At 64.8% G+C, this 41,457-nt stretch carries 35 protein-coding genes, 1 tRNA gene and 1 pseudogene (1 of these 37 only partly in view); 21 read left to right on the top strand and 16 right to left on the bottom strand.

Going from position 1 to position 41,457, the window contains the following annotated elements; genetic code table 11:
• The 5 genes and pseudogenes from F4827_RS07955 to F4827_RS07935 all read left to right on the top strand — a co-directional run.
• A pseudogene (locus F4827_RS07955) lies at positions 1-155 on the top strand (acetyl-CoA C-acetyltransferase); the annotation flags it as partial.
• 169 nt (positions 156-324) lie between these two features.
• Positions 325-1,065 carry a 3-ketoacyl-ACP reductase gene (locus tag F4827_RS07950; protein WP_183723397.1) on the top strand — a complete coding sequence of 247 codons (741 nt, stop codon included), beginning with the start codon at positions 325-327 and terminating at the stop codon, positions 1,063-1,065.
• A 151-nt stretch (positions 1,066-1,216) separates the two neighbouring features.
• Entirely contained in the window at positions 1,217-1,849 is a 633-nt protein-coding gene (gene phaR / locus F4827_RS07945) for a polyhydroxyalkanoate synthesis repressor PhaR (RefSeq protein ID WP_183723396.1), read from the top strand.
• Between the two features lie 324 nt (positions 1,850-2,173).
• Complete coding sequence (gene rimO, locus F4827_RS07940; RefSeq protein WP_221303629.1) at positions 2,174-3,511, top strand: 30S ribosomal protein S12 methylthiotransferase RimO; 1,338 nt, start codon at positions 2,174-2,176, stop codon at positions 3,509-3,511.
• 75 nt (positions 3,512-3,586) lie between these two features.
• A complete protein-coding gene (locus tag F4827_RS07935) occupies positions 3,587-4,144 on the top strand; it encodes a hypothetical protein (RefSeq protein ID WP_183723394.1) in 558 nt (185 codons plus the stop codon).
• Positions 4,145-4,181: 37 nt separating this feature from the next.
• Here F4827_RS07935 and F4827_RS07930 read toward each other — a convergent pair whose 3' ends face one another.
• The gene (locus F4827_RS07930) at positions 4,182-5,147 is read right to left on the bottom strand and encodes a DNA-binding protein (RefSeq protein WP_183723393.1); all 966 of its coding nucleotides are present in this window, start codon (positions 5,145-5,147) and stop codon (positions 4,182-4,184) included.
• A gap of 163 nt (positions 5,148-5,310) precedes the next feature.
• Between F4827_RS07930 and F4827_RS07925 the strand changes: the two genes are divergently transcribed.
• Positions 5,311-6,444: a tyrosine-type recombinase/integrase gene (locus tag F4827_RS07925; RefSeq protein WP_183723392.1), complete on the top strand. Its 1,134-nt coding sequence runs from the start codon at positions 5,311-5,313 to the stop codon at positions 6,442-6,444.
• Positions 6,445-6,624: 180 nt separating this feature from the next.
• A complete protein-coding gene (locus F4827_RS07920) occupies positions 6,625-7,809 on the top strand; it encodes a cystathionine beta-lyase (RefSeq protein WP_183723391.1) in 1,185 nt (394 codons plus the stop codon).
• A gap of 75 nt (positions 7,810-7,884) precedes the next feature.
• Here the strand turns inward: F4827_RS07920 and serB are convergent, their stop codons facing one another.
• A complete protein-coding gene (serB, locus tag F4827_RS07915) occupies positions 7,885-8,724 on the bottom strand; it encodes a phosphoserine phosphatase SerB (protein WP_183723390.1) in 840 nt (279 codons plus the stop codon).
• Positions 8,725-9,292: 568 nt separating this feature from the next.
• On the opposite strand from serB, the gene ligD reads away from it, so the two are divergent.
• Complete coding sequence (ligD, locus tag F4827_RS07910) at positions 9,293-10,189, top strand: non-homologous end-joining DNA ligase (RefSeq protein WP_183723389.1); 897 nt, start codon at positions 9,293-9,295, stop codon at positions 10,187-10,189.
• A 219-nt stretch (positions 10,190-10,408) separates the two neighbouring features.
• Positions 10,409-10,972, top strand: coding sequence for a DUF6013 family protein (locus F4827_RS07905; protein ID WP_183723388.1), 564 nt, complete (start codon positions 10,409-10,411; stop codon positions 10,970-10,972).
• A 90-nt stretch (positions 10,973-11,062) separates the two neighbouring features.
• On the opposite strand, the gene F4827_RS07900 is transcribed toward F4827_RS07905, so the two are convergent.
• Positions 11,063-11,878, bottom strand: a complete 816-nt coding sequence (locus F4827_RS07900) for an ABC transporter permease (protein ID WP_183723387.1) — start codon at positions 11,876-11,878, stop codon at positions 11,063-11,065.
• Positions 11,875-12,630 carry an ATP-binding cassette domain-containing protein gene (locus F4827_RS07895; protein WP_183723386.1) on the bottom strand — a complete coding sequence of 252 codons (756 nt, stop codon included), beginning with the start codon at positions 12,628-12,630 and terminating at the stop codon, positions 11,875-11,877. Before F4827_RS07895 ends, F4827_RS07900 begins: the two co-directional genes overlap by 4 nt.
• Positions 12,631-12,749: 119 nt before the next feature.
• Between F4827_RS07895 and F4827_RS07890 the strand changes: the two genes are divergently transcribed.
• Complete coding sequence (locus tag F4827_RS07890; protein WP_183723385.1) at positions 12,750-15,239, top strand: AsmA family protein; 2,490 nt, start codon at positions 12,750-12,752, stop codon at positions 15,237-15,239.
• A 110-nt stretch (positions 15,240-15,349) separates the two neighbouring features.
• Here F4827_RS07890 and F4827_RS07885 read toward each other — a convergent pair whose 3' ends face one another.
• Together F4827_RS07885 and F4827_RS07880 are read right to left on the bottom strand one after the other, a co-directional pair.
• A complete protein-coding gene (locus tag F4827_RS07885; protein ID WP_183723384.1) occupies positions 15,350-15,853 on the bottom strand; it encodes a hypothetical protein in 504 nt (167 codons plus the stop codon).
• 106 nt (positions 15,854-15,959) lie between these two features.
• Entirely contained in the window at positions 15,960-16,289 is a 330-nt protein-coding gene (locus F4827_RS07880) for a hypothetical protein (RefSeq protein ID WP_221303612.1), read from the bottom strand.
• Here F4827_RS07880 and F4827_RS07875 point away from each other — a divergent pair.
• The 3 genes from F4827_RS07875 to F4827_RS07865 all read left to right on the top strand — a co-directional run bounded on the left by F4827_RS07875 (position 16,273) and on the right by F4827_RS07865 (position 20,798).
• Positions 16,273-17,979 carry an ATP-binding protein gene (locus F4827_RS07875; RefSeq protein WP_183723382.1) on the top strand — a complete coding sequence of 569 codons (1,707 nt, stop codon included), beginning with the start codon at positions 16,273-16,275 and terminating at the stop codon, positions 17,977-17,979. The genes F4827_RS07880 and F4827_RS07875 overlap by 17 nt on opposite strands.
• A gap of 183 nt (positions 17,980-18,162) precedes the next feature.
• A complete protein-coding gene (locus F4827_RS07870) occupies positions 18,163-18,636 on the top strand; it encodes a response regulator (protein ID WP_260175044.1) in 474 nt (157 codons plus the stop codon).
• A 137-nt stretch (positions 18,637-18,773) separates the two neighbouring features.
• Entirely contained in the window at positions 18,774-20,798 is a 2,025-nt protein-coding gene (locus F4827_RS07865; protein WP_183723380.1) for a response regulator, read from the top strand.
• 99 nt (positions 20,799-20,897) lie between these two features.
• On the opposite strand, the gene mscL is transcribed toward F4827_RS07865, so the two are convergent.
• The 4 genes from mscL to mfd all read right to left on the bottom strand — a co-directional run bounded on the left by mscL (position 20,898) and on the right by mfd (position 27,479).
• On the bottom strand, positions 20,898-21,347 hold the full coding sequence (gene mscL, locus F4827_RS07860) for a large conductance mechanosensitive channel protein MscL (protein WP_183723379.1): 450 nt from the start codon (positions 21,345-21,347) through the stop codon (positions 20,898-20,900).
• A gap of 169 nt (positions 21,348-21,516) precedes the next feature.
• Positions 21,517-22,539, bottom strand: coding sequence for a threonine/serine dehydratase (locus F4827_RS07855; RefSeq protein ID WP_183723378.1), 1,023 nt, complete (start codon positions 22,537-22,539; stop codon positions 21,517-21,519).
• 10 nt (positions 22,540-22,549) lie between these two features.
• Positions 22,550-23,818 carry an acetylornithine deacetylase gene (gene argE / locus F4827_RS07850; protein WP_183723377.1) on the bottom strand — a complete coding sequence of 423 codons (1,269 nt, stop codon included), beginning with the start codon at positions 23,816-23,818 and terminating at the stop codon, positions 22,550-22,552.
• Between the two features lie 163 nt (positions 23,819-23,981).
• On the bottom strand, positions 23,982-27,479 hold the full coding sequence (gene mfd / locus F4827_RS07845) for a transcription-repair coupling factor (RefSeq protein ID WP_183723376.1): 3,498 nt from the start codon (positions 27,477-27,479) through the stop codon (positions 23,982-23,984).
• Between the two features lie 169 nt (positions 27,480-27,648).
• Here mfd and ispD point away from each other — a divergent pair, with 169 nt between their 5' ends.
• The 3 genes from ispD to F4827_RS07830 all read left to right on the top strand — a co-directional run bounded on the left by ispD (position 27,649) and on the right by F4827_RS07830 (position 30,249).
• Positions 27,649-28,362, top strand: a complete 714-nt coding sequence (ispD, locus tag F4827_RS07840; RefSeq protein ID WP_183723375.1) for a 2-C-methyl-D-erythritol 4-phosphate cytidylyltransferase — start codon at positions 27,649-27,651, stop codon at positions 28,360-28,362.
• Between the two features lie 36 nt (positions 28,363-28,398).
• Positions 28,399-28,878 carry a 2-C-methyl-D-erythritol 2,4-cyclodiphosphate synthase gene (gene ispF / locus F4827_RS07835; RefSeq protein WP_183723374.1) on the top strand — a complete coding sequence of 160 codons (480 nt, stop codon included), beginning with the start codon at positions 28,399-28,401 and terminating at the stop codon, positions 28,876-28,878.
• Positions 28,879-29,109: 231 nt separating this feature from the next.
• A complete protein-coding gene (locus F4827_RS07830; RefSeq protein ID WP_183723373.1) occupies positions 29,110-30,249 on the top strand; it encodes an acyltransferase in 1,140 nt (379 codons plus the stop codon).
• An 18-nt stretch (positions 30,250-30,267) separates the two neighbouring features.
• Here F4827_RS07830 and F4827_RS07825 read toward each other — a convergent pair whose 3' ends face one another.
• The 3 genes from F4827_RS07825 to ompR all read right to left on the bottom strand — a co-directional run bounded on the left by F4827_RS07825 (position 30,268) and on the right by ompR (position 33,111).
• Positions 30,268-30,816, bottom strand: a complete 549-nt coding sequence (locus F4827_RS07825) for a peroxiredoxin (RefSeq protein WP_183723372.1) — start codon at positions 30,814-30,816, stop codon at positions 30,268-30,270.
• Positions 30,817-30,954: 138 nt separating this feature from the next.
• A complete protein-coding gene (locus tag F4827_RS07820; RefSeq protein ID WP_183723371.1) occupies positions 30,955-32,304 on the bottom strand; it encodes an ATP-binding protein in 1,350 nt (449 codons plus the stop codon).
• A 72-nt stretch (positions 32,305-32,376) separates the two neighbouring features.
• Positions 32,377-33,111, bottom strand: coding sequence for a two-component system response regulator OmpR (ompR, locus tag F4827_RS07815; protein ID WP_027814652.1), 735 nt, complete (start codon positions 33,109-33,111; stop codon positions 32,377-32,379).
• Positions 33,112-33,340: 229 nt separating this feature from the next.
• On the opposite strand from ompR, the gene F4827_RS07810 reads away from it, so the two are divergent.
• The 3 genes from F4827_RS07810 (at position 33,341) to F4827_RS07800 (ending at position 37,009) form a co-directional block, all read left to right on the top strand.
• Positions 33,341-33,664, top strand: a complete 324-nt coding sequence (locus tag F4827_RS07810) for a hypothetical protein (protein ID WP_260175026.1) — start codon at positions 33,341-33,343, stop codon at positions 33,662-33,664.
• A gap of 374 nt (positions 33,665-34,038) precedes the next feature.
• The gene (locus tag F4827_RS07805; protein ID WP_260175025.1) at positions 34,039-35,658 is read left to right on the top strand and encodes a DUF1800 family protein; all 1,620 of its coding nucleotides are present in this window, start codon (positions 34,039-34,041) and stop codon (positions 35,656-35,658) included.
• A gap of 127 nt (positions 35,659-35,785) precedes the next feature.
• Positions 35,786-37,009, top strand: coding sequence for a DUF1501 domain-containing protein (locus tag F4827_RS07800; protein ID WP_183723370.1), 1,224 nt, complete (start codon positions 35,786-35,788; stop codon positions 37,007-37,009).
• 3 nt (positions 37,010-37,012) lie between these two features.
• On the opposite strand, the gene F4827_RS07795 is transcribed toward F4827_RS07800, so the two are convergent.
• A complete protein-coding gene (locus tag F4827_RS07795) occupies positions 37,013-37,855 on the bottom strand; it encodes a squalene/phytoene synthase family protein (RefSeq protein ID WP_183723416.1) in 843 nt (280 codons plus the stop codon).
• A gap of 263 nt (positions 37,856-38,118) precedes the next feature.
• On the opposite strand from F4827_RS07795, the gene F4827_RS07790 reads away from it, so the two are divergent.
• Positions 38,119-38,205, top strand: a tRNA-Leu gene (locus F4827_RS07790).
• A gap of 116 nt (positions 38,206-38,321) precedes the next feature.
• On the opposite strand, the gene F4827_RS07785 is transcribed toward F4827_RS07790, so the two are convergent.
• Entirely contained in the window at positions 38,322-38,768 is a 447-nt protein-coding gene (locus F4827_RS07785) for a MarR family winged helix-turn-helix transcriptional regulator (RefSeq protein WP_183723415.1), read from the bottom strand.
• A gap of 219 nt (positions 38,769-38,987) precedes the next feature.
• Entirely contained in the window at positions 38,988-40,145 is a 1,158-nt protein-coding gene (locus F4827_RS07780; RefSeq protein WP_183723369.1) for a glycerate kinase, read from the bottom strand.
• A 649-nt stretch (positions 40,146-40,794) separates the two neighbouring features.
• On the opposite strand from F4827_RS07780, the gene tig reads away from it, so the two are divergent.
• On the top strand, positions 40,795-41,457 hold the 5' end (the start) of the coding sequence (gene tig / locus F4827_RS07775) for a trigger factor (RefSeq protein ID WP_183723368.1). The gene runs 684 nt beyond the window's last position; the window shows 663 of its 1,347 coding nt (coding positions 1-663); it begins with the start codon at positions 40,795-40,797; its stop codon lies off the right edge, out of view.

Genomic DNA, 41,457 nt, shown 5'->3' with positions numbered 1-41,457 from the left:
GTGCGATTGCGATCGGCCATCCGATCGGCGCCTCGGGCTGCCGCATTCTGGTGACGCTGCTGCACGAAATGCAGCGGCGCGACGCGAAGCGCGGCCTGGCGTCGCTGTGTATCGGCGGCGGCATGGGCGTGGCGCTGGCGCTGGAACGCGTATAAGCGCGGAACTAAGCCGTTCGGCATGGTTGTGATCTGGCATTAATTTGATAGCATGCGCACAGGCTGCGCATGCACCAGATGAGCGCCAGGCGAGATCAGGAGCAGCAGGCGAAAGGCGAGGCCGGAGCCGTCGATCGGCGCTCCGGAAAACGATAATGGAGTGTGGTTTATGTCACAGCGTATTGCGTATGTAACGGGCGGTATGGGCGGCATCGGAACGGCTATCTGCCAGCGCCTCGAAAAGCAGGGCTTCAAGGTCGTCGCGGGCTGCGGCCCGAACTCGCCGCGTCGCGTAAAGTGGCTGGAAGAACAGAAAGCGCTGGGCTTCGATTTCATCGCCTCGGAAGGCAACGTGGGCGACTGGGAGTCGACGCGCCAGGCGTTCGACAAGGTCAAGGCCGAAGTCGGTGAAGTCGACGTGCTCGTCAATAACGCCGGCATCACGCGTGACGGCGTGTTCCGCAAAATGACGCACGAAGACTGGACGGCGGTGATCGACACGAACCTGACCAGCCTGTTCAACGTCACCAAGCAGGTGATCGACGGCATGGTCGAGCGTGGCTTTGGTCGCGTCATCAATATTTCGTCGGTGAACGGCCAGAAGGGCCAGTTCGGCCAGACCAACTACTCGACCGCCAAGGCCGGCATTCACGGCTTCACGATGGCGCTCGCGCAGGAAGTGGCTACCAAGGGCGTGACGGTCAACACGGTGTCGCCGGGCTATATCGGCACGGACATGGTGAAGTCGATCCGCCCCGACGTACTCGAAAAGATCGTCGCGACGATTCCCGTGCGCCGCCTGGGCGCGCCAGAGGAAATCGCCTCGATCGTCGCGTGGCTCGCCTCGGAAGAGTCGGGTTTCGCAACCGGTGCTGACTTCTCGCTCAACGGCGGGTTGCACATGGGCTGATCCCACCCGTCGCGCGTGTTGGCGCGCGGCAAGAGCGGGATCGACGACGGCGGTAGCGGGCCTGTTTGCACGCCGGGGCAGGCCGCTTCCGGGCTAGACGACGCGCGATGGCATTGGCCTTCGCGCGTTGGCGCATATACAAGGGCGACATATGACGACTACAAAGAAAACCGCCGAACGACTGATCAAGAAATATCCGAACCGTCGGCTGTACGACACGGAGACGAGCACCTACATCACGCTGACCGATGTGAAGCAACTCGTGCTCGATCAGGAGGAGTTCAAGGTCATCGACGCGAAGACCAACGAGGATCTGACGCGCAGCATCCTGCTGCAGATCATCCTCGAGGAAGAGGGCGGCGGTCTGCCGATGTTCTCGTCGTCGATGCTGTCGCAGATCATCCGTTTCTATGGCCATGCGATGCAAGGCATGATGGGCACTTACCTGGAAAAGAACATCCAGGCGTTCATCGACATCCAGAACAAACTCGCGGACCAGTCGAAGGGCCTCTACGAAGGTAATGCGATGAACCCCGAAGTCTGGTCGCAGTTCATGAACATGCAGGCGCCGATGATGCAGGGCATGATGACCAGCTACATCGAGCAGTCGAAGAACATGTTCGTGCAGATGCAGGAGCAGATGCAGAATCAGGCGAAGAACATGTTCAGCAGTTTCCCGTTCAAGCCGGTTTCGCCGGTGTCGCCGGCGGCACCCGCGGCTTCGGCGCAGGGTACGAACGAAAACGCGAACGAAAACGCGAGCGACGAGGAAGAGAAGAAGTAATTCACAGCGGTTCAGGCAGGGAAAAGAAGCGGCAAGGCGCGGCAGCCCACGCGCCGGTGGCCGCTTTTTGTTTTTTGGGGCGCATACAAAGTGCGTCGGCGCAGAACAAATACTCAAGTCGCGCAGACTGGACATCGCGTCCGACCCTCAGGCTCACCGTCGCTTCCCACCCACGTCGCCCCTCTCCCTACGCCAAATGGGTAAAATGGCGGATTGGCTTGAATCTGCGCGGCGCAACGAACGCCTTGCGCCCCACATCCGGACGTACACGTGAAAAACCCAGTTGAATCAACCACCTCCCGCAATCCCGCGCCGCGCGTCGGGATGGTTTCCCTCGGCTGCCCGAAGGCGCTAGTCGATTCCGAGCAGATCATTACCCAGCTGCGCGCGGAAGGTTACGAAATCTCGGGTTCGTACGACGGCGCCGATCTGGTCGTGGTCAATACCTGCGGTTTTATCGATGAAGCCGTGCAGGAAAGCCTCGACGCCATCGGCGAGGCACTCTCCGAAAACGGCAAGGTGATCGTCACCGGCTGTCTGGGCAAGAAGGCGAGCGCGAGCGGCTCGAATCTGATCGAGGAAGTGCATCCCAAGGTGCTGGCCGTGACCGGCCCGCATGCCTTGGGGGAAGTGATGCAGGCGGTGCACAGCCATCTGCCCAAGCCGCACGATCCGTTCGTCGATCTCGTGCCGCCGGCGGGCATCAAGCTCACGCCGCGTCACTATGCGTATCTGAAGATTTCCGAAGGCTGTAACCACCGCTGCACGTTCTGCATCATCCCGTCGATGCGCGGCGATCTGGTTTCGCGCCCGGTCGCGGAAGTGATGCTCGAAGCGGAAAACCTCTTCAAATCGGGCGTGAAGGAACTGCTGGTGATTTCGCAGGACACCAGCGCGTACGGCGTGGACGTCAAGTACCGCACGGGTTTCTGGAACGGCAAGCCGATCAAGACGCGCATGACGGATCTGGTCGAGGCGCTGGGCGAACTGGCCGCGCAGTACGGCGCCTGGGTGCGTCTGCACTACGTCTACCCGTACCCGAGCGTCGACGAAGTCATTCCTCTGATGGCCGAAGGTCCGTACAAGGGCCACATCCTGCCCTATCTGGATGTGCCGTTCCAGCACGCGCACCCCGAAGTGCTCAAGCGCATGAAGCGTCCCGCGAACGCGGAAAAAGTCATGGAGCGTGTGAAGGCGTGGCGCGAGATGTGCCCGGATCTGACGATCCGCAGCACCTTCATTGCGGGTTTCCCGGGCGAAACGGAAGAGCAGTTCGAAACGCTGCTCGACTTCATCCGCGAAGCCGATCTGGATCGCGTGGGCTGCTTTGCCTACTCGCCGGTCGAAGGCGCGAGCGCCAACGAACTGGACGGCGCGCTGCCGGACGACGTGCGTGAGGAGCGCCGCGCGCGCTTCATGGAAGTGGCCGAGGAAGTATCGGCGAAGCGCATGCAGCGCAAGGTCGGCAAGACGCTCAAAGTGCTGATCGACGAGATCAATCCCGATGGCGGCGTCGGCCGTACGGCGGCGGACGCGCCGGAAATCGACGGCGTGGTCTATGTCGCGCCGGCGACCAAGGCGTCGAAGCGTTACAAGGTGGGCGATTTCGTTTCGGTGAAGATCACCGGCGCAGACGGTCACGATCTGTGGGGCGAGGTCTGAGCGACGTGACGGCAACGTTGTCCGCCACGCCTGAAATCCTCGCTTACGGCGAGGCCATGCGATCAGAGGAACCCGATGGAAGTTTCAAGCCCGAAAGCCGCGCGTCGCTTCAGCTGGTTTGCGGCGGTGGCGGTTGCGTTGCCGCTCGCGGCCTGCGCTGTCGGCGGCAATCAAGGTAATCAAGCGACGAACGCCGTGGCCAGCGCGCCCGAGGTGCATTCGTCGCTCAAACCGAATCCCGATTTCGCGAAGCTCCCGCAATACGCGGGTACGCTCGGCAAACGCAAGATCGTGATGCGACTGGGCGCGAAGACCGATCCTGACGATGCGGGCGGCGTGCACGGCGAGTACCAGTTCAGCGATACGGGGGAAGTGATCCTGATCGCGGGCGACCGCTCGGGCGCGACGCTGGAAGCCGAGGAGTCCAACGACGGCACGCGCATCACCGGAAACTGGGTGGGCACGTTCGCCGCCGATGGCTCGATCTCTGGCGATCGTATGGAAGTGGATGATTCGAATCCGGTGCCGTTTGAACTCAAGCCGATGGCGGCTGGTGCGCTTGCGGCGCCTGCGCCCACGCCAAAGAGCGGCAACGCCGTGGGCGGCGTCGGTAACGTTGTGACCGGCGATTAAGCAGCCGGACTTCAGGCGCGCGATGCGCCCGAAGCCATTATTCTTTCTGCGCTGGCAGCCCGCGCGCGCGGCCAGGCGCGGCCACTGCAACACGCTTCAACTTCGCACGCGAGCGATTGCGGATCGCGATCAGTCTGCTTTCCAGCGATTCGCGCTCGCGCTGCCATTCGGCGCGTTCCCTTGCCAAAGCCGCGTTCTCCCGCTGCGCCGCACGCAAGGCGTCTTCCTGACTCGCTTGCGTGACGCGCGCCGCGCCAAGTTCGCCTAGCAACGTCTCATTGCGCTGCTGAAGCGACGTGGCGAGCACATCCGCGCGCCGACGCTCTTCGCGAGCCTCGCTGATCTGCTGCATCATGTGCTTCTGCACGCCTTCCATGCGCTGCGTCGCCTTGTCCAGTTCGGACTGAAAGGCCGCATCGCGCGTTTCCAGCGACGCGCGCAGCGCGGCGATGGCTTTCTCGTGCTCCGTTCCTAGCTCGCGCAGCCGGGTATCGGCGATTTCGCGTTCCGTGTTGCGCTGTGCTTCGAGCGTTTCGGCGCGTATGCGCGTTTCTTCGGCGCGCGCGTTGGCGGCATCCAGTTGCTGTTTCAGCACCGCGATCTGCTCGCCCAGTGCGCCCAGTTCTACTTCACGCAAGCGCAAGGTTTCTTCCGCGGCGGCACGCGCTTCCAGGGCTTCGGCCGCGCGTGATTCAGCGTGCGCCGTGGCCTGTTCCAGTTCCGCTACGCGCGCGTCATAGACTTTTTCCCCGTGCTCCACGGCGACGGCCCAGATGCCGAGCATTGCGTCCGCAACGGCGGGCGGCAATTGCGAGGCAAGGGCGTCGCTGCGCGTTTTCTCGTCTTTCCATTGCTTGAGTTCGTCGTTGATCGTCGTGCGGCTGCCCTGGCGGATTTCCGCGTAAATCAGATCGACGGTCAGCTCGTGCGGCCGTTTTCCGGCCGCGACCAGCCGAGATGCGGTTTCGCGCGTACGCAAACGGGTATCGCTGATACGTGACATGGTTTTTCGAGGTGCGGAAAAGGCAGAAGTCTCAAATCATACTGTATATCATCGTATAACGTTATAAAAGTACATAAAAAATCCGGAAATTTACGATAACACCTATAATCGAAAGTAAAGCTGCGATACGATTCCCGCACAGCCCGAAACCGCTCCCAGATTGATGCCCGAAGACGCCATTGCCTTGCTTCCCGCTTTGCCGCCCGCGCTCGACGGCCGAAATGGCACGAACCGCGCACGCAGCGGGGTAGCGCAGACCGCCGCGCGCGACGACATAGACGCCGTGCGGCTCTGGCTCGCCGAATACGTCAATTCTCCGCATACGCTGCGCAGTTATCGGAAGGAGGCGGTGCGGCTGATGCTGTGGGCCACGCGCACGCTAAACAAGCCACTGTCGAGCCTCACGCGCGAAGACTTCGCGCTCTACGAGCAGTTCCTGGCCGCGCCGAATGGCGATTGGGTCGATCCGGCAAGGCCGCGCAAGGGCCGCGAGCGCCGGCTATTCGAGGGACCGCTCGCGCCGCGCAGCCGTCGGCAGGCGATGGGCATTCTCGGTGGGCTGTTCGGCTATCTGGTGGCGGCGGGCTATCTCGCAGGCAACCCGCTCGCGCTACGCCGGGCTCGCGCGCCGCAAGCGCCGCGCAGCCGCCGCGTCGAACGCTATCTCGACCAGACGCTCTGGCAACAGGTGCTCGACGGCGTCGATGCGTTCCCGCAGGACACGCCGCGCGAGCGCCAGCACTACGAGCGCTGCCGCTGGCTCATGCGCTTCCTGTACCTCACGGCATTACGCGCCAGCGAAGCCGCACAGGCTCGCGCAGGCGACTTCGAGCGCCGCCGCGGCCGTTGGTGGCTGCGCGTGGTCGGCAAGGGCGGCGTGGAAGGCGATGTGCCCGTGAGCGATGAGTTGATGGCCGATTTCGCCCGTTATCGCGCGTTTCACGGCTTGCCGCAAACGCCCGCACCCGGCGAGGCGCGCCCAGTCGTGCTGGGCGTGGCGGGCGGCGATGCGGGGCCGCTCACGTCCACTGCGGTCTATCTGATCGTGAAGACGGTATTCCGCCGCATCGCCGATACGCTTGACGCACATGATCCCGCGGGCGCTGCCACGCTGCGCCGCGCCTCGACGCACTGGCTGCGCCACACCGCAGCGACCCATCAGGCCGACGCCGGCACGGACCTGCGCTATATCCAGAAGAATCTGCGTCACGCGTCGATCGAAACGACCGGCCTCTATCTGCACGCCGACGACGATGCGCGCCACGCCCAGACCGTGCGCAAAGCGCCTTCGTCGTGATCTGCCCGAGTGGTCCGGCTGAGTGGTCCGCCTGAGTGATCTGCCTGAGTGATACACAGCAGCGCCGGTGTTAATCTTCGGCATGCGGCGCGCACGGTCAGGCCCGAGCAAGAAAATATCGAAGCCAGCCCGAACCCGCGCCATGCCACCCATCCGCGCTTTAACCGCCTGCTCTCCGACATGAACCAATCCGACTCCAGCCGCGCCTTGCAAACGCGCATCGTCAATCCGCAGGACGACATCACGCCCGGCTTCGAATCGTTCGCCGCGCCCGTCACGCGCGCCTCCACCGTCGTGTTCCCCGACCTCGCAACCGTGCGCGGCCTCGACTGGAAAAACGATGCGCAATGGCGCTACGGCCTGCACGCCACGCCCACCTCCACGATGCTGATGCAGCGTCTGGCCGATATCGAAGGCGGCGAGCACGCGCTGCTGCAACCCTCGGGTCTCTCATCGATCTCGAACGTCTACTTCGGTCTCCTGAAGGCTGGCGACGACGTGCTGATTCCGGATAACGTCTATTCGCCCAATCGCGATCACGGCGACTGGCTCGCGCGCGACTTCGGCATCACCGCGCGCTATTACGATCCGATGATCGGCGCGGGTATCGAAGCGCTGATTCGTCCGCAAACGAAGCTGATCTGGCTCGAAGCTCCTGGCTCGGTAACGATGGAAGTGCCCGACGTTCCCGCGATCACGGCTGTCGCGCGCAAGCACAACGTCCTCACGGCCATCGACAACACGTGGTCGGCGGGGCTCGCATTCAAGCCCTTCGATCATGGCGTCGATATCTCGGTGCAGGCGCTCACGAAGTATCAATCGGGCGGCAGCGACGTGCTGATGGGGGCGACCATCACGCGCGACCGCGATCTCTATCTGAAGATCAAGCTCGCGCGCATGCGCCTGGGCATCGGCGTCTCGTCGGACGACTGCTCGCTCGTGTTGCGTGGCCTGCCGAGCATGAAAGTACGCTTCGATGCACACGATCGCGCGGCGCTCTCGCTAGCTCAATGGCTCAAAACGCGCAGCGAAATCGCGGCGATGCTGCATCCGGCCTTTGAGGATTGCCCGGGCCACGAGTTTTACAAGCGCGACTTCACGGGCGCGGGCGGGCTCTTTTCCGTGGTGTTCGACGAACGCTACAGCCCCGCGCAGATCGACGCGTTCTGCGAATCGCTCGAACTCTTTGCGCTCGGCTGGAGCTGGGGTGGGGCGCGCAGCCTCGTGATGCCGTATGACATCGCGTCGATGCGTACGGCGGCTAGCTGGCCGTATCGCGGTACGCTGGTGCGTTTTTATATCGGCCTGGAAGACGAAGCCGATCTGCGCGCCGATATCGAACGCGCGCTCGCCACGCTCGCGTAAATTCCGGCGCTTAATGCAAAACGGCCGCGCCCGTCCTGATTGACGGGCGCGGCCGTTGTCGTTTGCGCAAGCGGTTTAGAACAGCCGCAGCAGACCGTCTAGGCCGACGAAGTTGAACGCGACGCTCGCCGCTTCGCGCACCACCGGCTTGGCGCGAAACGCGACCGACAGACCGGCTGCGGCCATCATCTTCAGATCGTTCGAACCGTCGCCCATCGCGATGGCGCGGCGCGGATCGATGCCGATCTGCGCGCAGACTTCCTGCACGGTGCGCGCCTTGACTTCGGCGTTGACGATTTCGCCGGTGACGCGGCCCGTAAGCTTGCCATCGACGATTTCAAGCGAATTCGCCCGCGTGAAGTCGAGGCCCAGACGCGCCTTGAGGCGCTCCGTGAAGAACGTGAAACCGCCCGAAACCAGCAGCGTTTTCAGCCCTGCGGCCTTTGCGCCCGCAAGCATTTTTTCCGCGCCCGGCGAAAGCTGCAGACGCTCTTCGAAAACGCGTTCCAGCGCGCTTGCGTCGAGTCCCTTGAGCAGCGCGACGCGGCGCGTGAGGCTTTCGTTGAAGTCCTTGATCTCGCCGCGCATCGACGCTTCCGTGATGGCTGCGACTTCGGCCTTAAGCCCGCAGAAGTCGGCGATCTCGTCGATACATTCGATAGTGATGAGCGTCGAGTCCATGTCCATCGCGACCAGACCGAAGCTGCCCAGCGAGCGGCCCGCTTCGACGAACGCGTAATCGAGTTGATGCGTGCCGCAATACACGTCGAGGTCCGGGCGCTGCGCAGGCGCGGCATCTTCGATACGGATCGCATACTCGTCGATCGGCACGAGGCGGCTGCCGCGCGCGAGCGCGAGGAGCGGCTTGTGATGGACGGCTTGCAGCGGAGCGGGACTCTGGATGACGAGATTCATGAGGTGGGCGACGCGGGGCGAATCGAAACGGGGTGCGAACAGGACAGGGATTGGCCGTCAAAAAAGCATCGGATGACGATTCTCTGTCAGTACGCACGGCGAAGACGCGAATTGTACCGTTTCGACGCCCGTGCGAGGTCCGCCGAACAGTGTCCGGACAGCTTACGGAGACGAAAGCTCGTTTTCGAGGCACAATGAATGCTCGTGCGGCGTCCGACGGGGGGCGGCCGCCGCGTGCCGATAACCATACGTGTCGCGACTCGCGTCGCGCGACGCGTCGCATGCGCCGCTCGGCGCCAGGGGAACCGGTATGCAGGACGCTCATTCCACCCAGACAACTCCCGGTCGAACGCGGACCGGCGCGCGCAAGCCCACTTCGGAAACCACGGTAAAGCCAGCCTCTGATGTCCGTCAGGCGTTCACGCTCGATGCCGCGGTCCAGCCGGGGCCGAAACCGCCGCGCGCCGCCAGCAATGTTCAGCCAGTTTCAGCTGAGCCACCTGCACCACCCGCGCCGCCTGCCCCTTCACGCACCGGCCGTGCCGGCACCACCAGCGAAGTCGCGGGCGTGCGCATCACCAGTGCGCGCCGCATCGTCGACGTCGAGAGCGGCACCCGCAAGCTCGACATCGTGCGCTACTACGCGCGCGCCGCGCCCTGGCTGCTGCCGCATCTGCGCGATCGCCCCGTTTCGCTGTTGCGCGCGCCGCAAGGCCTCGGCGCCGAAGCGCTGTTCCAGCGCCACCTCACTCGCATGCCGATTCCCGGCGTGACCCTGCATGATGAACTCGAAAGCGGCCATCCGCTCATCGGCATCGATACGCTCGAAGCGCTGATCAACGTGGCGCAGGTGGACGCCATCGAACTGCACACCTGGAACGCACGTGCCGCCGATGTCGAGGCGCCCGACCGCGTAGTGCTCGACCTCGATCCCGATCCGGCGCTCGGCTGGGATCGCGTGATCGCGGCAGCGGAACTCACGCGCGCGCTGCTCGGCGATCTGGGGCTGGAGGCGTTCTGCCAGACCAGCGGCGGCAAGGGCTTGCACATCGTCGTGCCGCTCGTGCCGACGGCAAGCTGGGACGACGTCAAAGCCTTCGCACGCGCCGTTGCACAGCGCCTTGCTTCCGGCTGGCCGACGCAGTTCACCGCGACCCAGAGCGCGGAGCATCACAAAAAGAAGGTTTACGTCGACTACCACCGCAATGTGCGCGGAGCGGGCACGCCGGCCGCCTACAGCTTGCGCGCGCGGCCAGGCATGGGGGTGAGCGTGCCGATTGCGTGGGATGAACTGGGGCAGACGACGGGTGGCGCGCACTGGACGCTTGCCAATATCGATGTCCGGCTCAAGCAGCTCAGCCGGCCAAAGCGGTCAAAGCGGCCGGCCCCGTGGGCAGGTTATGCGCGGGTGCGCCAGACCGTGAGCAGCGAATTGACGTTGCGGATGGAGGAGGGCGGCGCTTAGGAAGCGTCGTGTGTCACGAAGCGCGTGGTCGGTCCGCTTCGCGCTACAAAACGCCGGGCCTGGCAAGCGGTATAAAACCTGGGCCGGACGATGCCATCGCCCGGCGCAAGCCTGCGCGCGGCGCGCTAGACTGACAGAAGAACAATTCGCCACGTGTTGTCACGAGCTGCCCTGGCTGCGCTTTTCGCGGCCGCGGCGGCGCCCGCCAGGAGATGACGCATGTCTTGCAGCCGCACCCGCTCCCGCCGCACTCGCGCGGCGCTCGCTCATGTCGCCGTTGCCGTTGTTGCTCTGAATTGCGCACTTGCGCTGCCGGCATTCGCCACGCCACCCATCACGGTCACTACCCAGGCCGCCACCGACGGCCCGATCCGCTATACGGTGAAGGTTACGTCGAAACTCTATGGCACGGCCCAGGAAACGCGCACGCTGCGCTCTGGCGACACCGACGACTTCAACTGGCGCTCCACGCCGCCGGGCGGTGCAGTGCCAGCCGCGCAAAGTTGCCCTGATTACAGTTCGCTGCCGCTAGACGCCAACGGCGCGATGGTGCGCCAGATCCAGCTGCGCCTTGCGCCCATCGTCGCGCACAACGGCACGGCCAACGTCCAGGTGAGCTTTCGCGCCCAGGCGCCGCGCGGCGGCAAGGCGGCGGGCGGCGCGCAATGTCCGGAGGTCGTGGCGCATAGCGAAGTGCTGCACTTCTCGATGCCGACCAACGGCACGGCGAAGACGCTTACGCTCAGCGACGGCACGCAGCTGAGCGTATCGGCGCAACGCTAGGCGATCTGGCCGCATAGATCGGGCCGAAAGGACTACGCCGCAAGGATCACGCAGAAGCGGAACGCAGCAATAAAGGAAGGCGCGCGCCGCTCAGGCCCGCGCCTTTGCGCGCTCCCTGAGCCGCGCCGAGATAAAGCAGTGATCGGCGGAAAAAAGCCGCCGATACGCCAGCACGACCGCGCCCACGGTGCCCAGCGCCGACGATGCCGCGATCAGAAACATGATCACGATCTGATAGCGCACCGCCTGCAAGGGCGACTGCCCCGCGAGCACCTGGCCCGTCATCATGCCGGGCAGACTCACCACGCCCACCACCGCCATCTGGTTGAGCGTCGGAATCATGCCCGCGCGCACGGCCTCGCGCGCGCTCGGCTGCGCCGCTTCCCAGCGCGTCGCGCCGAGCGCCAGGGCGCTTTCCACGCGGTCGCGCCGGGCGGTGAGTTCCTGCATCATGCGCTCGACGCCAAGCGACACGCCGGTCAGCGTATTGCCGAGAATCATGCCAAGAATCGGTATTGCGTATTGCGGCTCGTACCAGGGCCGGATGCGGATCACGGCGAACAGGCCGACCGCCGCCACGAGCCACGCGCTCACCCAGATCGACACGATGCTGTCGATGCGCTGGCCCGTATACGTGCGCGCGCCGCGCTGTGCGCCCGCGAAGCCGGCGATCAGCGTCATCAGCGCCATCAGCGGCAGGACCACGTACCAGCGATCGAAGGCGAACACCCACCCCAGCACATAGCCGATGGCGAGCAGTTGCACGACGGTGCGCACGGCGGCCCACGCGAGCTTGCGTTCGAGATCGAGCTTGAGCAGCACGGAAACCGCGCCGTTTACGAACACCAGCAGGGCCGCGATGGCGACGTCGCCGATGCTGAGGTTTTGCAGCACGCCTGGACTCATTGCGGCGCTCCGGTCGCGGTGATGGAGGGGCTGGGGGTGTTGGAGGCTTCGCTCAGCACGCCGGCCTGCATCGTCAGATGGCGCGTGCCCACGCGCTGCGCCTGGGCGGGGTCGTGCGAGACCCACACCGTTGCGCGCGCCGCGCCTTCGCACTCGAACCAGTGGGCGATCAGCATTTCGACCGTGCGCGCCGATTCGGGGTCGAGCGAGGCGGTGGGTTCGTCGAGCAGCAGCGCTTCGGGATCGAGTTGCAGCACGCGTACGAGCGCGACGATCTGCGCTTCGCCGCCCGAAAGCTCGGCGCTATCGCGCGCCAGAAAATCGCTGCCGCGTCCTGCCGCTTCGAGCAGGCTCTTGACGCGCGCGGCGTCAAAGGCCGAGCCGCGGTAGATCGCAAGCGACCACGGAAAACGCAGATTGTCTTCGACCGTGCCATCGATCAACGCGGGCCGCTGGCGCAGGTACGCAATATGCCGCCGATAAGACGGAATGTGCATGCGCGTGATCGGCTGACCGTGCCAGAGCAGCGTACCGCCGTCGGGCGGATCGAGCAGCGCGAGAGCGCGCAGAAACACGCTCTTGCCCGAGCCGGACGCACCCGTGAGCACCACGCGTTGTCCCGCTTCCAGCGCGAAATCGGTCGGATGTAGCAAAATCTGGCCGCGCTGGGCGTCGCGCCGCATGAGGCCATGGGTTTCGACAAGCGGCGCAGCGCCGCCCGAGCGAAGGGATAGGTTCTGGGGGTTTTTCATTAAATGACCGTGAACAACGCGCGTGCTTCAGGCACGGCGATCGCCTGCGCCCGCTCCAGCGGGCACGCCGACTGCTGCAATTTCGTTGGCGAAACAACAATGCACAGCCCGGAGCGCGCATGACGTCACCGCAACCCAAGCCCCGCGGCCCCGGCCGCACACTCGCCAGGATCATCGCATGGCTCGTGGCCGTTGTCGCCGTGATCGTCGCCGCGCTGATCGTTTTCATCCTCACCTTCGACTGGAACCGCGCCAAACCTTACGTGAACGAAAAGGTTTCGGAGGCGATCGGCCGGCCGTTTGCGATCGTCGGCGATCTGAAGGTGGGCTGGCGCAGGCCGCCGGGAGAGACGGGCTGGCGCGCGTGGGTGCCCTGGCCGCGCTTTTCGGCAACGCAGATCGAAGTGGCGAACCCCGACTGGACCAAAACGCCGAAATTCGCGACGCTCGACGAGATCGATTTCGAGGTGGCGGTGCTGCCGCTGCTCGCGCACGACATCGTCATCCCGGCCATCAATCTCGTGAATCCGTCCGTCGATGTCGAACGGCTCGCCGATGGGCGCAACAACTGGACCTTCAAGCTGCCCGCGTCGAGCGGACCGTCCACGTGGAAGCTCGATCTGCACGACATCACGTTCTCGAACGGCAATATCGCCGTGAGCGACCAGCAGACACGAACCGAAGTGCAAGTGACCGTGAGCCTGCTGGGCCAAGGTATTCCGATCGGCAAGGTGATGGAGCAGCAGGAAGCGGCATCGCGCCAGGGCTCGGCGCAGGTGATCGGGCGCTCGGGCGCGACCCGGCTCGCCCAGCAGGCCGACAGGCAGCAGGCATCGGAAGCGGCCGCGGCCAGTGCCGCAAGTGCGGCGAGTGCGGCGAGTGCGGCGAGTGCCGGGGGCGAGGCTAGCGCCGTGAGTGCGGCAGGCGCAGCCAGCGCGCCCGCCGCCTCCGAAGGCATAGGCGCAAAGCTCGCCGCCATCGGCGCGAGTTCGGCCAGCAATGCGAATGCCGTTTCGGGCGGCAAGACCACTGAACCGTTCTACGCGATCGGCTGGACTGTGAAGGGCACGTACAACAAAACCGCGCTCTCCGGCGCAGGCAAACTAGGCGGCGTACTCGCGCTACAGGACGCCGGGCGCCCGTTCCCGGTTCAGGCCGATGTGCGCGCGGGCGACATGCATGTCGCGCTGGTCGGCACGGTGACGGATCCTGCGCATCTCGCCGCCGTCGATCTGCGCCTGTGGCTGCAAGGCCAGAGCATGGCGCACCTCTACAACCTCACGGGCGTGACGCTGCCCGAGACGCCGCCCTACGCCACCGAAGGGCGCTTCGTCGGCCAGTTCAAGAAGGGCGCGAGCGTGTTCCGCTACGAAAACTTCACGGGGCGCGTGGGCGGCAGCGACATCAACGGAACCTTCGTTTACACACAGCGTCCGACGCGTCCGCTGCTCTCGGGCACGCTGGTGTCGAACCTGTTGCAGTTCTCCGATCTGGCGCCGATCATCGGCGCGGACAGCAAGGCGAGCAAGGCCAGGCGGGGCGATACGGTCAAGCAGCCGTCCGACCGTGTAATTCCGGTCGAGCCGTTCAATACCGACCGCTGGAACGCCATCGACGCCGACGTGAAGTTCACCGGCAAGCGCATCATCAAGCAGGGCAGCCTGCCGATCCAGGACCTCTACACGCACGTCATCATGACCGAGGGTGTGCTTCAGCTCGATCCCTTGCAGTTCGGGGTGGCGGGCGGCACGCTGGCCACGCGCGTGAATCTCAACGGCAGCGCCACGCCGCTCAAGGCGAGCAGCACGCTGGAAGCGCGTCACCTGAAGCTCAAGCAGCTGTTCCCGAATGTGAAGTCGATGCAATCGGCGCTGGGTGAAATCAACGGCGACGCTTCGCTGTCCGCGACCGGCAATTCGCCGGCGGCGCTTGCATCGACGTCGAACGGCGAGGTCAAGCTGCTCGTCACGCAAGGCACGATCAGCCGCCTGCTGATGGAGGCGGCGGGCCTGAACGTGGCGAACGTGGTCTACGAAAAGCTGTTCGGGCAGCGCGACGTGAACATCAACTGCGCTGCCGCTGATTTCGTGGCCACCAATGGCGTGCTCGATCCGCGCGTGTTCGCCCTCGATACCGACGACGCCGTGATCGACATCACCGGCCCGATCAATCTGCACGACGAGTCGATGGATATGAAGGTGCATCCGCACACCAAGGGTTTCCGCGTCTTCTCGCTGCGCTCGCCGCTTTATGTGAAGGGCACGTTCAAGAATCCCCACGTGGGGGTGGACGCCGCGGCGCTCGCGCTGCGTGGCGGCGCGATGGTCGGTCTGGGCCTGCTCAACCCGTTCGCGGCGCTGATTCCGCTGATCGCGCCGAGCAACAACAAGCCCTTGCCCTGCGATCAGTTGTTCTCGCAGATGCGTCAGCATCCGGTCGCGCCGCCGCCGCCGCCGGGGCAGAAGATGCGTGCGCCTGCCTCCGCGCCTGTGTCTGCAAGTGCAGCAGCGTCGCGCCCGTTGCGGTCCTTGCAGTCGCCTGCGAAGAACGTGAAGCCCGATGTATCGGCGCAACCGGGCCTGCCGCAGAATCTCTATAAGGGCAGCTGAGGGGCGTTAAGGGTAACTGAGGGAAAGCGGGCGATGTCGCGCGGCAACCCCGCTCGCATAGAAAAACGCCCGGCGTGGCTGCACGTCGGGCGTTTAGATATCGACTGGGTTCAGCGCAGTTGCTGTCGCGGTGCCGGATCGCCGGTCGCGTCCTGGCGGCGCGCCACGCGCCGCGCGCTCAAGCCCTCGCGCACCGCGCCGAACTCGGGCAGGATGCGCGCTCTCGCACGGCTAGCGAATACCAGAAAACCGAAGCCATCGGCCTCGTACCAGTAGCCGCCATTTTCGAGCCCTTCGATAGGCTGTTCGAGCGCATGCGCAATGGATTCGATGCAGCGTTTGCGCAGTTCGGCCGTACCCGGATAGGGCGGATGCGCGCCGCGCACACTGCACAGCAGCAGGTCCAGGCCCGGCAGCACGTGCGCGTAGAGCACCGGATCGTCCTGTGCGCGTGCGCGTGCGATCTTGGTGTCCAGTTGACCGAACGGTTTGAAGTGACTCAGCACGGCGAGAAAAGACTCGTCGCCATCTGCCTTGACGCGCTTACGCTTTTTCGGGAAGGACATAAAAATTCGCCTGAAAAAGGTGGATTGCAAAATACGCAGCGTTCCCATGCGACCACTCCCGGATTGGTGCGCCGCACGTCGATCCTTCTAGCATAGGATCTGCCGGATTCGCGAGGATCCTGGCCGTGGGGACGGCGTCCAGATCCTCATTGCCTCAGGCAAAACGCCATGCCGGGCCGCACGTCGCGCTCATGTAAGTATCCCGGCGCTCTCTCGCTCTTTCCTGCTCTGTCATCTTCTTTCTTCTGTCTCCGGTCTCAATAATAGTCCTGCGCGCGCGCGCGGTGTGACGATTTCTCGGGAAAAAGCGGGCTTTTCTCGCGGCGTGGTGGGCGTGGCCACATACGTTGTCATCTCGTAATTTCGCGCCGATAATGTTTTGGCTCTGGTGCCAGCCAGTGGGCCGCAGACGTTGCTGCCCACGGCTGAGATAGCGCGCCGCCCAGACGCCACTGAACCAGACCGCCATGAAACTGTTTGCCAAGGGGCTGTTGCTGATCGCGATTCCGAGCGTCGTCGAACTGGCGCTGCTCGGCGTCGTCTTCGACACGCAAGGCGAAGCCGCCCAAGCCGCCCTGCGCGCGGACGCCAGCAAGCAGATCCTCTGGCAGGCGTCGAGCCTCGTCCAGCCCTTGTTGCGCGAAGCGGCGCGCGTGCGCACCGCTGTCGTGCTCGAAGATCCCTCGTTTATCGACCGGCGTGCCGTGTGGGCCGAATTCTCGGACCGTATCGCGCTGCTCGGCCATATGGTGGCCGATAACTCCATGCAACTCGCGCGCGTGCAGCGTATCAACAACGCTGCGCGGGCATGGCGCGCGCGCTGCGCCGAAGTCGCCGACGCGCTGCGCGAGGGCCGCTCCGGCACCATCTCCGTGCATGCGAGCCCGACGGGTCTGCCGCCCGAAATCGAAGCGGTGCGCCGCGAACTCGATGCTTTCATCGTCGATCAAACTCGCTTCGACATCGCGCGCAGCGCCTCCTTGCGCGAGACGCGCGAACGCCAGCAGAACGCGCTGATTTTCGCCGTGGTCGGCTCGATGCTGATCTGGGGCGTAACGGCCATTGCGTTCGCGCGCAACGTGGGCCAGCGCCTGGCGGCCCTTGGCGCCAATGCGCAGCGCCTGAGCGAAGGCGTGGCGCTCGCGCGCCCGCTGGCCGGGGACGACGAGATCGCAGCGCTCGACGCGGTGCTCAATCAGACCAGCCGCCGTTTGCGCGACGCCGAGCAGGAACAGGCCGCGCTCAAACTGGAGTTACAGGCGCGCGCCACCGATCTGGCCGCCGCCAACGACAAGCTGCGCCAGGAGAGCCAGGACAACGAGATGTTCATGTACAGCGTCTCGCATGATCTACGCTCGCCGCTCGTTAATCTGCAGGGCTTTTCAAAAGAGTTGCAGGTGTCGTGCGAAGACCTGCGCGAGCAGATCGACACGGCCGGACTGCCCGCCGACGAACATCGCCGCATGAATGAAGTGCTGGACGGCGACGTGGCCGAGTCGCTGCAATTCCTGCGCCAGGCGGTGGCGCGCTCGGCGGCGATCATCGACGCGCTGCTGCGGATGTCGCGCGCGGGTCGGCTGGAATACCGCTGGCAGCGTGTCAATGTGGGACGCATCGTCGAGCGCGCGCTGAGCGGACTCGCGCAGGGACTTGCGCAGCGCGCACAGATTTTCGTGGGCGAATTGCCGCCCGCATGGGGCGATCCGGCGGCGCTGGAACAGATTTTCGGCAACCTGATCGACAACGCCTTGCGCCATCTCGATCCCTCGCGGCCCGGGCTGGTGGAAATCGGCGCGGTGGTCGTTCCTGAAAACGCGGATGAAGTCGAAGAAGCGGGTAAAGAGACCGCGCTCGCATCGGTTTCCAGCATAAAAGCGCTGGAAAATGCTCAAGAAAGCTCGCGCGATGCATCACGCATGCCGGGTACTCGCACGCGGACGTATTATGTGCGCGACAATGGCATCGGGATTTCCGCCGCGTATCTGCCCAAGCTGTTTCGCGCGTTTCAGCGCCTGCACGGCGGCGAGTCGGACGGCCAGGGCACGGGTCTCGCGCTCGCGCGCCGGATCGCCGAACGCCACGGCGGACGCATGTGGGTGGAATCGACGGAAGGGGCTGGCTCGACGTTCTTTGTCGCGTTGCCCGACGCGCCGCCGCGCACTGCATCGGCGTAGGGACAAGTACCATCGAAAAACGTTGCAGGGAACGTCGGGGAGCGGCAGATGACGCACGGGGAACAGACGGGGAGCCGCGCGGGTCGCGCGGATGAAGCGCATGCGCAGTCAGACGAGCAGTCACATGACCCGTCGCATGAGCAGGCTCAGGGCGAAGCGCAGCACGACGATTACCGCGCGGCCCTGGCGGGCGAACGCGTGAGCATCGTCCTGATCGAGGACGATGACGGCCACGCCACGCTGGTCGAGCGCAATCTGCGCCGCTCGGGTGTGTCGAATGGTTTCCTGCGATTTCGCGACGGCCAGGAGGCGCTCGATTATTTCTTCGGCGTGCCGGGTGCGCCAGGCCTGTCGGGCTATCCGTCGCGTGAGGATCTGGCGAACTTCGTGGTGCTGCTCGATCTGCGCATGCCGCGCGTGGACGGCTTCGAGGTGCTGCGCCGGCTCAAGGCCGAACCGGCGACGGCGACGGTGCCCGTGATCGTGCTGACCACGACCGACGACCCGCGCGAGATCGAGCGCTGCTACGAACTGGGCTGCAATGTCTACATCACGAAGCCCGTCGAATATGATGCGTTTATCGAGGCGGTGCGGCGGCTTGGGTTTTTCCTGCAGATCGTCAAGCTGCCGGCGGGGCATCGCTTCAACCGGCCGTGATCGACCCCGATCGACCACACGCAGGCACGTGCAGGCGGCACGCAGCCATCCGCGAGAGAGATTGATTGACGCATGACCATCATGACCAGACTGCGCACGCTCCCGAACGGGAGCGCGCTCCGAGGAACGCGACGCGCATGAACAACGAGGCAACCCTGTTGGCGGGCGCGCATGTGCTTGTCGTCGACGATGACGAGGGCATTCTGCGGCTCGCGCGCAAATCGCTCGTGCGCGCCGGCGCACGCGTGGACACCTGCGCGAGCGTGGCCGAGGCGAGCACCGTGCTTGCCGCGCGCACGCCGGATGTGCTCGTGCTCGACTATCAGCTCGACGGCGCCGAAACCGGGCTCGACTTCTTCCGCCGTCTGCGCACGGACGACGTGCGCGTGCCGGCGATCCTCGTCACCGGTTTCACCGACGAGTCGCGCGTGATCGCGGCCTTGCGCGCGGGCGTTTCGGACGTCGTGCCGAAATCGGGCGACTATCTCGACTATCTGCCCGAAGCCGTGGCTCGCGTGCTGGCGCAAGTCGCGTTGCAGCGTGCCTCCGATCAGGCGCTGCTGTTGCGCGATCGCGAGGAGCACTACCGCACACTTTCGGAAGCCTTGCCGCACCTCGTTTTCACTTGCGGTGCGGATGGCGACTGCGATTTTCTTTCGAAGCAGTGGCGCGATTACACGGGTCTGCCCGCAGGCGCGTCGCCGCATGGTCATGCGTGGCTCGACGCCGTGCATCCCGACGATCGCGAGGATATCCGCCACACCTGGCTCAAGGCGGTGCGCAGCGACAACAACGATTATCGGCATGAGTTGCGCATTCGGCGTCACGACGGTACGTGGCGATGGTTCGATGTGCGTATCGTCGCGATGCGCGACCCGCGCGGCGGCATCAACAAGTGGTTCGGCAGTTGCACCGATATCCATGCGCAGCGCGAATCGAGCGAAGAGCGCGAATTGCTGCTGGCCTCCGAACAGGCCGCGCGTCAGGCGGCGGAAGAGGCCAATCGCGCCAAGGACCGCTTTCTCGCCATGCTTTCGCACGAATTGCGCACGCCGCTCACACCCGTGCTGGCCGGCACGCGGCTGCTGGAACAGATACCTGGCCTGCCCGAAGCCGCACGCGCAGGCGTACTGATGATTCGCCGCAATATCGAGCTCGAAGCGCGTCTGATCGACGATCTGCTCGATCTCACGCGCGTCGCCAACGGCAAGCTTGATCTCGCCCTCGACACCGTCGATGTGCATGAGGTGATCGACGCCGTGCTCGAACTCTTTCACAGCGAAATCCAGACCAGGCAGCAGGACGTGCACGTCGAGCGCCATGCGCAGCATCACTATGTGCGCGGCGATCGGGCTCGCATGCAGCAGATGTTCTGGAATCTCGTGCGCAACGCGGCGAAATTCACGCCCGATGGCGGCCACATCTATGTGCGCACGCGCGACGAGCGCATGCATGTGGTGATCGAAGTGGAGGATACGGGGATCGGCATTGCGCCCGAGCAGATCGGCAAGCTGTTCCACGCCTTCGAGCAGGGCAGCCACAACATGACGCGCCAGTTCGGCGGTCTGGGACTGGGTCTCGCGGTAACGAAAGCATTGACCGAGGCGCACGGCGGCACGGTCAGCGCGAAAAGCCCGGGTGCGCATTGCGGCGCGACGTTCACAATCGTGTTGCCGACCGCCACGCCGGGCTCGGGCGCGCAGCAGCCCGCCGACCGTTGTGGACCGCATCAGGCCTGCGCGCTCGATATCCTGCTGATCGAGGATCACGAGGATACGGCCGAGGTGATGTCACAACTGATCCGCGCGCTGGGTCACGAGGTGGCGGTGGCGGCCAGCGTGGCGGGTGCGCTCGCGCTCACAGCCACACAGGGCTTCGATCTGGTGGTGAGCGATATCGGCTTGCCCGATGGTTCGGGGATCGACTTTATCCGCGCGTTTCGCAAGGAGTCCTCGGTGCCCGCGATTGCGCTCACGGGCTTCGGCACCGACGACGATGTGCGTCGCAGTCTCGACGCGGGCTTCACGGCTCACCTCACCAAGCCGGTCAATTTCGAGCAACTGGAGCAACTGATCGAAGACGCGGCAATCCTGCGCGCGCAACGCGCCGCGCAGGATGCGCCTGGGCACGCGCCTCATGCATCCAGGACGGCGACATCCTGAGCGCGGGATCAATCGATCCTTGATAGCGTGACGTTAAAAAGCCCGCGTGCCTCGAAAGGCGACGCGGGCTGTTCTCCATCTGGCCGGCAAAAAACGCGTTTAGCGCGGGCTGTTCTTCAGCGAATCACGGATCTCGCGCAGCAGCAGGACGTCTTCGGGCGTCGGCGCCGGTTCGGCGGGCGCGGGCGCCGCGTCTGGCTGGCGCAGCTTGTTGATGAACTTCACCATCAGAAAGATGATGAAAGCGAGAATGATGAAGTTGATCAGCACCGTGATGAACGAGCCATAGCCGAACACGGCCACGCCCGCGGTCTGCAGATCCTTGTACGAATCGGGATTGCCTTTGAACGACGGCGGAATATTGCCCAGGCGCACGAACATGTTCGAGAAGTCGAGGCCGCCCGTCACCACGCCGATCACCGGCATGATGAGGTCTTTGACGACCGAGTTGACGATGCTGGAAAACGCGCCGCCGATAATCACACCGACGGCGAGGTCCATCACATTGCCTTTGACGGCGAATTCCTTGAACTCTTTGATCACGCTCATGAGCGGGCTCTCCTTGAAGGGGGCGGCACGGGCCTGGTTGCATAACGACGCATTGGCGCAATGATAGCGAACGCACCCGTAACGCGGTAGCGATTTGACATTGGCTGACGTTTTGCCGATTGCGACGTAACGCGAAACGCACTAAGGCACGTCGCGTGCCCGGGAGCGATCAGGCTGACGCGGACTGCGCAAGCATGATCTGTTCGTTGAAACGCCGCGGATCGGTGTTGGTGCCGCACAGCAGAACGCCCACGCGCTGACCGCGCACGACATCGCGCAGCGGGCCATAGAGCGCAGCCGTGGCCGCGGCGCACGCGGGTTCGACGGCCAGCTTCAGCTCGTCGAACAGCATGCGCATGGCGGCGCGCAGTTCATCGTCGGAGACCGTGACGATGCCTTCGAGATGGCGGCGGCACAGCGCATAGCTGTATTGCTCGGTGTGCGGCGACATCAGCGAGTCGGCAATCGAATGCATGTGGGTCAGGCGCACCGTGTGATTGGCGGCGAAGCTGCGGTTCATCGCATCGGCACCCTCGGGTTCCACGCCATAGATGCGCACGCGCGGGTTCGCCAGGCGCAAGGCCGTGGCCACGCCCGCTGCAAGTCCGCCGCCGCCGATCGGCACGATCACCGCGTCGAGGTCGGGCGACTGGGTGGCCCATTCGTAGCCAAGCGTCGCCGTGCCGAGAATCGTGCGGTACCCATTGAAGGGATGCACGAAATAACGGCCTTCGTCGGCTTCGATGCGACGCACGATCTCGAACGCTTCGTGACTGTCGCTCGCGCGTACGATTTCCGCGCCCAGGCTGCGGCACTGATCCACGCGCGCCGGGCTCGCGGTATGAAACAGCACGACCTTGGCGGCGATCCCAAGCCGCTTCGCTGCGTACGCAACGGCAATCGCATGATTGCCGCCCGACACGCAGGTCACGCCCGCGCTGCGTTGCGCGGCATCGAGCGAGAGCAGGTGCGAAAACGCGCCGCGCACCTTGAAACTGCCGCTGGCCTGCAGCAGTTCGAACTTGAAATTAACCAGCGTATCGCCGAGCGAGGGCAGATCGTCGCGATCGAATACCGGCGTGCGCAGCACCCACGGCGCAAGCGTGATGTGCTGCGCGGCGATTTCGTCGAGCGAGGGAATCGCTTCGCCGTCGATGGTGTGATCGGTGGGCAGCGGCGTACCGGTTGACATGGCCAGATTTTCAGCGCGCGTAGGCGTCGACCGACATGCCGCGCACCAGCTTGCGCAGGAAACCTTCGCACGCCGAAAGTTGTTCGAGCGAGACGAACTCGTTGGGCTTGTGCGCCTGCTGGATGTCGCCGGGACCGCACACCACGCTCGGAATACCGGCCCGCGCGAACAGTCCCGCCTCGGTGCCATAGGCGACCTTGCGGCGCGTCTGGTCCGAGGTGAGCGCGCGCACCAGTTGCGTGATCGCCGCCTGCTCGGAATCGTCGAGCCCAGGTGCGGCGGCCACCTTCAGGAATTCGATGGCGGGAGAAGCACCGTCCACGCCTTCGCGCTGCATTTTCGGCACCAGCGTTTCGCGCGCGTATTGCTCGATGCGCGCGAAGATCGCCTCGGGGTCGAGCGTCGGCAGATTGCGGAATTCGAAGGCGAAGCGGCATTCGGCGGGCACCGTGTTGACGGCGTTGCCGCCTTCGATGGTGCTGGTCTGCGCCGTGGTGAACGGCACATCGTAAAGCTCGTCGAAGGGGCCTTGCGCGCGGAACGAATCGGCCAGATCGCGGATGTAGCAGATCAGGCGCGCCGCGTACTCGATCGCGTTGACGCCGCGCGGCGTGAGCGACGAGTGCGCCGCGTGACCGCGCACGCAGCATTGATAGACGTTGACGCCCTTGTGCGCCACGATCGGCCGCATGCTGGTGGGTTCGCCGACGATGCAGCCGTCCGGCTTCACGCCGCGCTTCACGAGTTCCTCGATCATCAGCGGCGCGCCCACGCAGCCAATCTCCTCGTCGAAAGAGAGCGCGAAATGCAGCGGCCTGGCGAGCTTGATCTGCTGGAATTCCGGCACCAGCGTGAGCGCCGCGCCGATAAAACCCTTCATGTCGCAGGTGCCGCGGCCATAGAGCAGGCCGTCGCGGATTTCCGGTTTGAACGGATCGCTGTCCCACTTCTGGCCATCGACGGGCACCACGTCCGTGTGGCCCGACAGCACGATGCCGCCCTCGGTCGAACCATCGTGCGCGGGCAGCGTGGCGAACAGATTGGCCCACTTGCCGTCACGGCCGTAGGTCAGCGTCGAATCGATGCCGCGCGCGCGCAGATCGTCGCGCACGGTTTCGATCAGGCCGAGATTCGGATTGCGGCTAACCGTGTCCATCGACACGAGACGGGTGACCCAGGGGAGTGAAGCGGGAAGATCGGAAGCCGATGCGGCGGGTGATGAATGGGACGACTGGGACGACTCTGGGGAAGACTGCGCTGTTTCAGCGGTGATGCTCATGGTGGGCTCCGGCTTGCTTGTCTTGCCCAATACTACCCAAAAAGGGTGGGACTCGCCAAAGCCGGAAGCCATGTTGCGGCACGCGCGGACGTGGCGCGCCGCAACATGGCGTGGGGACGGATAATCCGACGGTTAAAGCGTCAGATCATCTGTTTAAACAATATCAGGCGCGCGGCGCGGCAGCCCGCGAGGGCGCGCCCAGCGCACGCAGCGTTTCCTTCACCGTCGCCACGCGCACCGCCAGATCCGGGCTGCGCGTTTCGATGCGCAGCTTGTCCTGACCGGCGAGCTTGACATGCTTGTGCTTCTGCACCATTTCGATGATGCGCATGGCGTCGATCGGCGGATTCGGCACGAACTGCAGGCCGATCACGGCTTCGCCCGCATCGATCTTGGTGATGCCGAGCGGCTTGGCGGCGAGTCGCAGACGATGCGTTTCGATCAGCGCGTGCGCTTGCGGCGGCATCTTGCCGAAGCGGTCGATCAGCTCTTCCTGGATGCCGTCGATCGAATCGTCGTGCTCGCAGTTCGCCAGACGCTTGTAGAGCGACAGACGCTCCTGCACGTCGCCGCAATAGTCGGCGGGCAGGATGGCGGGCGCGTGCAGATTGATCTCGGTGGTGGCGGCCAGCGGCGCGTTCAGATCGGGCTCGCGGCCTTCCTTGAGCGCTTTAACGGCGTCGTTGAGCATGTCGGTATAAAGCTGGAAGCCGATTTCCTGAATCTCGCCCGATTGTTTGTCGCCGAGCACTTCGCCTGTGCCGCGAATTTCCAGATCGTGCATCGCCAGATAGAAGCCCGAACCGAGTTCCTCCATCTGCTGGATCGCTTCCAGGCGGCGCTGCGCCTGCTTCGTAAGCCCTTGCGGATCGTGCACGAGCAGATAGGCGTAGGCCTGGTGATGCGAGCGCCCGACGCGCCCGCGCAACTGATGCAACTGCGCGAGACCGAATTTATCGGAGCGGTGGATCAGGATGGTGTTGGCGGTCGGCACGTCGATGCCGGTTTCGATAATCGTCGTGCACAGCAGCACGTTCGCGCGCTGGGCCACGAAGTCGCGCATCACGGTTTCAAGTTCGCGTTCGTGCATCTGGCCGTGGGCCACGACGATGCGCGCCTCCGGCACCAGCGCTTCGAGCATCGCGCGGCGGTTCTCGATGGTCTCGACTTCGTTGTGCAGGAAATACACCTGGCCGCCGCGCTTGAGTTCGCGCAGCATCGCCTCGCGGATCACGCTGTCTTCCTCGCGCCGCACGAAGGTCTTGATGGCAAGCCGCTTTTGCGGGGCGGTTGCGATCACGGAGAAGTCGCGCAGACCTTCGAGCGCCATGCCCAGCGTACGCGGGATCGGGGTGGCGGTGAGCGTGAGCACGTCCACTTCGGCGCGCAGCGCTTTGAGCGCTTCCTTCTGGCGCACGCCAAAGCGGTGTTCCTCGTCGATGATGACGAGGCCGAGGCGCTTGAACTGCACATCGGACGACAGCAGCTTGTGCGTGCCGATCACGATATCGACGCTGCCTTCGTTGATCTGCTGGATCGCGCTGCTGACTTCCTTCGCGCTCTTGAAGCGCGAGAGTTCCGCGATGCGCACCGGCCACTCGGAGAAGCGGTCGGTGAAGGTCTGCGTGTGCTGTTCGGCGAGCAGCGTGGTGGGCGAGAGGATCGCCACCTGCTTGCCGCCCATCACGGCGATAAAGGCCGCGCGCAAGGCCACTTCGGTCTTGCCGAAGCCGACGTCGCCGCACACCAGCCGGTCCATCGGCTTGCCGCTCGTCATGTCGCCGATCACGGCGGCGATCGCCGCGGCCTGGTCGGGCGTTTCCTCGAAGCCGAAGCTCTCGGCGAACTTCACGTAATCCTTCGGATCCAGCGCGAATGCATGGCCCTCGCGCGCGGCGCGGCGCGCGTAGAGATTGAGCAGTTCGGCGGCGGTGTCGCGGATCTGCTGCGCGGCCTTGCGGCGCGCCTTTTCCCACTGGCCCGAGCCGAGCGCGTGCAGCGGCGCGCTGTCCGGATCGGCGCCGCTGTAGCGCGAAATCACATGCAGTTGCGAAACCGGCACGTAGAGCTTGCTGGCGTTGGCATATTCGAGGTGCAGGAATTCGGTGTCGCCTTCGCCGAGATCCATCGTGACGAGGCCGTGATAGCGGCCGATGCCGTGCTGCGCGTGCACGACCGGGTCGCCCACCTTCAGCTCGGACAGATCGCGCACCATCGAATCGACGTTGCTCGCCTGTTCCTGGCGGCGGCGTCCGGCGCGACGCGCGAGCGGGCCGTAGAGTTCGGTTTCGGTGATGATCGAGAGCGCTTCGCCCGGCAGCGCAAAGCCCGTCGAGAGCGGCGCGACGCCCAGCGCGAAGCGCTCGTCGCCGCCGAGCCAGTCCTGGAAGCTGTCCGCCGAAGTGGGGCGCAGGTGGTTGTCGGCGAGCAGTTGCGCGATGGTCTCGCGACGGCCCGCCGATTCGACCGCGAACAGCACGCGGTTTTTCGTGCTGTCCAGATAGCTGCGCAGCGAGGCGAGCGGGTCGTCGGCGTGACGGTCGATCGCGAGCGTCGGCAGCGGCGTGGCCCAGCCGCCCGCGCTCGCCGCCGGCAGCACGAGGCGCGCGAACGGCTTGGCGAACGCGAAGAAGTCCTCGTCGGTCAGGAACAGGCGCGACGGCTCCAGAATCGGGCGCTCGCGGTCATGCGCGAGGAAGTTGTGGCGCTGCTTCGTGTCCGCCGTGAAGCGGCGGATCGACGTCTCCAGATCGCCCGAGAACACCAACTGCGCGTTCTGCGGCAGATAGTGAAAGAGCGTGGCCGTTTCTTCGAAGAAGAGCGGCAGGTAGTACTCGATACCCGCTGAAGGCACGCCGTTGCCAATGTCCTTGTAGATCGTCGCGCGGCTCGGGTCGCCTTCGAACACTTCGCGCCAGCGGCTGCGAAACGCCGTGCGCGAGGCTTCGTCGAAGGGGAATTCGCGGCCCGGCAGCAGCCGCACTTCCTTGACCGGATAGAGGCTGCGCTGGCTGTCGGGGTCGAAGGCGCGGATCGAATCGACCTGATCGTCGAACAGGTCGAGGCGATAGGGCAGCGGCGAGCCCATCGGGAACAGGTCGATCAGCGAGCCGCGCACGCAGTATTCGCCCGGTCGCATGACCTGACTCACGTGCTCGTAGCCGGCCAGCGTGAGCTGCGATTTGAGCTTCGCTTCGTCCAGGCGCTCGCCCTGCGAGAACGAGAACGTGTAGGCTGCGAGGAACGAGGCCGGCGGCATGCGGTAGAGCGCTGTCGTGGCCGGTACCAGCAGGATGTCGCAGCGTCCTTCGCCCAGGTCGTGCAGCGTCGCCAGACGCTCCGAAACCAGATCCTGGTGCGGCGAGAATGTGTCGTAGGGCAGCGTTTCCCAGTCGGGTAGCAGGCGCACCCGCGCTTGCGGCGCGAAAAACGGGATTTCCTGCGCGAGACGCTGGGCGTCCACCGCACTGGCGCAGATCACGGCCAGCAGCGGCGCGGCGGCGCTTTCGTGGTGCGCCTCGCGCGCGGCCTCGCGGTAGCGGGCGATCAGCAGCGCGTCGGATGAGCCGTGGGTGCCGTCGAACGCGTAGCGTTGCCCCGGCTTGACGACGGCGACCGGTGACGCGGACGGGGACTTCGAGGATGCGGCGATTTCGGACATAGGGGCAACAGGTTGGCCTGGGCGAGGCGGCCTTTCGCAAGGTCGCCGGAGTGCCCGTGGCGCGCGCCATCCGGTACGACTTGTGGACGTTGGGCGTGCGGGCAAAGGACCTATTATAAAATCCGTCCTTTACTTTGACTCATCCGGCACTCATCCGGCTCGCGACAACGTGACCTCACGCCTATTTGCCCTGATTCCCTGCGCCGGCACCGGCAGCCGTTCGGGATCGTCCCTGCCCAAGCAATACCGCACGGTTGCGGGGCGCGATCTCCTGCACTATACGCTCGCGGCGTTCGACGCCTGCAGCGAATTCACCCAGACCCTCGTCGTCATTTCTCCCGACGATAGCCACTTCGACGCGCGCCGCTTCAGCGGTCTGCGCTTCGCGGTGCGCCGCACCGGCGGGGCCTCGCGGCAGGCGTCGGTGTACAACGGGCTGGTGGCGCTGGCCGAATTCGGCGCCAGCGACGACGACTGGGTGCTCGTGCACGACGCCGCGCGCCCCGGCATCACGCCCGCGTTGATCCGCTCGCTGGTCGACGCGCTCAAGGACGATCCGGTCGGCGGCATCATGGCGCTGCCGGTGGCCGATACGCTCAAGCGCGTCGCGCCCCACAACGTGCCGGGCGGCCCGCGCATCGAACGCACCGAATCGCGCGACGGTCTCTGGCAGGCGCAAACGCCGCAGATGTTCCGCATCGGCATGCTGCGCGGCGCGATCGAGCGCGCCCAGCAGGAAGGCCACGATCTCACCGACGAAGCGAGCGCCATCGAATGGCTCGGCCATTCTCCGCGGCTGGTGCAGGGCAGCCTGCGCAACTTCAAGGTGACGTACCCCGAAGATTTCGCGCTCGCCGAAGCGATTCTCGGCGCCTCAAATTAATCGCGTCACCGCATAACCCACACGGAAACACCACACATGGACATCAGAATCGGACAAGGCTATGACGTGCACCAGCTCGTGCCGGGACGCCCGCTCGTCATCGGCGGCGTGACGGTGCCCTACGACCGCGGCCTGCTCGGTCACTCGGACGCGGACGTGCTGCTGCATGCCATCACCGACGCACTGTTCGGCGCGGCCGCGCTCGGCGACATCGGCCGCCACTTTCCGGATACCGACAAGCAGTTCTACGGCGCAAACAGCCGCGTGCTGCTGCGTGAATGTCTGCGCCGCGTGGAAGAAGCGGGCTTCACGCTGATCAATGTCGATAGCACCGTGATCGCCCAGGCGCCCAAGCTTTCACCGCATATCGACGCGATGCGTGCGTGCATCGCCGAAGATCTCAAGCTGTCGCTCGATCGCGTGAACGTGAAGGCGAAGACCAACGAAAAGCTCGGCTATCTGGGTCGTAGCGAAGGTATCGAAGCGCAGGCGGCGGTGTTGCTCTCGCGCGCTTGAGATTCATTTTTAAGCCTTGAAACAAGGGCTTTTATGAATCGCTGCAAGCCGCGCGCAAACGGCGTGCCTCTAGCGTATCGAATATAGTGAGCAGGTCGCATGCCTGCTCTCCTGTCAAAGGCGGTGGTTGCATCTGCAATCATCGCCTTTGCTTTTCTTGCTCATTTCTTGCCTTTTTATTTCCGTTTTTTTCGTCTTATGCTGAAGACGTAACCGGAAGTGGAAAGGGCAATGACGGCACTCGAAAGACGCGTAAAAGGCCTCGACGGTCTCCGGGCACTGGCCGTGATGCTGGTGTTCCTCTCGCACAAGGCCCATGTCGAGGCCATCGACGCCGGCAAGATCGGCGTATGGCTATTCTTCCTGATCAGCGGCTATCTGATCATCGGCGAACTGCATCGCAATCGGGTGAGGGTGGAGCAGCAGACCGCGCGGCGCGATGCCGTGCTCTACGTTTTCTACGTCAAGCGCGCGCTGCGCATTTTCCCGGTCTATTACCTGCTGCTGATCGCGCTGACGATTGCGCACGCGTTCTTCTATCAGCGCGATGTCGATCTGGGTCTGGCATGGCACTTCGCATTCCTGTCCAATTTCTGGATCGGCGTGGTGCACGATGGCTGGCCGGGGACGGTGTCGCATTTCTGGAGTCTCGCGGTTGAGCAGCAGTTTTATCTGATCGCGCCGTTCGCGCTGCTGTTTGCGCGCGCTGCGCGTCATCTGAGGATTTGCATCGGCATGATCTGTGCGGCGGCGCTTGCACATCTCGGGCTTTACGCGAGCGGTGCGATCGAGCCGCTGGTCTACGCGTTCTCGCCATGGAATTTTGCTTTGCTCGCCTTGGGCGGAGCGTTGGCGATCGGTGGCGAGCGTGTGCGGGTGGCGGGGCGTTTGCCCGCCGCGCTGTGGTGTGCGCTGGCGTTTGCGTGCCTTGGCGTGTTCGCGTTAGCGCGCGCCGATTGCGTGAGCTGCGAGGCGACCCAGCGCGCCGTGATGCCGGGTCTGCTCGACATCGGCCTCGCGCTATCGATGGGCGCGGTTTTTCTGTGGATCGTGCGTCGTCAGGACAGTGCGCTGGTTGCGGCGCTGGAAGTGCGGCCGCTGGCGTATCTCGGCACCATCAGCTACGGCTTCTATCTGTTTCACAATCTGGTGCCGTCGCGGTTGGGCGATGCGCCGGCGTTTTACGCCCGGCTGCATGTGCCGTCGTTTGCGCAGGACTGCCTGCCACTCGCGCTGCAGTTTGCGCTCGCCGTGTTGCTCGCGCATCTGTCGTGGCAACTGCTGGAAAAGCGCGTGCTGGAGTGGAAGGCGCCGCTGGCCACGGCGATCCGCAACCGTCTGCCCGCGCGCTCGGCCGCGGGCCAGATCTGAGGGCGCGCGCCGTGAGCGTCAGAAGGTGGCGCCGCCGATTTCGCGCCCGCCCGGGCAGAGTTCGCCGGTCTGCAGTCCGTCGAGCACGCGCAGCACCTCGCTTGCGCTGCGCCCTACGTTGAGGCTGTTCACGGATACGTGCTGGATGGTGTTGTCCGGATCGACGATGAAGGTCGCCCGCAGCGCCACGCCGGCTTCCTTGTCGCGAATGCCAAGCTGATCGATCAGTTCACCTTTCACGTCGCCGAACGAATAGTGATTCAGGCGGTTGAGGTCCGGGTTCTCGCGCCGCCAGGCGAGCTTGACGTATTCGTTGTCGCAACTGCCGCCCATCAGCACGGTGTCGCGGTCTTCGAATTCCTTGTGCAATTGCGCGAATCCCACGATCTCGGTTGGGCAGACGATCGTGAAATCCTTCGGATAGAAGTAGATCACTTTCCACTTGTCCGAGAAGGTCTGCTCGGTGATTTCGAGGAAGGCCGATTCGCCGTTTTCTTCAGGATGATTGAAGCCGGGTTTCGCAGCCGTGACGGTGAAGGCGGCCAGTTTGTCGCCGACGGTTTTCATGGCGTCGCTCCTTGAAAACATAACGTGCAAGCACGCCCCGTGCGCGCGTTGCTTCCTTGCGATTGTGGCAGGGGATGGCGACGCACGCCGCGAGCCTGTACTCGCAGCATGGTCGCATCAAAGGAGGGAAGGCGGACTTCAGGCGCCCTTGGCGAGCGGAAACTCGATGGTCACTTCGAGGCCGGGGCCGGGCGCGCGGTTGCGCAGGCGCAGCGCGCCGCGATAGCGGCCCACCAGACGCTGCACGATGGCCATGCCAAGGCCCGTGCCATTCGCCTGGGTGCGGGCGCTGTCGACACGATAGAAAGGCCGCGTGACGAGCGAGAGCTGGTCTTCGGGAATGCCGGGGCCTTCGTCGACCACGGACAGTTCCACGCGCGAATGCGAGACGCGCGTTTCCAGCATGATGTGAGGAATGCCGTCCGATTCGCTTGCGCCGTACTTGCGCGCGTTCTCGATCAGGTTGCCGACGATGCGGCGCACGTCGGTGTCGTCTGCTTCGATCACGGCCGTGGGCGCGAGGCGCGTGATCAGACGCACGCCGTCTTCGCCCGCCAGGCGCGCGGCCATTTCGCTGGCGATCACGGAAAGATCGACGCGCTCCGGCATGCGCTGCACGGGCCGCGCATAGTCCAGGAAGCGCCCGATGATCATGTCCATCTGCTCGATGTCGTCGACCATCGCGTCCTTGGTCGCCTGGTCGGACGGACTCATCTCCGTTTCCAGCCGCAGCCGCGCGAGCGGCGTGCGCAGGTCGTGGGAGATGCCCGCGAGCATCAGCGCGCGGTCGGCCTCCAGCTGTTCGAGGTCGCGCACCATCTGGTTGAACGAGCGATTGGTTTCGGCGGCCACGCCCATGCCGCTTTCAGGCAGTGGCGCGGGCGACTGGCCGGAGCCGACCATGCGCGCCGACATCGCCAGCCGCGCGAACGGCCGGTTCACCAGACTCGTGATGAAGGCCGCGCCGAACAACGACAGCGCGAGCGCGGACACGCCCCAGCCGACCCATTGCAGTCCGGTGACGTTGTCGAGCTGGTCGCGGTCGAGCGCGACCCAGTAATCGTCGTCGTCGATCTTGAAGCTGATCCACACGCCAGGAATGTCGTTGACCGACTGGGCGATGATGGTGTCGTCGCCCAGACGCCCGCGAATGTCATGCTCGATCAGCCGATTGAGCGATTCGTCGGGCTGCAGCTTGTATTTGTCGGTGGTTTCGCGCGGATAGACGCGCACGCCTTCGTTGCTCTCCAGATCCTGCAGCAGCGCGCGGCGCAGGTCGGGATCGGAATAGAGCAGGGCCGTGCGCGTGAGCTTGACGACGGCGACGAGCTGCAACGCCACGCGCTGCGCGCGCGGCTCGCGCTCGATCACACGAAAGCTCTGGAACCATGCCGCGAGGCTGACCGCGATGAGCAGCGCAATCAGCAGGAAGGTGCGCCAGAACAGGTCGCCGAACGCGAGCGTCAGCAGACGCCGGTCAATGCGCATGGACCCTTCCCATCAACAAAGGCAGTGCAGGCAAACAGACACCCGAAGACACGATCACAGACTCATCCAGGATCAGGCGGCGCCGTCGGGGATGAAGACGTAGCCGAGGCCCCAGACCGTCTGGATGAAGCGCGGGCTGCCCGGATCGGGCTCGATCAGCTTGCGCAGACGCGAGATCTGCACGTCGAGGCTGCGGTCGAACACTTCGTACTCACGGCCGCGTGCCAGCTCCATGAGCTTTTCGCGCGACAGCGGTTGACGCGGATGACGCGCGAACACCTTCAACACCGAGAATTCGCCCGTGGTGAGCGGAATTTCCTGACCGGCCTTGGTGAGTGTGCGGGTGGCGAGGTTCAGCGCGAATTCGCCGAACTCGAACACTTCGGTGGTTTCCGACGGCGCGCCCGGCAGTTCGGACGGCGCCTGGCGGCGCAGCACGGCATGAATGCGCGCGACCAGCTCACGCGGGTTGAAGGGCTTCGGGAGGTAGTCGTCGGCGCCCATTTCGAGGCCCACGATGCGATCCACGTCTTCGCCCTTGGCGGTGAGCATGATGATCGGCGTGCGGTCGTTGCTGCCGCGCAGGCGACGGCAGATCGACAGGCCGTCTTCGCCCGGCAGCATCAGGTCGAGCACCAGCAGGTCGAAGCGTTCGCGCACCCACAGCTTGTTCATGGCGGGTGCGTTTTCTGCGACGTAGACGTTAAAGCCCTGCTCGCCGAGGTAGCGGCGCAGCAGGTCGCGCAGTCGCGGATCGTCGTCGACAACGAGAATTTTGGACGGGTTCTTGGTTTCCATGCCTGGCATCTTAGCGCGATTGAGTTACGGTGCGAGATTGCACCGATTAACAGGTTACAGTCAGTTACAAAATTTACCCGGCCTGTGCCACGGCATCAAGCACTGACAGATAGACTTCTTTACGTTTAGCGGCCATTCGGTGGATACTTCATTCGATTTTCGAACCAGTGCCCGTGTCAGAGCCGGGTCCACATGTATTCGAGGTAGCCGTTTGCCGCGTCAAGAAGGGAACAAAACGATGGGAGGGGTCGGCCCGACAATGCGCCACACCGTGATCGCGCTGGCGTTGGCCAGCGGCGTCGTGGCGGCATTGGAGACGGCGCCCGCCCATGCGCAGACCTTCGCCGACGGCCCTCATGCGGGCAGCCGCTACGCGGGCAGGCCGCCCATCCGTCGCGTTCGCAACGACCAGCCGCCGCGTCCTGCTTCTGACCTCAATCAACGTCCCGCCGTTCCCCCCGATCTCGACGAGCGTCGCCGCGACGGCCACATGACGCCCGAAGAGCGGCGTCTGCTGCGCCAGCACATCGAAGACGCCGTGCGCGAACTCTACAAGCGCTGATTGCTTCTCCCCTTGTTTGCCGAGTTGCTTGCCCGATTGCTTGCGCTGTTGGTTGCGGCTGCAATGGCGCCGCATGAGTGTGCCGTTCGATGCGCGGTGCTTCAAGCCATGCTTTACACGCTTCACCCCTTGTTTCATTTCCCCCGCCTTCCCCTAACTTTCCTGCCTGGATTGGTTCGCGCTTCTTTCACGTGGGCCTTGCCGGAGCATTCCTTCGGATAACGCCTGGCGGCACGGAAAAATTCCGTTGCAATTGCGTCGTCAACAACCGCGCCGATCTGGCCGTTAAACCGCTACATTCATCCTCAACGGATGCGCGATCGGCCCATGCGCTCCTCGATCCCATGTCTGCCATGAAACGGTTGATGCGATTCATGCCTGTCCCGTCGGAGCGCCTGGCGATGCTCGGTGCGGCTTCGACGTCGGTGCTGGCTTCGGTGCGGGCGCTCGCGCAATCCGCAGCGCCTGCCGCAGTGTCTGCTTCAGTACCCGGCCATCACGCGCACCATCATCGCGCAGCCAGCGCGCCGGTATCCACGGATCAAGCCGATGCCGATCTGCTCGACGCCGACGACGCCACCCATCTGCTGATCCGCACGGGCTTCGCACCGGCCAACGCCGATGTCGCGCCTTACGTCGGCCTCACGCGCGCCGCCGCCGTCGCGCATGTGCTCTCGACGGCGCGCACCGACGCCGTCACGCCGCTGCCCGCGTGGACCAGCGAACCCCTTCTGACCCGCGCGCAGCGCAACGCGCTCACGCAGGATCAACGCCGCGACGAGCAGCGCAAGCGCAGTCAGGATTATGACGATCTGCGCGCCTGGTGGATGCGTGAAATCCTCACCACACCTTCGCCGCTCACCGAGCGTATGACGCTGTTCTGGCACAACCACTTCACCTCAGGCCAGGACAAGGTCGGCGAGCCGCAGTTGATGGCCCAGCAAAATGCGCTCCTGAGGCGTCACGCGCTCGGAAGTTTCGCGGCGATGCTCCACGATGTGGCGAAAGATCCGGCGATGCTGCTGTATCTCGACGGTGCGAGTAACCGCAAAGGCAAGCCGAACGAGAATTTTGCGCGCGAAGTGATGGAGCTTTTTACGCTGGGGGAAGGGCAATACACGCAACGCGATGTCTCCGAGGCGGCGCGTGCGTACACGGGCTGGGGCGTCGATCCCGATACCTTGCGGTTCGACTGGCGTGCGCAGCAGCACGACGACGGCCTCAAGACGGTGCTGGGTCACACAGGCATGTTCGACGGCGACGCGGTGCTCGACATACTGCTGGGCGAACCCCAGACGGCGCATTTCGTTTCGGCCAAACTCTGGCGCGAGTTCGTCTCGGATACGCCAGATCCGGCGCAGCTCGATACGGTGGCCGACCGCTTCCGGTCGAGCGGCTATGACATCAAGGCGGCGTTAGGCGCGCTGCTTACCACGCCCGCGTTCTGGGACGAACGCAATCGCGGTGTGCTGGTAAGTTCGCCGGTCGAGTTCATCGCGGGCACGGTGCGGCGTTTCGACGTGACCTATGCGGATACGGCGCAGTTTGCGCGCACCTCGGCGTCGCTCGGCGAGAATCTGTTCTATCCGCCCAACGTGAAGGGCTGGCCCGGCGGCGCGACATGGATCAATAGCTCGACACTCCTCGCGCGTAAGCAGTTCGTGGAGCAACTGTTTCGCTCGACCGGGCCGCAGCGCGCGTCAGCGCCTGCGCATCCGGGCAGCGGCGCGATGACGAAGAGCGCTGCGGGCATGCCGGGAAGCGGTGCCGCAACCACGCCGGCGAAGCCGTTGCCCGCGGGTATGCATTTCGATCTGGACGGCTGGCTTGGCCGCTATGGTCTGACTGCCGGCTCGGTGCCGAATCTCTCGGCGCAATTGCAGATGCAGCACGCGGTATTGCCGCTTGCACCGGTTGATGCGATCGCGGCGGGCAGTAGCGCCGAGTCATATCTCCAGGCACTCCTGATGGACCCGGTGTATCAACTGAAATGAAGCAGGAAACGAAGCAGGAAACGAAGCAGGAAACGAAGCCGGAAACGAAGCAGGAAATGAAGCGGACAGCGATGATGGACCCACGAAACGAGCGGCCGCGCGCCGCCAGGACCGAACGAGGCATGGCATGAAGCGACGCGACTTCCTGGCCGCAGCGGCGGCAATGACGGCCGCAGGCGCAACGTGGCTGCCCGAATCCGCCTGGGCGCAAGCCAGCGCTCCCGCGCAACCGCGTGCGAGCGGCTACGAGAATCTGCTGATCCTCGTCGAGCTCAAAGGCGGCAACGACGGCCTGAACACCGTCGTGCCTTACGCGGACCCGCTCTATGCGAGCTATCGCCCGAGCATCGGCGTGCGTCGCGGCGACGTCATCCAGATCGACGAACGCACGGCCCTGCACCCCGCGCTCGCGCCGCTGCTGCCGATGTGGCGCGCACACGAACTCGCGATCGTGCAGGGCGTGAGTTACGCGCAGCCCAATCTGTCGCATTTCCGCTCGATCGAGATCTGGGACACCGCTTCGCGTTCCGACCAGTATCTTCGCGAAGGCTGGCTCACGCGCGCATTCGCAAACTCGCCGGTGCCAAAGGGGTTTGCCGCCGATGGCCTGGTGCTGGGCAGCGCCGAAATGGGCCCGCTCGCGAACGGCGCGCGCGCCATCGCGCTCGTCAATCCGGCGCAGTTCGCGCGCGCCTCGCGCCTTGTCACGCCGGTCGCGCTCAAGGAACGCAATCCGGCGCTCGCGCATATTCTCGATGTCGAGAACGATATCGTGCATGCGGCGGATCAACTGCGTCCGCGTCCCGGCGAATATGCGTTGAAGACGGCGTTTCCTGGCGGCGCGTTCGGCGCGTCGATCAAGACCGCGATGCAGGCGCTTGCGTCGGGCGATTCCGTGCAGGGCGCGCCGGTAGCCGGGCAGGGCGTGGCGGTGATCCGCCTCACGCTCAACGGCTTCGATACGCACCAGAACCAGCCCGAACGTCACGCGGATCTGTTGCGCCAGTTCGCAGCAGGCATGGTCGCGATACGCTCGTCGCTGGTGGAAATGGGACGCTGGGATCGCACGATGATCGCCACCTACGCGGAGTTCGGTCGACGCGTGCGCGAGAACCAGAGTCGCGGCACCGATCACGGCACCGCATCCGCGCATTTCGTCGCGGGCGGGCGCGTGGCCGGGGGGCTGTACGGCGACGCGCCGCAACTCGCACGTCTGGACGGCAATGGCAATCTGCCGGTTGCCGTCGACTTCCGGCAGATCTATGCGACGGTGCTGGAGAACTGGTGGGGACTCGACGCGCGAGCGGTGCTGCAGCAGCGCTTTGAGCCGCTGCCCTTATTGCGCGTCTGAGGCTCAGGCGCGCCGTGCCGCGCGCCACGCGATCCAGAGCTTGCGGATCGGCGTGAGTGCAATGTGCTGATGCAGCACCTGGAATTGCTCGCGTTCCACCTCGTCGAGCAAGGCGAGTTCAAGTGCCGCGAGTGCGCGCAACATGCGTTGATGGCGGCGTTCGCCGGCCGGGATGGCCGCGAGCGCCGCATGTACCGCTTCGCGCGCACGGCCGGTCTGGAACTGCATGAGTTCCGTAAATTCCGCGCTGTAGCGGCGGTTGATCAGATCGGCGGCGGTGACGTTGTAGCGCTGCAATTCGTCGATCGGAATATAGATGCGGCCGTGGCGCGCGTCGTTGCCGATCTCGGGTACGAATTGCGCGAGCATCAGCGCGTTGCCCAGCGGGCTCGCCCACTGCGCGACGGCGGCGCGCTCGTCTTCCGTGCGTGCGCCAACCTGCGCGATCAACGTTGCGAACGTGCCGCCCACGCCTTCCATGTAACGGCGCAGATTCGACAGATCGAGATAGCGGGCCTGTTCGAAATCCATTTCGAATCCGGCCAGCAACTGCTGCAGCAGCGGATATAGCCCCTCCACGTCAGGCGCATGTTGGGCGATCGCCTTGGTGACGGGATGGGCGGGGTTGCCCGCCGCGAGCGCGGCCAGTTCCTTCTGCCACCAGGCGAGCTTGGTGCGCCCGACAGTCGGGTCGCTGGTTTCCTTGGCGGTCTCTTCGAGTTCGCGGCGCAGCGCGAAGAGGGCGGCGAGCAGCGGCTGCTGCGCCGTGCTCGCCTGGCGCAGCGCGTAGTAGGTGCTCGATCCTGGAGGAGCCGCCTTCTGCAGGCAGTATTCGTCGAAATTCACGGGGTTCGGGGGCGTGGGGAAGCGCGGCGATTCTAGCATCGGCGCGGTTTTGCGGCGCCCGTCCAGCGCGGCGTTTAGCGAGATGCAGACAAGCGGGAGGCAATCGGTTAGAATCTCGCGCTTGGCGCTAAGGGCAGCCTTTTGATTGCAGACCGGATTGCCGGTTGACCGCAAAAAAAGGGCGCTCAAATCCGCGCAGAAGGTCTGTATCGCACGCGACTCGCTTTACCGGTTCGCAGCGCTGTTGCCGGCCAGAAAGATTCGCGTGAGTGGCGAAATTGGTAGACGCACCAGGTTTAGGTCCTGACGCCCGCAAGGGTGTGCCGGTTCGAGTCCGGCCTCACGCACCAGGCTAGTAAAGACAAAGGCCACGTACTTAACGGTACGTGGCCTTTTTGTTTTGCATCCGGCGAGGGCGCCGTGGTGCGCTGCCAGCCCATCAGTTTCAGTTATCGCATGCGCCGCTTCAGAGTTCTTCCTGGGTCGCGGCGATGACTTTCTCCAGCGCGCGGTTGAGCAGCTCGCGCTCCTTGTCGTCGAGCGCGGCGAACAGGTCCTCGTTCCACTTGCGCGCAATCGGCATGACCTTGCGATAGAGAGCGCGTCCATCGCTCGTGAGCGAGACGAGCACGAGGCGTCCGTCTTCCTCGCTCGCATTGCGCTCCATCAGGCCGCGACGCATCAGGGCTTCGGCGGCGCGACTGGCCTGGCTCTTGTCGAGATTGGCGTGGCGAGCAAGCTCCATCACCGAAAACGGACCGAACGCGCCGACGGCGGCGATCAGGCGCGCTTCGGGCAGCGTGATGCCCAGTTTCGCCTGGTAGCGCTCGCTTGCACCGCGTTCGGAGAGCTTGTTCAGGACATGGAGCCGATAGGTCAGAAATTGTTCGAGTCCGGCTTTGCTTTCCTTCATGGTCGTCCTGGTCTGGTCGCGTAAGGTATGCGCGATGGTGTCGCGCTCACCGTGATTGTTGCCGCAACCAGCGCGCGGGTCAACGCGCATGAACCCTCAAAACGCATGCTGGCGCGCGCCATGACGGAGCGTACGAATCTATTAATCGCTTACTGCGGAAATCGTTGCGTGCGCACCCGGGAAAGTCTGACGATTTCGGGTGGCGCAGCGCGAGCCGCTTTACGCGGGACGTGCGCCGTAGCGCAGGCGTGTGAGTTGTTCGGCTTCGTTCGCGAGCAGCGTGGCGGCATCGCGGATCGCCGTTTCCAGCGTGATCGGGCCGGGTGCGGGCGAGAAGCAGCCGCTGAAATGCTCGCCCAGGCGCGGGAGCGCGGCGGCATCGACGGCGCCCGATAGCAGCGTGGCCGGTACGCCCGCGGCCTGCGCATGGCGGCAGGCGATGAAGGGCGCCTTGCCGTGCAGCGTCTGCACGTCCGAACGGCCTTCGCCGGTGATGAGCCAGTGCGCGCCGTCGAGTGCGGCATCGAGACCGATGGTGCGGGCCACCACTTCCGCGCCCGGCTCGAAGCTCGCGCCCAGCATGCGCAGCGAGAAACCCAGGCCGCCTGCCGCGCCTGCGCCCGCTTCGTCGCGTGCGCGGCGGCTCAGGGCGGTTTCGAGCAGATCGGCGAAGCGGCCGAGCGCCGCGTCGATCGTCGCGACCTCCGCGGCGCTGACGCCTTTTTGTGGGCCGAATACGGCGGTGGCGCCATGATCGCCGGTCAGCGGGTTGTCGACGTCCGACATGGCGATGAAGGTGGCCTCGGTGAGCCGCGCATCGAGACCCGACACATCCACGCGCGCCACATTGGCGAGCGCTTCCGGCGTGGGTTCGAGCGTTGCGCCCGCCGCATCGAACAGTTGCAGGCCGAGGCCCGCGAGCAGTCCGGCGCCCGCATCGTTGGTGCTGCTGCCGCCAAGCGCCACATAGAAGCGGCGCACGCCTTCGTCGAGCAGTGCGCGTACCGCTTCGCCCATGCCACGCGTGCTGCGCGCGGCGACCGCCACGCCCATGCCCACCGGATCAGTGATGCCGACGATCTCGGCGGTCTCGATCACGGCGCTGCCGTCGTGAAGCAGCCCCACGAGGGCGTCGCGGCGCGCGCCGGCAGCGCCTTCCACATTGAGCGTGCGACGCTCGCCGCCGACGCTCAACATCGCGTCGAGCGTGCCTTCGCCGCCATCGGCCATCGGGCAGATGCGGATTTCGGCGTCGGGCCGGGCGCGGCGGATCCCATCGGCAATCGCGGCGGCGACCCCATCCGCGCTGAGCGAGCCTTTGAACGAATCGGGAGCAATGACGACGACGGGTGCGTCAGCAAACGTCTGGTTAGGCATGGTGTCTCGACTGGAAGAGTAGTAATGGCGGCTGCGTCCGGCGGGGCGTCCGGCGCGAGCGTTAGCTTACCAGTCGCGCGGAGCGTGCTGGATATCCAAGGCGCGATAGCGTGCATTGCGCGGCCCGACGCGACGCACCCGGACGGCGGCCGCCGCAAACACAGGGCAGACGCAGGGCAGACACAGAAAGAGGTTGGTTTTAACCCCAAAACGGGCCGGTTCGGACGCTTTTTGAGCCGCTTTTACGCCTCTTTTCCGTGCCCGAATGGCAATTCCATTTGGGTCGGGCAATAGTTTGCTAAAATACCCGGCTCTTTTGACGGAACCGCACCGCAAACCGTCCATTTCGGCCTGTCGGGTCGGGCGGAACGGGCCGGGTCTCGCGGCTCCCGGAAAGGGCGCCGCCCAGCGGGCAGCGTCCGGGCCAGTCCGCTTCAACGCCTTTGGCGTGTCGCGCGGGCAGCACGGGCGATTGCCGCCAGAGGCGCTTGATTTGCATAGAGAGCGCAAGCCGGTTACGACCTGAGGTCGCAGCAGGCAAGCGGCGCCGACAAGGCACAAGCGAGACGCAAGCGATGCGGATCTTCCCATCGGACTGCGGCAGCAAAGATTACTGATACGCTCGAACAATTTTAGGACGATTGAAGCCATGGCTAACGTTGTTGAAAACCTCGGCAAGCTCGAACGCCGCGTGACGATTTCCCTGCCGAAGGACGCCGTGCAGAAAGAAGTTGACTCGCGCATCCGCCAACTCGCGAAGAACGTGCGCATGCCGGGTTTCCGCCCGGGCAAGGTGCCGCTCAAGATGGTCACGCAACAGTACTCGGGCCAGGTGGAAGCCGAAGTCCTGAGCGACAAGGTCGGCAAGGAATTCTTCGATATCAGCCGCGCGGAAAACCTGCGCGTTGCCGGTCAGCCGAGCTTCGCGCCGAAGGCCGAAGCGGCTGAAGGCGATTACGCTTTCGACGCGACCTTCGAGGTCTATCCGGAAGTGAAGCTGGGCGACATCGCCAGCGCTGAAATCGAGCGCACGACCACGACCATCACCGAAGCCGAAATCGACCGCACGCTGGACATCCTGCGCAAGCAGCGCGTGCACTTCCACGCTCGCGGCGAAGCCGGCGAGCACGGTGACGGCGGCGCAGACACGGCAGCCAAGGAAGGCGACCGCGTGACGGTCGACTTCGTCGGCAAGATCGACGACGTCGCATTCCCGGGTGGCACGGCAGAAGGCTTCGCCTTCGTGCTGGGCGAAGGCCGCATGCTGCCGGAATTCGAAAAGGCAGCGATTGGCCTGAAGAAGGGCGAGTCG

It is taken from the genome of Paraburkholderia bannensis, from assembly GCF_014200455.1.
Classification (GTDB): Bacteria; Pseudomonadota; Gammaproteobacteria; order Burkholderiales; family Burkholderiaceae; genus Paraburkholderia; species Paraburkholderia bannensis_A.
The sequence above is the reverse complement of the archived record's forward strand: the minus strand, read 5'-3'. Positions and strand labels throughout refer to the sequence as shown.

What these genes read in the sequence shown, in the direction of transcription:
- F4827_RS07950 (WP_183723397.1), top strand. Translation starts at nt 325, where the DNA reads ATGTCACAGCGTATTGCGTATGTAACGGGCGGTATGGGCGGCATCGGA.
- phaR (WP_183723396.1), top strand. Translation starts at nt 1,217, where the DNA reads ATGACGACTACAAAGAAAACCGCCGAACGACTGATCAAGAAATATCCG.
- rimO (WP_221303629.1), top strand. Translation starts at nt 2,174, where the DNA reads ATGGTTTCCCTCGGCTGCCCGAAGGCGCTAGTCGATTCCGAGCAGATC.
- F4827_RS07935 (WP_183723394.1), top strand. Translation starts at nt 3,587, where the DNA reads ATGGAAGTTTCAAGCCCGAAAGCCGCGCGTCGCTTCAGCTGGTTTGCG.
- F4827_RS07930 (WP_183723393.1), bottom strand. Translation starts at nt 5,147, where the DNA reads ATGTCACGTATCAGCGATACCCGTTTGCGTACGCGCGAAACCGCATCT.
- F4827_RS07925 (WP_183723392.1), top strand. Translation starts at nt 5,311, where the DNA reads ATGCCCGAAGACGCCATTGCCTTGCTTCCCGCTTTGCCGCCCGCGCTC.
- F4827_RS07920 (WP_183723391.1), top strand. Translation starts at nt 6,625, where the DNA reads ATGAACCAATCCGACTCCAGCCGCGCCTTGCAAACGCGCATCGTCAAT.
- serB (WP_183723390.1), bottom strand. Translation starts at nt 8,724, where the DNA reads ATGAATCTCGTCATCCAGAGTCCCGCTCCGCTGCAAGCCGTCCATCAC.
- F4827_RS07905 (WP_183723388.1), top strand. Translation starts at nt 10,409, where the DNA reads ATGTCTTGCAGCCGCACCCGCTCCCGCCGCACTCGCGCGGCGCTCGCT.
- F4827_RS07900 (WP_183723387.1), bottom strand. Translation starts at nt 11,878, where the DNA reads ATGAGTCCAGGCGTGCTGCAAAACCTCAGCATCGGCGACGTCGCCATC.
- F4827_RS07895 (WP_183723386.1), bottom strand. Translation starts at nt 12,630, where the DNA reads ATGAAAAACCCCCAGAACCTATCCCTTCGCTCGGGCGGCGCTGCGCCG.
- F4827_RS07890 (WP_183723385.1), top strand. Translation starts at nt 12,750, where the DNA reads ATGACGTCACCGCAACCCAAGCCCCGCGGCCCCGGCCGCACACTCGCC.
- F4827_RS07885 (WP_183723384.1), bottom strand. Translation starts at nt 15,853, where the DNA reads ATGGGAACGCTGCGTATTTTGCAATCCACCTTTTTCAGGCGAATTTTT.
- F4827_RS07875 (WP_183723382.1), top strand. Translation starts at nt 16,273, where the DNA reads ATGAAACTGTTTGCCAAGGGGCTGTTGCTGATCGCGATTCCGAGCGTC.
- F4827_RS07865 (WP_183723380.1), top strand. Translation starts at nt 18,774, where the DNA reads ATGAACAACGAGGCAACCCTGTTGGCGGGCGCGCATGTGCTTGTCGTC.
- mscL (WP_183723379.1), bottom strand. Translation starts at nt 21,347, where the DNA reads ATGAGCGTGATCAAAGAGTTCAAGGAATTCGCCGTCAAAGGCAATGTG.
- F4827_RS07855 (WP_183723378.1), bottom strand. Translation starts at nt 22,539, where the DNA reads ATGTCAACCGGTACGCCGCTGCCCACCGATCACACCATCGACGGCGAA.
- argE (WP_183723377.1), bottom strand. Translation starts at nt 23,818, where the DNA reads ATGAGCATCACCGCTGAAACAGCGCAGTCTTCCCCAGAGTCGTCCCAG.
- mfd (WP_183723376.1), bottom strand. Translation starts at nt 27,479, where the DNA reads ATGTCCGAAATCGCCGCATCCTCGAAGTCCCCGTCCGCGTCACCGGTC.
- ispF (WP_183723374.1), top strand. Translation starts at nt 28,399, where the DNA reads ATGGACATCAGAATCGGACAAGGCTATGACGTGCACCAGCTCGTGCCG.
- F4827_RS07830 (WP_183723373.1), top strand. Translation starts at nt 29,110, where the DNA reads ATGACGGCACTCGAAAGACGCGTAAAAGGCCTCGACGGTCTCCGGGCA.
- F4827_RS07825 (WP_183723372.1), bottom strand. Translation starts at nt 30,816, where the DNA reads ATGAAAACCGTCGGCGACAAACTGGCCGCCTTCACCGTCACGGCTGCG.
- F4827_RS07820 (WP_183723371.1), bottom strand. Translation starts at nt 32,304, where the DNA reads ATGCGCATTGACCGGCGTCTGCTGACGCTCGCGTTCGGCGACCTGTTC.
- ompR (WP_027814652.1), bottom strand. Translation starts at nt 33,111, where the DNA reads ATGCCAGGCATGGAAACCAAGAACCCGTCCAAAATTCTCGTTGTCGAC.
- F4827_RS07810 (WP_260175026.1), top strand. Translation starts at nt 33,341, where the DNA reads ATGGGAGGGGTCGGCCCGACAATGCGCCACACCGTGATCGCGCTGGCG.
- F4827_RS07805 (WP_260175025.1), top strand. Translation starts at nt 34,039, where the DNA reads ATGCCTGTCCCGTCGGAGCGCCTGGCGATGCTCGGTGCGGCTTCGACG.
- F4827_RS07800 (WP_183723370.1), top strand. Translation starts at nt 35,786, where the DNA reads ATGAAGCGACGCGACTTCCTGGCCGCAGCGGCGGCAATGACGGCCGCA.
- F4827_RS07785 (WP_183723415.1), bottom strand. Translation starts at nt 38,768, where the DNA reads ATGAAGGAAAGCAAAGCCGGACTCGAACAATTTCTGACCTATCGGCTC.
- F4827_RS07780 (WP_183723369.1), bottom strand. Translation starts at nt 40,145, where the DNA reads ATGCCTAACCAGACGTTTGCTGACGCACCCGTCGTCGTCATTGCTCCC.